Origin of the sequence: Microcoleus sp. Z1_A1 (genome assembly GCF_036700305.1) — a bacterium.
GTDB lineage: Bacteria > Cyanobacteriota > Cyanobacteriia > Cyanobacteriales > Microcoleaceae > Microcoleus.
This window is the reverse complement of sequence record NZ_JAUBOR010000001.1, coordinates 139,432-197,102: the sequence shown is the minus strand read 5'-3', so window position 1 is coordinate 197,102 and position 57,671 is coordinate 139,432. Positions and strand designations below refer to the sequence as shown.

The window sequence follows — 57,671 nt, the reverse complement described above, 5'->3', positions numbered from 1 at the left end:
GCTTTTTATAGTGAGGTAGTTCCACCCCCACTTGCTAATATAGTACCAGAGTATTTCCAGGTTATCAAGAGGTATAAAAGAATAATTGTCGCTTTGGGTACCTACACCCGACGAGCCTTTCATCACGCGGGCGTAATTCCCAACGGGGTAAGGGGCGCAGCGCTCAGATTAATCCCCTCTAAATATACGTCCGGGACTTCCCGGCTGGTAGTTAAACAGTAAGTACCAGTATTATTAGTCGCTTTCTCAATCATTACCAATGGTAAGTGCGGGCAGTAATTCGAGTTGAGATCAAAGCCAGGGTTTTAGTAATACAGAACATAAGCAAAACTTCTCTATTTAACTGGTTCCCAAGCTCTGCCTGGGAACCGATGTAAGCGAGGCTCTGCCTCGGCCCAGACTATGGAGGCTCTTCCTCCGGATATGCGTTACCAGGCTCTTCCTGGTAACGAGTATAATCATTTAGGATTGCTATAGTAATACAGAACATAAGCAAAACTTCTCTATTTAGGGTTCCATACCCACGGTACCTTACCGCTTTAGTCCGAGCCAGTTTTATGAGGACTTTAGTCCTCACTAGAAACCGCGACTCGTTATCTCGATACGATCGCCCCGATCGCACTTTAGGATTGTTTGATTGGTTGTTCGATCGGCAACTCTATGATAAACTCGGCTCCGTGACCGAGTGCAGACACGCAGCTAAGTTTGCCACCGTGTTCTTGGACAACTTTGTAGGAAATGGACAGGCCTAAACCGGTGCCTTTGTCGGCGGGTTTGGTGGTAAAAAAAGCCTCGAATAACTGCTGGGAAACTTCTTCTGGCATACCGGGGCCGTTGTCAGAAATCCTAATTACAGCATTAGAGTTTTGGACTTCTGTCCTAATTTTAATCTTGCTGCGGTTAGCTTTGACTTCAGCAACTGAACGCCCTTCGTTGTATTCCTCGATCGCGTCGATCGCATTTCCGATCAAATTCATAAATACCTGATTGATTTTCCCAGCATAACACTCAACCAAAGGCAAATTTCCATAGTCCTTAATTACCGCAATTTCGGGATAGTTACCTCTGGCTTTCAGGCGACTTTGCAGAATCAGCAACGTTCCTTCAATGCCTTCGTGCAGGTTAACTTTGCTCATTTGAGAATCATCTTTGCGGGAGAAATTTCTGAGCGATCGCACGATTTCCCGAATGCGATCGGCCCCAACCTGCATCGAAGACATTGCTTTCGGCAAATCTTCTAACAGAAAGTCTAATTCGATATCCTTAATTTGAGCTTGAATTGCTGCCGGCGGCTGCGGGCAGTGCTTCTGGTACATATCGAGCAAATTCAGCAAATCTTCGGTGTAGTGGCCCACGTGGACGAGATTGCCGCAGACGCTGCTAACAGGATTGTTAATTTCGTGAGCAACACCGGCTACCATTTGACCGAGAGTAGACATTTTCTCAGTGTGAATCAGTTGAGCTTGAGTTTGCTGCAATTCGTGCAAAGTATTTTCGAGTTGAAGTTTTTGTTGGGTTAACTCTGTTTGCGATCGCCGCAAAGCTTCTTCACTGCGTTTCTGCTCGGAAATATCAGTAATTAACCCTTCTAAAGCTATCAATTCTCCCGAGTCGGAAAACACTCCCAAACCTTGCTCCCAAACCCATTTTAATTCGCCATTTTTAGAAGTAATTCGGTAATTTAGCTGATAGGGTCGATTTTCTTGTAAAGCAACTTGCACGGCATTCCACAAATTCTCGCGATCGTCTGGGTGAGTCAATTCCGATATAGAAACTTGCCGAGTGCCGATAAATTCTTCAGGAGAATAGCCGGCTAACTGATAGCAACCTTCGCTGACAAACTCCATACTGCGATCGGCATCGTTGCGAAAACGGTAGGCCATTCCCGGCAAATTGCTCATCAGCGTCGCCAAGGCCCGCTGGCTTTCCCGTAGGGCTTCTTCGGCGTGTTTGCGATCGGTAATATCCGTCATCACCGCCAGCATACAGAGTTCGCCGTCCAAATTAATCAACTCTGCTGACAGCAAACACACCACCACCGATCCCGACTTCATCCTAAACTCACATTCCTGATTGCGAACAACACCTTGTTCGTGTAAAATTTGCCTAAAATTCACTCGATCTTCCGGTCTTACCCAAATATTTAACCCCGGTACTGTATTCCAGGTCGTTTCTTCTAAATCATAACCAGTCATCAACAAAAAACTATCATTAACTTCAATAAAACGACCCTCAGCAAAAGTAGTAATAATCATCGGATCTGGGCTTGAGCGAAAAGCCTTAGAAAACTTTTCTTCCGATAAACTCAACTTTTTAATAGCCTCTTCCAACTGACTTGTCCGCTCTTTAACCCGGCATTCCAATACCTCATTAGCCTGCTTCAATGCTTCCTCAGCCTGCACCCGATAAGTGATATCGCGCACCACGCCTTGCAGCCCAATTTTGCCGCCGATATCCATAGAAGTTAGCAGCACTTCCGCCGGAAACTCAGAACCATCCAAACGACGGTGTCGCCAGTCAAAACGGCAATTTCCCGATCGCAAAGCCGTATTAATTCGCTCTTGAGAAAGACTCATAGAATCTTGTCCGTCCGGTTGCAACGGCGGGCTGAACTCCGAAGGATGCTTGCCGCAAAACTCCGACTCAGTGCTGCATCCAAATAACTTTAAAGTAGCCGGATTGCAATCCAAAAAACCCTCTTCGTCTAGCAGCATTACCGCATCAGTCGTCGATTCGTACAAAGTGCGAAACTTTTTTTCCGACGCCTGCAAAGAAGCAATCAACTGCATCTTTTCCTCAGCCGCCCGCTTTTGCTCAGTAATATCCTGCATTACTTGAGAAAAGCCCTGCAACTTTCCCCTTTCATCGCGCAAAGGAGTAACAATAATATTCGCCCAAAATCGCGATCCGTCTTTGCGAAGCCGCCAGCCTTCATTTTCGTATCTACCTTCGGCCACAGCCCGGATTAATTTTTCTTTGTGCTTGCCGATTTCAATATCATCTTTAGTGAAAAAACACTCCGAATTATTGCCAACTATTTCATGAGATATGTATCCCAAAATGCGTTCTGCACCAGAATTCCAGCTAGCTACATACCCATCTGGATCTAACATAAATATAGCGTAATCCTTAACCCCTTCTATTATTAAGCGCAGGCGTTCTTCGCTTTCTCGAAGTGCAGATTCTGCTTGCTTGCGCTGAGTGATATCTTCTACAAAACCTTCGTAGTAGAGCAATTTCCCTGATTCATCGCAGACAGCCCGCGCATTTTCAGCGATCCAAATTATTGTTCCATCTCGGCGATAAATTTGCGACTCAAAATCTGATACGATGCCCTTTTCTTGCAAAGCACAAACAAACTGATCGCGGCGATCGGGATTGACGTAAAGCTGATCGCTAATATCAGTCAGACAGCCCATTAATTCTTCAGCAGAATTATATCCGTAGATGCGAGCCAAAGCTGGGTTAGCGCTGATGTAGCGACCGGATTGGGTTGTTTGAAAAATACCCGACACAGCATTTTCAAACATACTATAATATTTTGCTTCCATTTGGTGCAGTGCCTCCGCGACATTCAGGCATTCTATTGCTTTATTTCCTAATTTTTGATTTCCCACTTTTGAATACCCTGCTCTTGTGTGTGAGTTGAATATTTTTGCTCTACCGCCTGTTAAAATTTAGCCGTTAGTTAGGCTGAAAGATGGTGTGTCGCAACCGGAGACGAGTGTGTTTATTCATCTGTCCTACTGGGCGGTTAGTTGTTAGTGATTGCTGAAATTTTAGTCGATCGGGTATTTATTTGAGGCTTGACTGGCTGTCACGATCGCATTGGCACATCGATCGGCCTGCGGTGCAGGTGTTCGAGCAAAACCCGCTCCTTGAAATCTCCTTGAATATATTAGCAGTTGAATACCCTGAAATAAGTTAGTAGCAAGGATGTTGTTACAATAAAAGGCCGCGACTTCTACAACCGCAAGAGTCTATTTTTAGGATTTGGGTGAGAGTACGATCGACTCTTACCCGAAGCAACTAACCCACTTGCAAGAGCTAAACGCTCGCTGTCCTTGCTGTCACTCGATTGGAGATTTGAGATTTTAGATTGAAGTTGACTCCACAGATGAATCTGAGGTTCTCCTAATGTCTAAAATTTTTTGCTCTCCACAACTCCTGTCGGAAACTTTTATCGCTCTTTGGGTGCCCTGAGTTACTGTTAAGTATTATTGCTGATAGATCATACAGCAGACTACTGGCAGTTGGGAGCATCTCATATTTGTAAAAACACTTCTTCTGGCTCCTTCCTTCTTCCTCTTCCCTCTTCCCTCCTGCCTCCTGCCTCAAAACTCCTGCCTCCTGTCTCAAAACTCCAATTTCTAGCTTGCCTGCTTTCATTGAGATGCTCCCTGGCAGTTTTACGATTTGGGGTTTCTATGTAAAGTTGGCACAACAATAGGGTAATTGTTGTATCAAAAAATTCATATTCTGCTACTGCGGGCGGAAAAATTCTGTAGCGGTGCTGGCATTTGGGCAAAAATCTGGGCCCGATCGCGCAAAATGTGGTCGGCAAGTCTGGTAAAATCCCGATCGATTCTCAGTTTGGCCACAAAGCTCGATCGAGCTAAATTTGACTAGAAACTAATATTAATGACAGATTCTCCTCTACTAGCAACGCCAGAGTTATCCCCTGCTTCAACCCAGACGCCGGATTCTCCTGTGTGGCCAGCCCTCCTGCAACAACTATTAGACAGACAATCTCTCTCACGCGCCCAAGCAGCCGACTTGATGCAGGGATGGCTAGCCGAAGCTATTCCCCCCGTCCTCTCAGGAGCCATTTTAGCGGCCATCCAAGCCAAAGGCATCTGGGCCCCAGAATTGGCAGGAATGGCTCAGGTATTGCATTCTCAGTCGCTTGCAGGCGAGTCGGAGAGCGTTTTCAATCCCAAATCCTCAATCTCCAATCTCAAATTAATTGATACTTGTGGCACAGGCGGCGACGGCGCTTCCACGTTTAACATTTCCACTGCTGTAGCTTTTGTGGCCGCCGCGGGCAAAGTTCGAGTCGCGAAACACGGAAATCGCTCCGCATCGAGCAAAGTGGGTTCTGCTGACGTGTTGGAAGCACTGGGAGTCAACCTCAACGCCGATCCCGCGAAGGTAAAAGCTGCGGTAGACTCTGTGGGCATCACCTTTTTATTTGCGCCTGGGTGGCATCCCGCACTTAAGGCTGTAGCGCCGATCCGGCGCACTTTGAAGGTGCGGACTATTTTTAACCTTTTAGGGCCCCTTGTCAATCCTATGCGCCCTACAGGGCAGGTAATCGGGGTGTTCGATCCTAGTCTGATATCAACTATTGCTCAAGCTTTGGGCGAGTTGGGGACTGAGTTAGCTGTAGTCGTTCACGGCAGAGAAAAATTGGACGAGGCGGGTTTGGGTGATGTGACTGATTTGGCGGTTTTGTCGGATGGCAAAGTGGAACTCACTACTTTAGACCCGGAAAAGGTAGGATTGACACCAAGTGCGATCGGCTCCTTAAAAGGCGGAAATGTTGAGGAAAACGCCGAGATTTTGCGGAACGTTTTACAAGGCAAAGGTACGCCCGCACAAATGGATGTTGTAGCTTTGAATGCGTCTTTGGCTTTTCAGGTGGGAGGCGCAATTCCTATGGGCTCTCACGCAGCAGGAGTTTCTATGGCTAAGGACATTTTATTGAGCGGTGAATCTTGGTTGAAGTTGCAGCAGTTAATTGAGTTTTTGAAATGAAGTCAGTTGTCAGTTGGGAGTTGGGAGTTGGCAGTTGACAGTTGTTATATCATGTTCGGTCGATTGACCGTGATTCCTGTAGGGGCGGGTTCACCAGCAATAGTCGCCAAAAACCGACAATCTCAAAAACCCGCTTCGACTATGTATGATGCGCGATCGATCGGACATGATATTAGTTGTTAGTTGACCCGAAAGCAGTTGGTAGTTGTTAGGAAAGCAGTTGCTATAAATAACCAGTAATCAATAACAAATAACAACTAACAAATAACAACTAAGGAATGAGAATTAAATAACTTTCACTCTTGAAAGTGGGATGGGCGTCCCGCCCGTCATGAGTGGACGGGCGGGACGCCCATCCCACAATAACAATTAAAATTGTAAGTTATTTAATTCGCGATCCTAACTGCTGACTTCTGTTTAAGACCGCGATCGAAATTCAATGACATCTTGCTTAATAGTCACATCTTTATTACCAAAAAAGTCGTGACCCAACAGTCCGATATCTAGGGATGGCGAGATGGCAACAACTACATTGTTAACCGCTAGACCACCTGCTTCCATAGAACTCAGGCGACCGAGGGGAAAAGTAGCCACTCCGTTGGGAGTTTGTGCTTGCACTGTTCCCTGGAGAACAACGCCCAAGGCTTTAGCCATTGCTGGTGTAATTACTGTGCCACTAGCTCCAGAATCTACCATCATCTCGAACTTTTGTTTGCCGTTAAACGTGACTTCTATGACCGGGATATTAGCTGCTCGGCGTTTGATTTTTGCCTGAAACACTCCCGACTTTGCCGCCGCCGAAGTGGTGGGCGTCAATGCTTCGGGGAGAAAACCGCAGACTGATTGGCTGAGGTTGAGGGTTCGCCCTGACGAGCTCCGCATGAAGCATCCCTCACTTTCTTGAGCCACGGCTGGCGAGGAGTTGGCAACACTTCCTAGTAAAATTGAACTGCTTAGAGAAATAACCCCTGCTAAAACCAGTAAAGGTGGGCGCAGGTTTTGAGGGATCGGTAGAGGCTTTTTTGAGTTTGAGAGTAAAGGCAAGGGAGATTTGCTGGCCATAGTTTGATTAAACGCTTTAGCTCGATCGTAACAGCGACAACTGCCTTTTGGTATAGATATAGAATTTCCGCCCGCCTCCTAAGCTGCTGGCAGATAAATTGCTGGCGCAGGGGGAGATGAAGAATTTGCACTTAGGATCGCGAATTAAATAACTTACAATTTTAATTGTTAAGCTGTTGTGCATTTAAATAGAATGTCAAAAAACAATCTAATTCTTGTGGGGTGGGCCGTCTAGCCCGCCCTGAATATGCAATTTAAATGCGTGACAGCTTATTGTGGGATGGGCGTCCCGCCCGTCCACTCATGACGGGCGGGACGCCCATCCCACTTTCAAGAGTGGAAGTTATTTAATTCTCATTCCTTATAGCCCTTGATAAGCGGGCATAGGGCATAGGCCTCCGTGGGCATAGGGCATAGGCCTCCGTGGGCATAGGGCATACCTCACCAAGATTGAGAACTGCTGTATGGCTGCTTGTTGATTATCTCCGGCATAAGTGCCTTGGTTTTGCGAACCCTGGCACAAATTAAAATAATATCTGTACATTGCCGACTAGCATCAAATCCCTGGCAGTGGTAAGAATTAAACCAAACGAAAGTAATTAAGGATGCCATGTCACTTTCAACTGCACAACCCGCTCTCCTAGTCCTGGCTGACGGTACTGCTTACCGCGGCTGGTCGTTTGGCGCTGACGCCACCGTCGTTGGCGAGGTAGTATTTAATACTGGAATGACGGGCTACCAAGAAGTATTGACCGATCCCAGCTATTGCGGTCAAATTGTCACTTTTACTTATCCAGAATTGGGCAATACCGGGGTAAATCTTGAAGACGAAGAATCCTCGCGCCCGCAAATTCGGGGTGCGATCGCCCGGAACGTATGCAGCCGCCCCAGCAACTGGCGCTGCTCACAATCTCTGCAAGACTATCTGAAACAGTACGATATCCCCGGAATTTACGGGATCGACACCCGCGCCCTCACTCGCAAAATTCGCACGGTGGGAGCGATCAACGGTGGCATTTCGACCACGATTCTCGACCAGGCAGAGCTTTTGGAACTCGTGCAAGATGCCCCCAGCATGGACGGGCTGAATCTGGTCCAGGAAGTCACCACCCGCAAGGTTTACGAGTGGTCTGAAGCCACGGACTCGGTTTGGGAGTTCAGTCCTACAGTCAAACCTGAAGAAGGCAAAATGTGGACGGTGGTAGCGCTAGACTTTGGGATCAAGCGCAACATCCTGCGGCGTCTGGCGAGTTACGGGTGTCGGGTCATCGTTGTCCCCGCTGACACGTCGCCGGAGGAAATCCTCAAATACAACCCGGACGGCATTTTTCTGTCCAACGGCCCCGGAGATCCGGCGGCGGTAACGGAAGGGATCGCGACTGCGAAAGCTTTGTTAAAGTCGGACAAACCCGTATTCGGCATCTGCATGGGACACCAAATTTTGGGACTTTCCTTGGGTGCAGAAACTTTTAAACTTAAGTTCGGCCATCGGGGATTGAATCATCCAGCGGGTTTAACTCAGCAAGTAGAAATTACTAGCCAAAATCATGGTTTTGCGATCGACCCCGATTCCCTAGCCCCCGAAGTAGAGATTACTCATCTCAATTTGAACGATCGCACCGTAGCCGGATTGAAGCATAAAACTCTGCCGCTGTTTTCAGTGCAATACCACCCCGAAGCCAGTCCGGGCCCGCACGACGCCGACTATTTATTCGATCGATTCGTGCAGTCAATGCGAGACAATCAGAAAGTAGCCAGCAGTAAGTAGTCAGCAGTCAGCAGTCAGCAGTCATTAGTCAGTAGTCATCAGAGGCTGTTTGTGTCGATCGCTTCTGACTAATGACTCATGACTAATGACTCATGACTAAAAAACTGTAGACAAAAGACCAAAAAACTCCTATAATGAAGCCTCGACTTTAAGCCATATCTAGCTAGGAGGGTGTCATTCCTGAGTCATTGACCCTGACCGTTAGCCTCAGAGGCACTCGCGAAGTCAAGAATAACTATCAGTTATTTCGCTTGACGGGCCTGCTGGACGCTTTTTCTGAGGCAACTTTTCGGAAGGTAATAAGCAAATGTATTGACGAGGGCCCAAAACACGTAATTTTGGACTTGTCTCAGATAGATTTTGTGGATAGTTCAGGCTTGGGCGCACTTGTGCAACTTGTCAAAAAAGCCCAAACCTTGGAAGGGACATTGCAAATTGTCTCAAATCCCCGCGTAACTCAGACTGTTAAACTGGTTCGCTTAGAGAAATTTCTGTCTTTGCAGCCTTCGGTTGATGAGGCGGTAAAAAACGTCAAGGATGCTTGACGCCAAAGTGAATTAAATTAGCTATCCGGTTCTCAACGCTGGATAGCAAATTTTTATTTTTGTCGTGGTAAAACAATACCGATTTTCCCAGAAGCTGCGACACGCACCAGCCGCTATTTCCCCGATGCTTAGAGTTTCGGTGGAGGGGCAGTAAAATATGTGTGGCAAACACGCGGAAAAATGGTACAAAAATTAGAGCATCCCGATTTGGTAAAAAGCCTTTTTTAGGAGTGCGATCGTCGCGCCAAGCTTTGCCTATATATCTCGCTTCGTGCTCTGAGAGCGAACAGTCCTGTAAAAGCTATAATTGCGGAAGTGACGAAAGACGAAATAAGTAAGTAACTAGAAAAACCAAGCTGTGCGGAAGTTTTATTTAAAAAAGTATGTCGCCGATCGCAGATGACGGACTCAAACTGAGTCTGACGGATATCAGTTTAAATCGAGTGCATCCTGCGAGGGCTACACCAGCAGAAATAGAAAGAATTTCGCCCGCAGCCTGGGCATATTTGGGAGATGCAGTGTACGAACTCTACATTCGGAGTTCGTACTTAGTCCCGCCCAGAAGATTGCAAGCTTATCACGAATTGGTGGTGGGGCAAGTACGAGCCGAAACTCAAGCGCGTCACTTGCGATCGCTCTCTCCTTACTTGAACAGTACAGAATTAGCAATTGTCAAGCGCGGCCGCAATGCTGCAGCGGGCCGTTCTAAGCGAGCAGATCCAGAGATATACCAACAAGCCAGCAGCTTAGAAACTTTGATCGGATATTTGTACCTCACCGATCCCGAAAGATTGACCGAGATTCTGGCACTTTTAGAACTTGAGACTTAAAGGATTTAGCAGTTAAGAGTTGGGAATGGGGAGGGAGTAATTAACCATCCTGGCACGGCTAACATAAAACCGCAAAAATCTCGATCGGCAAAACAAGATTTATCAAAGAAATGGGTTTAAAACCCCGTCGTTCTAGGACGGCTTTAATTCCTTCTGAATTTTCCCGATCGTGTTAAAATAGTATGGCATACTAAAGTAGTAAAACAGCTAAAAATAATGAAAGCAAGGTTCCAATACAGATTCTATCCAACCGATAGACAACGCCAGAGTTTGGCTCAGTTGTTTGGTTGTGTAAGAGTTGTTTGGAACGATGCTTTGGCTGTTAGCAGATGTGGCAAATATCCTGGGTACAACACTCTATCCAAGTCTCTAACTATATCTAAAAAGACAGAAGAAAGGGCATGGTTGAACGATGTTTCGTCCGTGCCGCTGCAACAATCCCTCAAACAGTTAGAGGTTGCTTACAAAAACTATTTTGATTTCCTAAAAGGGAAGAGAAAAGGCAAGAAAGTGGGTCAACCCAAATTCAAAAAAAAGACTAACAGTCAGTCTGCAACTTTTGCTAAAACAGGTTTCTCTATCAAAGGTGAGTCCGTGGATCTGGCAAAAATTGGAAATGTTAGCCCTATTTGGTCTAGGGAGTTACCATCAGAGCCTAGCTCTGTAACTGTACTAAAGGACTGTGCTAATCGCTATTTCTTGAGCTTTGTAGTAGAAGTTAAGCCCGTTCAAATTGATGCTAAAAACCCAAGTGTCGGAATTGATTTAGGGATTAAAACTTTTGCTGTGATGAGTAATGGGGAGAAAGCTAAAAGTCCAGACTATAAAGTGTTAGATCGAAAAATTCGTAAACTCCAAAAAAAGCTAGCTCGGCAATCTAAAGACTCGAAACGCAGAAATAGAACTCGGATTCAGATAGCCAAACTGCACAATCAAATTGCAGACACCCGTAAAGATTTCTTGCACAAGCTGTCAACCAAAATTGTTAGTGAAAACCAAACTATCGTTTTAGAAGACTTGAATGTGTCTGGAATGGTCAAAAACCGCAAACTTGCTAGAGCTATTAGTCTTCAGGGATGGAGAGAATTCCGAACTTGGTGCGAGGCAAAGTCTGAGAAATTTGGTCGAGACTTTAGAGTAATTAGTCGCTGGGAGCCTACCAGTCAAATTTGCTCGGATTGCGGCTTTAAGTGGGGAAGACTGGATTTAAAAATCAGATCGGTTCAGTGTTTGAATTGTGGCACTGAACACGAACGCGATGAGAACGCTGCAAAAAATATAAACAAAGTCGGGATAGGGCATTGCCACGACTCTAAACGGACACAGAGACAGAGTAAGACGACTTCGGTTGCGTCAGTCAGTGAAGTGTCAAGAATCACCGCACTTTTAGGGCGGTGAGTATGTCAATAACTAGCTATTTGAACAGAGCAAAATCCTTGCTCCCTCGCTAGACTATCTCAAATCTCAAAGCCCAAAGATTGCTCCCTCAATCAAGAATCTCACATCTACAATCTACAATCGACTAGCCTTCAGCCAAAACCTTTTGACCACAAGAAACCAATGAGAAAATTTACCAAACCCAACTTTTCGCGATCGAATTCCGACAGCAAGCCATTCAAAAGCGAAGGCCGCCGTCAGGACTCACAACCATCCTCTCCCCGCTTTGAACGCAAGCCCCGTCCCGATACTCGCGGAGTAGACGCGCCTCAAAAGCGATCGACCTTCGCCCCACAATCGCGAGAAATGCCCGTGAGAGCAATTTTCAAACGGAGAGTCGATGCCGACAGCCAACCGGAAATTCGCAGAAATAATCATTTCAAAGACAGAGACAGCAGCCCGCAGGAATCCAGGGGCAATTATTACCAAGACAGAGACAGAGATAGCAGCCCGCAGCCGGCCCGCAACAATTTCCGAGACAGAGACAGAGATAGCAGCCCCCAGCCGGCCCGCAACAATTTCCGAGACAGAGACAGAGACAGCAGCCCCCAGCCGGCCCGCAACAATTTCCGAGACAGAGACAGAGACAGCAGCCCCCAGCCGGCCCGCAACAATTTCCGAGACAGAAACAGAGACAGCAGTCCGCAGCCGGCCCGCAACAATTTCCGAGACAGAAACAGAGACAGCAGCCCGCAGGAATCCAGGGGAAATTATTACAAAGACAGAGACAAAGACAATAGCCCGCAGGAATTCCGGGGCAACCATTTCAGAGACAGAGACAAAGACAGAGACACTCGCCCTGTTGACACTGCCTCCAATACAGTCGTGCAACCAGACGCAGACACAGACGACATGATTTACGGCCGCCATGCGGTACAAGCAGCTTTAGAAACAAACCAAGTCCTCAACCGGATCTGGGTTGTTCCCCACCTGCGCTACGATCCCCGCTTTCATAGCTTGCTAACCGAAGCCAAAGCCAACGGCAGCATCATTGACGAAGTTGACGATTTGCGCCTCGACTACATCACGCGCAAAGCAAACCACCAAGGCGTAGCGGCTCAAGTATCAGCCTACGAATACCTGGATTTGAGCGAACTGATCGCAAAGGCTAAGTCGGCTTGCGAAGATCCAGTAATTGTGGTAGCAGAAGGACTCAACGACCCGCACAATCTAGGGGCGATTATTCGCACCGCAGAAGCATTGGGATCTCAGGGCATGGTGATTCCGCAGCGGCGGGCGGTTGGGATTACCTCAGCAGTGAGAAAAGTGGCAGCAGGGGCATTGGAAAGCCTGCCCGTGGCAAGGGTTGTCAATCTTAACCGGGCTCTGGAAGAACTCAAAGAGGCTGGATTCTGGATTTATGGCACTGCAGCAGGCGTCGGTCAATCTATAGAGACAGTCAAGTTCTCCGGGCCGACTGTTTTAGTGGTGGGTGGTGAGGCTGACGGTTTGAGCCTTTTGATACAGCGCGGATGTGACGGATTAGTTTCAATTCCTTTAAGGGGCCAGACTCCTAGCCTGAATGTCTCGGTAGCAACGGGGATGGCTTTATACGAAATTTACCGTCAGCGCGGGCCCAAAAAGTTTCACGTACACGGATCGTAAAGGTGGTTGAAAAAAAGAGCACAACAGAGTAGTTTATTGTCAATGCCGCCCAGCATGGAGTGGCACGACACCCGGAACAAGTAAGGATAGTCGATCGACTGTCGTTACTTGTTCCGGCGAAAGTAGAAGAAGCCTAGCCCCTAGGTTCAAACAGGAATTCGACACAAATCTATTTAGATATATTTAAATAGGTTTGGAGCGGTTCTTGGCAGCAGTCAGCCACGTGTAAATAACAAAAGCCTAGGCGTGTTCGCAGCACCCTGAAAACACCGTCAAATACATTAGAAGAAAAGCAGATGAAAGAATTCTTGATTAGCTTGCTCAACTTTTTCGGATTGGCTTGGTGGGTTGAAGTTAAAACTTCAGCGCCGCGGTGCATTTACTATTTTGGCCCGTTCTTAACCCAAGCAGAGGCGGCAACTGCAAAAGCAGGATATGTAGAAGACATAGAAAATGAAGGGGCAGAAGGTGTTAGTGTTTCGATTCACCGCTGCAAACCAATTACTTTGACGGTTGCAGAAGATTTGGGAAAGCTTGGTGATGGAGGGCTGTGGCCGGTTTTGAGCGGTCAGTAGAAGCAGGGGGAATTTTGAGTTTTGAGAGGCCTACGCTTCCCTCGCAACGCTGTGCGGTTTTGAGTTGTCAGTTGTAACTTCAAAACAGTTGAGTGTTGGGTGATTAATTGCTTGTGACAAACTCCAAATTTAAGACTAGCAATTGCCCACTGCTTCGGGGTGACTCTCTATCCAACGATCGATGTCTGCGAGTACCCGATCGGGAATTTCCCAAGGGAACAAGTGGGCTGTATTGGGATAACACTGCCACTGACAATCATGGAGGTGGCGGGCGGTTTCTAAACTGGATGCTGAGGTGATGTGCCGATCGCCCTCTCCGGCCAACACCAAGCACGGACAATGAATGTCGCCCAGGTGCAGCAGTCGATCGTATCCAGCCCTCAGAGCGGTATTTAACGCCTTGGTGGCCGTGTTGGAAGTCTTGAGGTAGGCGGGGGTACCTGCCTGTGCTAAGTAGCGGTAAGGGGTGGCTTTATGCTGCTGTATCAAGTAGCGAAAGAGCGATCGCCTCGCAAAAGTATCAATATTCCACTGCCAACCCGGTATCACCCAATTGATAATTCCGGCTAAACCAGTGTAAAGGTTATCTTGCCAAGAGAGGGGAGGGTGACTTCCTCGCGGTTTGGCTGCGGATGCAAGTAGAATCAAACCGGTGACTCGCTGGGGATATTTCATGGCTAATTCCAGGGCTAAAATCCCTCCCAAAGACCATCCGATCACCAAACACCGATCGACTCCTAATCTGTCTAATAGTGCTTCTAAATCGACCAGATGATCGGTCATTTCAAAGAAAGTTGAGGTGCGGCTGTTGCCGTATCCGCGCAAGTCTGGGGCGATCGTCTGGAACCGCTTTGATAGGTGTTCTGTGAATACCGACATACAATCGCCGGAACCTGGATGGCCGTGCAAGCAGAGAATAGGAAATCCTTTGCCTTTGACGGAAACACTGAGTTGTTGATGCGGCATTTTTTAACTGTTTGGGCGGTGCGTTGTCCCCGCTATAAATTGTATATTCCAGCGGTCAAAAGCTGGGGTTTCGGACCATGTAATCGGCAATTTTAGAAATAGACTGGCGCATTTGTAGCTCGCCGCTGCGGCTGTCAATCACAGTAATCACATAGGCCTCGTCGTCAATGCTCATCGCTAAAGTTGTGCCGAGCACCTTGGAATTTTGACCGGTTTTTTCGCCCAACCACTGAGCTTTAGTTCCTTGCAAGGCGGCAAATCCCAGAGCGTGATCGTACTGGCGGTTGAGAGTTTCTATTAATAGTTTAGCACCGGGTGTTTCGCCGTTGTAAATTTGCACCATCATTTCGGTGAGTTCGTTAGCAGTCAGGCGGTTGCGACCAGAACCGGGGTTGGAGGGCATAATTCTTTCCCCCATTAATTTGAAGTTGACGCGGGTGACTTCGTAGCCGCTATTATCTAAATATTGATTGATGTAATCCGAACCTAAATAATCGATTAGTTGATTGGTGGCGATATTGCTGCTGCGATAGATCATTTCTTCTAACAGTAGCTGTAGCGGATAATTGCGATTAGACCTAATCTTTGCCGATGCGTCTTCGGTGAAATTACCGCGAGTGACTAATACTTCCTGGTTCAGACTAATTTTTTCTTTTTCGACTTTTTGCATCAGGGCGACAGCAATCGGCAATTTAATTAAGCTGGCTGGACTGACAGGAGGTACATCGCCCCGCAGGTGTACGCACTCTCTAGAAAGGTTGCAAATACCGATCGAAGCTTGAGCCGACAAACCGCTTTCCCGGGCAAGTGCACCCAAAACATCAGATTTTGCTTGCTGCACTTGAGAGGTTGCTGCTGTTAAATTTCCCCGGTATTCTTGAGTTTTTGAGGCAGTGACGGAAGCTAAAAATGAATTTTGAGGAACTTCCTGCAAGTTGTTGAGGGCTTGATGCCAGAAAAATTGAGTTTGCTGCGAAGATGCGATCGACTTATTGGGCTGCTGTTTAGTTTCTACGGCTCTGTTGGCTAAACGGACTGCTTGCTGTAAGTTGTCGTTAGCCCTCTTTTCTACTAATATTTGAGCTTCCACCGCTTGCAACTGCTGTAGCAGTTGTTCTTGAGGATTGGCGGCTGCGAAGGGAACTAAGCCGGAGAGGATGCTTGGTTCTGGGGAGGGAGATGAGGGTTGTTCTAATTCGGCAATTAGCCCATCGCGAATTTTGTAGAGTTCGTCTAGGGAACGGGGGTTAGATGATTGAGAGAATGAACTTGCGATGGTTAACATCTGAACCAGTCCAATGCCGGCTACTACTGCCGCCATCTTGTTGGCGATCGACAAAAAACGCCTGATATCTGGCATATTTAACATCCTCAACACAACCAAATTCTATATAAGCAGCTATTGTTACATCAGTCAAACGATTTTAGATTTTAGATTTTAGATTTTAGATTTTTTCTTCAATCTAAAATCTAAAATCTAAAATAGTTCGATCGCGCCAATGTGGCAAAATAACCAAAATAAAGGGAGCGATCGCACGAAGGCAATCAACCCCCTCTAAATATTGCGAACTATCTACTTTCTGCGCCGCCGTCGCCAGTCAGCACCCAACCGCTTGAGGTAATCCCAGCCGCGTTGGGGCCAGACATGATCGCTACCAATCTTTTCGGCAATCCAGCGAGCGACTTTGGGGCCTGTCCAGTCTCCGCCGTCGGGGGCAGGGCCTAGCAGGGCTTGTCGCAGTTCTTCTTGCTGTTCAGGATTCAGCAAGGATTTTGCAGGAGGGGGCTGGCGGTCTCCGCTGCGGTTCCTGACAGAGTTAGGCCCTTCTCGGTTATAGCGCTGGACAATTTCTTTGGCGTAGTCGTAGTTGAGGCCTACGACTTGGGCTGCTTGTTTGATAGTCCAATTTCGGGACACTAACAGCAGCAAGTGCCAGCGGCGCGACTCTGTGGTGTTTTGTGCCTGCCGGTAGCGAATTTTGAGTTCCTCTGCCGTCAGGTGGGATTCTAAGTGAGCTTTAGGTGGCATTCCTCCAACGGGGCATCGGGAACTTCTTACCATATATCTTTGGTTTTGGGGATAATTCCGGATGAAATTATTTTCCTGGGGATCGTGGCGGCAAATACCTAGCGTTTTTTAGCGCAGATGCACGCAGCTAGTCGCATTTGAGGAAGGACCAAGAATTTCAAACGTGGTACCCGCCACGTGATTTATCCGTGGAATCAATCCAAAATCTAAAATCGAAAATCACTTATTGCCCCCGCATTTATCCGTGGGGTCGCCTCTAAAATCTAAAATCGAAAATCTAAAATCGATTGACTGCTGTTTTTTTTGCAGGTGCGCGCAACAAAAGACCTCGGTGTGGCGGTGAGCGTTCCGAGCTTTTTTGTGAACCCCAGATTTCTGACAGGCTTTTTGAGCTCTAGTACAATGGGCGTGGATCGGAAAAGGTCGATTACTATTTTCTTCGATCGCGCCGCAGCCATTAATTCACTCGGCTGACTGATAACTTTCAGTGATTGTTGACTAAAAAACTGCTCTTCCTAATCTGACCATAATTATTAGGGTATCGACAGCCATACTCTAATATTTTATTAGCATCCTTTTCTATTTTTCCTTCATGTTTTTCGGAATATTCAGGACGTGATTAATTTCACAAGAAATCCGAGGCAGATGCTGCTAACTATGCTATTAAAAATAAATCAGATATAACAAGCGTGGGATTTTTTATATAACAAAAATTTTAGTAAAGTCTGAATATTCCAGCAATAAAGCAGTCATTATCTGGGATTATTTGATTTTTTAGGGCATCTTTTTTCCCATAAATCCTGGGTTGCATCGAGGACAAACTGGGCTGTAATATTTTAGAATTTAGATTACAGAATTTGGAATGACTGATTTCCTAATGATTGCGATCTTGCATAGACAGTCTTGGAGACCGAACCTAATTATGTAGGGGTCGCATTGCACACCTTACCCCTTACTCATATAAATCTGGCGTCAAACCACTTTTTGCATCAGTGCTGATACAGTTGCATTCTTGGTTTGTTAAAAAATTAGGTAAAAAACTCGATCGCTATTTGGTGGCCCGTGGGATTTGGGTAATTTAATCTATTGTATATAAAATGACCGATCGCCCGTTAGCGGAGCCCTCTTCGAGGCTCAAACTTTCGCCACAAAAATAGCCGACTTTGCCTTCGGGCTGTAAGCAGGTACAATTGCCAGTTATATTAACTGTATTGTCTCAAAGTAGAAATGATAAAGGTACGAGCATGGCATCCATCCGCGAGTTGCACCGACAACTGGTCAATAAAGAACGCTCTGCTGTGGAAATTACTCAAGAAGCATTAGACCGAATTACCCAGCTAGAGCCGAAGTTGAAAAGCTTTCTGTGCGTGACAGCAGACAGCGCACTGGCGCAGGCCCATAAAGTGGATGCCCAAATCGCAGCCGGAGAGCAAATTGGCCTGTTGGCCGGCATCCCGATCGCCGTTAAAGATAATATGTGCACCGAGGGCGTTCCCACAACCTGCGCCTCTCGGATTTTGGAGAATTTTGTTCCTCCCTACGATGCCACCGTCGTCTCGAAACTCCAAGCAGCCGGTGCGGTGATTGTGGGTAAGGCGAATATGGACGAGTTTGCAATGGGGAGCTCGACAGAAACTTCTGCTTATCAAGTTACCGCGAATCCTTGGGACTTGGAGCGCGTGCCCGGAGGGTCTTCTGGCGGTTCTGCCGCAGCGGTAGCCGCTGGAGAATGCGTCGTGAGTTTGGGTTCGGATACTGGGGGATCAATCCGCCAACCTGCTGCTTTTTGCGGGTTGGTGGGGCTGAAACCGACTTATGGGTTGGTTTCTCGCTACGGTTTGGTGGCCTATGCTTCTTCTCTCGATCAAATCGGGCCCTTTGGCCGGACTGTTGAGGATTCGGCGATTTTGTTGGGGGCGATCGCCGGTTACGATCCGAAAGATTCCACGAGTCTTAATGTCCCAATTCCTGACTACGCTCAAGCTTTAAGACCCAGTTTGCGACCGAAGGGTCAGATTAGAATTGGTGTAATTAAAGAAACTTTTGGTGTAGGGCTGGACTCCGGGGTTAAAGACGCTGTTACTAAGGCGATCGAGCAATTTCAACAATTGGGCGCCGAAATTCAAGTCATTTCTTGTCCCCGGTTCCGCTACGGTTTGCCCACTTACTACATTATTGCTCCCTCGGAAGCTTCGGCAAATTTGGCGCGATATGATGGAGTTAAGTACGGTTTCCGGTCTCCAGACTCCGATAATCTTTTGGATATGTATGCCAAAACCCGCTCTCAAGGGTTCGGTGCGGAAGTTAAACGCCGGATTGCGATCGGCACTTACGTATTGTCGGCTGGATATTACGATGCTTATTATCTAAAAGCTCAAAAAGTTCGGACTTTGATTAAAGAAGACTTTGAAAAAGCTTTTTCTCAAGTTGATGTTTTAGTCTGTCCCACTGCTCCTACTACCGCATTTAAGGCAGGCGAAAAATTCAATGACCCCCTGAGTATGTATTTGTCAGATTTGATGACTATTCCGGTGAATCTTGCTGGTTTGCCAGCTTTGAGTTTGCCCTGCGGATTTGATGATAAAGGACTGCCGGTGGGTATACAACTGATTGGTAATGTTTTGCAAGAATCTCGGTTGTTTCAGGTGGCTCACGCTTACGAACAGTCTACGAATTGGCACTTGCACCACCCCGAATTGCATTAATTTCTGAAAATCGGCGGAATACGGTGGCGGAAGTTAGTAATCGATCTTGGCTAATTGTCTGAATTAATAATTTGCCATTAGCTTTTGAGCGATCTCTAATTTCCCGCGTGCTCTATCTATGAACAATTTCCTAGTATTCCTTTTGTCTAAATCGCTAATAGCTTTTGGGATAGTTTTGGCCGTTGCTTATTCTGCTGCTTGTGTATTCCTCTTTGTAGCGCAAGGTAAGTTTATCTTTTTTCCTGCGCGGGCGATCGAAACTACGCCAGATGATTTTCAGTTGCAATATCAAGATGTTTGGTTGCCAATTCCAACTAAAACAGGCGCGGTGGACAGCGTTCACGGGTGGTGGATTCCTGCATCGGAAAATCCCCCCAGCCCCCCCGAAGCTAGGGGTGGAGCAAGAAAGGGGCAGGCTGTTCCCTCTGTTAACACCGGAGACTCGGATACCCCCCCCAGCCCCCCCTTGCCAAGGGGGGGAGCAAGAAAGGGGGAGGCTGTTCCCTCTGTTAACACCGGAGACTCGGATACCCCCCCCAGCCCCCCCTTGCCAAGGGGGGGAGCTAGAGGAGTCGGAACGTCCCCGCAAAGTGAGAGACCGGCAGTCGCTCCGGTTCCCCCCCTTAACAAGGGGGGGTTAGGGGGGGTAGTTTTGTACCTGCACGGCAATGCTTCAAATGTGGGATCAAATGTCGAACACGCTTATCGATTTCATGGGTTAGGTTTGTCGGTATTTGTGATGGATTATCGTGGTTATGGCAAAAGCCAGGGCGATTTTCCGAGTGAATCTCAGGTTTATGAGGATGCTCAGCTTGCTTGGGATTATTTGGTGAAACAGCGGGGGATTAACCCGAATCAAATTTATCTCTACGGTCATTCTTTGGGAGGGGCGATCGCGATCGATCTAGCCTTGCGTCACCCGGAGGCGGCAGGGGTAATTGTAGAAGGCTCTTTTACTTCGACGCGGGCGATGGTGAATTTCCAAAAAGGGCTGTTTTGGATGTTTCCGATCGATGTTTTGCTGACACAGCGGTTTGATTCTCTTTCAAAAGTCGATCGCCTGCAAATGCCTGTGCTGTTTATTCACGGGACTGCTGACAATGTAGTTCCAGTGGAAATGACCAAAAAACTGTTTGATGCAGCACCTGAACCCAAACAGTTGTACATAGTTCCTGATGGAGGTCACACTAATGTGGCAGATATCGGGGGCGCAGAATATCTGCAAATACTGAGCCAATTTTTAGGTTGTTCACAGTAGATCAAAGCTCTTGGCGGTAACAGGTTAAGTTTGATATCTGTACCGCCTACTCGCACTTCTAACTGTACATATTAAACAGAGCAGTTATCGCGATGATACTACTTAGTAGAACCTTAATACATTAAGCCACCAGTCATTTAAGGCATAGCAGTAATTACAGTAATTGTTCGCGCTTATAGCTTCTTCTTTCTTAACCTCGCAGCCTCGCCAAGATGTTTTTTGGTTTGGCATCCTGGCACCGCAAAGATTGGCATCTGTGAGATTAGCTTTGTTCAATCTCGCATCCCTCAAGTCGGCATTTCTCAGGTCTGCACCGCTGAGATTTGCACCGCTTAAATCGGCTTCTTTGAGGTCTGCACCCCTGAGATTTGCACCGCTTAAATCGGCATTTCTTAGGTCAGTTCTAGTTAGTTTAGCGGCGCTCAAATTACTGCATTTTAAGTTAGCCAACTGGAGGGATGCGTCTGGCAGAAAACTCTCGCTGAGGTTGGCATTTTCTAAGTTGGCTCCCCTGATGTCGGCCCTGCTCATGTCGGCTTTGCTGAGGTCGGCGTCGGCCAAAAAGGCGTTTCTCATGTTGGCGTTGTTTAAATTAGCTTCCATTAAGTCAGCCGCAGTCAAGTCGGCATCAACTAAGTCAGCCCTGCTGAGAGTGGCGCGGCTCAAGGAAGCGCCAAACAAATCTGCACGGCTCAAGGAAGCGCCAAATAAGTCGCATCCGGGACATCCTCTGGTTTCTAGCAGCCGCTTTACTAGGGACAGATTTTGAGCTTGTAAGGGAAGTGCGGCGCAAAATGGGAGTAGCATTATCGCTGCTGTCAGAATTTTCAGTTTGATTTTGGTCATAGTCTTGGTAAGTCCTGTAACTGCCTTTCAACACCGATTAGTCTGCTGGACTTACGCGCGGGAGACCAAAAACCCGGTTTCCTCGTTAATTCATCGCTGTCCAACCCAAGATTCTAAGCAGAAACTGGGTGGTTTGCGTAAGTCCTAGTCTAGTGGATGGACGCGGCTCGACGGTGTAAGGTTCGTAGGCGTAAGCCGGGGCGTAGCCATCGCGCTCTCCATCGCGGATATTACCTACGCCTTTGGGATGAAAGCCCGCACATCAAGGCTCCCTTGCAGCGAACGACGATCGACCGGAGGCGCTAAATGCCAGGGATTCTATATCTGGCGACGGCAGCAGCAAGTGGCAGACTCCGACAACGGATAAGTATTGGTAATCGATGCAGTGGGATTTTGCTGCCGAGGGCGATCGTTCTCCCTACAGGCGATCGGTAAATAAGCCAATTGGCTTAGACTCTTAAGACATATTGCTGATGCGCTGCCTTCTATAAAAAAGATAGCATTTTTGTATGATCCCCGAAATAATACCGAGCCAGCAAGTATAAAAAAAATATACCAAATGTATCGGCGGGTGGGAAAATAGGGTACAGCTAATACTTTCAGACGAGGAAAATAGATGTCCAACAGCATAGATCAACTTGCAGAAGGTGGCAGGGGGATCAAACTCATGTGGCAGATTGCAGACGAGATCAGTTACACCCGGACTCTCGACGATCGAAACTGTTTGTGGCTGAGCAAAAGTTACGAAGTAGAAGGTTGCAATCGCTCCCAAAATATAAAAAAAGCTAGCGTTTTAGATGGGTTAATGAATTTATTAAACACCTGGGATTGGCAGACTGAAACAGAGCAGGAAGAAGAGCTGCATGAAACTTTTATTCAACATATTAGCCTGCAAGTCAACACAGATGTCAATGCTTTAACTCAAGTTTTGTTGTGGTTTGAACAGTTGAAAGATATATCGCTCCCCAATGAAGTTTGGTGGAAGATTCAGTTGGGGTTGGCTGAAGGTTTCACTAATGCAGTTCGCCACGCTCACAAAAATCTGCCAGTAGAAACTCCTGTGCAACTCGAAATTACGGTGTTTAATGGACGGTTGGAACTCAAAGTTTGGGATTGCGGGCCGTGTTTTGATTTTGATGCTAAGCTGAAGGAAATTATTGCAGCAGATAGAAATAACGGCTTGGATTTAGAGGTTTTGAACGAGGCTTACTTGATGCCTAGCAGACAGAAAACTTTGGAACCGTCTCTCTTTCTAATTGCTGGGTAGCTTTGGGGTGATGGACAATGGGAGCATCTCAATGAAAGCAGGCCTCCGCTAGAAATTGGAGTTTTGAGGCAGGAGTTTTGAGGCAGGAGGCAGGAGGGAAGAGGGAAGAGGAAGAAGGAAGGAGCCAGAAGAAGTGTTTTTACAAATATGAGATGCTTCCTGGACAATTAACAGACTGGCACGGTAAAAAATGTGTTAGTAGGCTAAAAACGGTGTTAGGGGGAAAATTTACGGGTTTTGTCTCCGCGTGGGTGAGGGGTTTTGAATACTGCCCACCTGCTGCGGCTTGGGTTAAGAGCTATGGTATTGGGTGATTCTATAGCGGTTCGATAGAAACGGGTGCATCTGTCGAATTAAATATTATAATTAAATATTAAAAACTCAACATTAAAGGTTAAAAATTATTCACACTAATTTTTGATATTTTAATTTATCATAGTATCTGGTCGCTCACCAATTACTAATGATTTCCAAAGAAACTTTATTTGTTCTGTCTCTATTTCCCTACTTGGGATTTCTCTGGTTTTTGACTCGATCGGGAAAAACACCCCGTTTAGCTCTGATGGGATTTTACGGGACTCTCGTTTTTGTAGCGGTGACGATTCCCGCCGCAATTTACGCAAAAGTTGCCTACAACGAGTCACTAGCAAATGTAGATTGGCTGCACGGTTCTGCGGAACTATTCTTGACACTTGCCAATATTTTATTAGTTTTAGGCTTTAGAGAAGCGGTGATTAAAGCCAAAGCATCCTCACAAGAATAAACTTGAGAGGGTAGTCGGGATTAATGCGAGACTTTCATTTGACTAGCGTCTGTTTAGGATCGCGAATTAAATAACTTACAATTTTAATTGTTATTGTGGGATGGGCGTCCCGCCCGTCCACTCATGACGGGCTATAAGAGCCCATCCCACTTTCAAGAGTGGAAGTTATTTAATTCTCATTCCTTAGTTGGGCGAGATAATTGACATACTGGTGAAGGCGATCGGTTTCAGTGTCAAGTAAACGACTAGCCCAAGAATGTACATTAAGTTGCGATCGCATTTCTCGAAATACCGCAGCATCCCCGCGATTTTCTAGAGGAAAAACCCAAGCATCAAATCCAGCCGACTTGAGCCGGCTAACAGTTCCCTCGCCATCTTGCACCCACAATTGAGGGCTAATGCGAAGGGGTTGACAGGAATATTCGCCGACAACCATTCCCCCCACAGAAACGCTAGCATCTTCTCCACGATTGGAAAGTTCTTGCAAAATAGCTTTGAGGGAATTGAGTTTTTTCCCGTCTTGTACTTGCTGCGGTGTCAGCTTGACAATCACCATTTCTAAAACTTCGACAGGTTTTGTCGATCGTACAACGTTGACTGGTTCCGCCGGCCAATGGTTATTTATTTCCGGTTGGGCCCTCTCGATTTCCTCTTCAACCTGTACTGTTTCCACCGGCTTTGCAGTGTCTACAATTATCTGAATTTCCTCTCCATCTTTCTCGATTTTTCCACTAATCAGTAAGATAGCATTCTCTACAATGTAAGGTTTCACTTGTTCGTAAGACTTGGGGAACACCACAGCTTTTATTTGAGCAGTCAAATCTTCTAATTGCAAAATTGCCATCGCATCGCCTTTTTTTGTCACTACCATTTTGATAGCGCTGAGCATGACAATAACTGATACTTTCCCCTTTTTATCTGCTAACTCTTCGAGAGTCACCACATCGGGGTCTGGGTTTACTTGCATGAGAAACTTTAGGGGATGTTCTGACACATAAAAGCCAAGCAGTTCTTTTTCTAAACGCAATTTTTCTTGGTTGTCATAATCTTTTATTAATTTAGATTTTGGCGCGGACTCATAGGTATTGACTGACTTGCCAAAGCTATTCCCACCTAACAAGTCAAAAAGATTACCTTGGCCGCTTTCTCGGTCTCTTTTGCGCTCTTGCGCCCATTTAATTACCCCTTCGAGGTCGTGTACTAATTGATTGCGGTTGTGTTCAATTTTATCAAAAGCACCGCATTGAATTAATGCTTCTAAAGCGCGGCGGTTGACAGAATGGAGATTTACGCGATCGCACAAATCAGCCAGCGATTTAAACTTACCCCCTTCCTGCCGCGCCGCCAAAATATTTTCAATTGCCGCTTCTCCCACATTTTTAACCGCCGAAATTCCAAACAAAATTTTATCTTTTGCAGAGCCAGTCATCTGTTTCGGCATCGGTGTAAAAGTAAGTTCCGAGCTATTAACATCGGGCGGCTCAACCTCAATACCCAGCTTGAGACAATTGGCAATATATTTCTGTACTTTATCCTGATCGCCCCTGTTAGCCGTCAGCAGTGCAGCCATGTATTCTAGAGGATAATTCGCCTTTAAATAGGCAGTTTGATAAGTGATATAGGCATAGGCCATTGAATGGGATTTATTAAAACAGTTAGATGCCACCAAACTATTTTCTAGGATAAAGTTATGTTCTCGTTCAACGCCTATGTCATAGACCTCTTGAGTTCCTAGTGATTTTCGACTAATAATTTTAACCATGTTTGTAACTCCTGAGAATAGCCTCTATTTTAGTTTTCTTTCGTTGCAATCCCAAGCTGGGATATTGATACACAAAATCATAGAATGCTTGTATATTTTTTCGACTAAAGATTCTCCAATAATAAACTTTTTTTAATTGATGCTCTTGTACAGAACCCATCCCTAGGTGCATTGCTAGTTCGCGGGCAAATTCAAAGGAACCAACAATGCAGACTAAACCGCCACTTCTACCTTTGTTTGCATAAGCACAACCGTCACCATCAAAATAGCCTAACACATAAGACCCTAAATATTTTAAGTTAGGGAAATAGGTAACTTCCGAAAAAGTTCTTCCTGTTATGATGCCGTAGCTCTGTAAAGAGCTTGCCAGCTTTTCAGAAGAAAAATTTATTCGGTAGTGAGGAGCATAATTTTGAGGCTGAATAACTCTAATTTCACCAGAGTATTGTAGCTCTATGCTGAGCATTTCTGTAAGTTCTTTGTCAATAGATTCAAAAGCTACATAATTAGTTTGAGTAACGCAGCCATCAGCAGCTATCAATCCTAATAAATAAGCTTTAGCTTGAGAGTCAATTACATCAAAATAGCTCTCATTTAAAGTATAGCGGTTTCGCCGCTTAGTATTAATGTTCGCTTCTTTTAAAACCCTTGAAACTGCTCTTTCGCTTACACCAAGGTAGTTAGGGATGTCTCGACACTCCATGCCCTGATTAAAAGCAGAAATGATTTTTTCCTTGTGTTCCGATTTTAGCTGCCTATAGTCGAGATACATTTTATATATCTGAGCTAGAGTTTATTTGTTTTAAGTCTAATCCTTGTTCAAAGATTTCGTCAATGGGCAGCATTTGACCGCCAACAGTCATAAACTTGTGATCTTTTGTGGCGCGAATTATCGAGCCATCTTCCAGACAATACTCAAAGACCTCCTGCTGCCCCCGGCGATGCCACTGTGAAATTGACTGTGTATAAATATAACCGTTGCTATCAACACTATAAACAGTACATTCAATTTTTTCCTCAACGATTTTGCCAATAGCCATGGGCCCATATTCCACCGTCAATATCTTCGTGTCATAGCTCAAACAATATTCCGCGAATTGTAGCATCTGGGCGAACAACTTTTCAGCAATTCTTTGACTTACTCCATTCTTAGTTGCCCCATCGATAAATGTTTCTTTTTGCTTCTGCATTTCATCAGCTTTCTTCTTACCCATTGCGCGCCGCAGCAAGTCAGCTTGACCCAAAGAATAGCCCGCCAAATCTTGAGCCATCCGCATAATTTGCTCTTGAAAGCAAAGCGTTCCGTAAGTCTCTTTTAAAATCGGTTCTAATAGCGGATGATCGTACTCAACGGTTTTACCGTGCTTGCAGTCAATAAACTGAGGAATCAAACCTGCATCCAGCGGCCCAGGTCGGTAAAGTGCCAAAATAGAAGAAATATCATCAAGACAGGAAGGTTTGAGTTTTTTCACTACATCCAGCATTCCAGAGGATTCTAACTGAAAAATACCTTCTAAATCTCCTCTTTCTAAAAGTCTATAGGTTTTATCTACATCATCTGGTAACTTTTTGATTCTGCCAAAAGTCTCTTGAGCTCTGCGCTCAATATCAGAAGGTAGCATTTCTGGATCGACAATTAGATTTTGGGTTTGTTTAATATAATCAACAGTTTTCTGGAGCGTTGTTAAATTTTTTAAGCCCAAAAAGTCCATTTTCAGCAGCCCCAAAAATTCCAAATCTTCCATGAAATATTGGGTAATCACAGCACCCTCATTATTTTTTTGCAGCGGTACAAGTTCATCCAATGGCTCTGAAGAAATTACCACACCTGCTGCGTGAACGCCATAGGTTTTGTTGGTTCCTTCAATGCGAATTGCCATGTCAATCCACTGACGGACTGGGACTTCAGTACCAGTTTCTGCATTTATGCAAATTGTATTTTCATAGTTGTCTTTAAATTCCTGTGCAGGTGTGTCATTGGAAATCATCACTTTAAGTTTTTCCGGTTTTCCCCTGGACACGGGAATTAATTTAGCCATTTCGTCGGCTTTTTTGTAAGGAATACCTAACACTCTGGCAACATCTTTCAAGACAGCTTTTGATGTCATTCTGTTGAAAGTAATAATTTGCGCTACGCGCTCGCTACCATATTTTTCCGTAACGTATTTAATCATGTCGTCCCGCCTTTCTATGCAGAAATCGCTATCAATGTCTGGCATAGATTTCCGTTCGGGATTGAGAAATCGCTCGAATAGTAGTCCGTGGTGTACGGGGTCTATATTGGTGATTTTGAGGACGTAGGCAACTAGAGAACCTGCGGCAGAACCGCGTCCTGGCCCTACTGGAATATCGTTGTCTCTAGCATATTTTATGTAGTCCCAAACTACTAAAAAGTATTCCGAAAATCCCATCTGCTGAAGCATTTTCAGTTCGTATTCTAGTCTTTGTTTGTAGACTGGGGGGATTTCATTTCTGGTGCGGGCTTTGAGGCGTTCTAAGAGTCCCAGCCAGGATATTTCTTCTACATAAGTATCGGCTGTATGTTCGGGGGGAATTGGAATTGTGGGAATTCGAGCTTCTCCTGTGAGCTCGTATCTCGATACTTTATTTGCGACTTCTAGGGTATTTGCGATCGCCTCTTTGATTGTTTCATCATCCAAATGGTCTCGAAACAGTTGCGCCATCTCCTCTGCGGACTTAAGGTATTCAGTACCGCTGTAGCGCATCCGCTTGTCTTCTTCAATCAGTTTGTTGGTGTTAATGCACAGCAAAGCATCGTGTGCTTCTACGTCGTTGCAGGAAATATAGTGAGAATCATTGGTGGCAATTATTTTAATTTTGAGTTCGCGGGCAATTTTGACGATTTCAACATTAACAATCCGGTCTTCCGGGGAACCGTGGTCTTGAATTTCTATATAGTAATCTTCTCCAAATACTTCTTTATACCATGTGGCTACTTCACGGGCAGTATCTAGCTTGTTTTGCAGAATCATTTGGGGAACTTCGCCGCCCAAACAAGCACTGGTAACAATTAAACCTTCGGAGTATTGTTTTAGCAGTTCCTTGTTGATGCAGGGGCGGGCAAAAATACCTCTTTCTGGCATTCCCTTTAAGTGGGAAATTGTGGTTAGTTTGACTAGGTTTTTATAACCTTGGGTATTTTTAGCTAAAACAACTTGATGGTATTTTCTTCTACCTCGAACTTTTACTTCAATGTCGCCGTTGACGACGTACATTTCATTGCCAATAATCGGCTTGATATTTTTATTTCGGCAAACTTTGATGAGCTCGATCGCCCCGTACATCACCCCGTGATCTGTAAGGGCGATCGCGGGCATCCCCAATTCCACCGCCCGTTCTGCGAGCTGCTGTAGCTGAGACGCCCCATCTAGTAAGCTATAATCGCTGTGAATGTGCAAACCAACGAAGGACATAGCGATTTTGGATTTTAGATTTTAGATTTTAGATTGTACACCATCCGGATAGAGAAAGATCAATTGACACTCCCCGGTCTGAAGACACGGGGATTCTTAAGGACAAACTTTGGGGGATGAACCCACCCAAAGTTTGATTCTTAAAGGGTTTGTCAGCAACCCACTACCCACTCGCTCAACAATTGAGTCTATGGCTACATTTGATTTTCGGATGATATTGGCAGCACCATTTACATCTGCATTCAGTATTAATCCGCTCGCCGAACGGTACAAACCTCTTTTGATTCTTTTACCTGATGGTTGCCAATTGTCAGGTTTTTCACCAACTTTAACTGGCAGAAAATCTCGGTCTAAGAAGCTGGCTTTTGAAGTGTAAGATTCATCCTGTTCTACAAATCTCCATCCTAGAGAATCGCATTCTTGTTGTAATCTTTCTTTGACTTTAGCTGTCGGTATTTGGACAAAGTTCTGATTGGTTTTTCCTCCCATATTGACCTCTTGCTTCTGTCCTTTATTCCAACCAAAGGCTATGACATTAATTTGGTAACTTTCGCAATAATCTATGATAGTTCTGACAGCTTTATTAACCGCATCTCTCATTCTTCTGGCGCGATTTTCCGATAACTGTTGCAGTTTTTTTGACGAGAATCCTTGAGGTAGCTTATGTCGGGAATGTTCTGATTGAACTCTGGCTTTTTGTTTGTTAAACTCTTGGTTCCAAGATTTCAGCTTATGACCATCAATAATAAATGGCTTACCATTGCTAGAAACACAAGTTAGCCAGTTGTTGATACCATGATCTATGCCCAGAATCCCTGTTACTTCGAGACTACAGCTAGGAGCTTGCTTGGTAAGAGATTCATGGACGTATTCAATCCAGACCTTACCATTTCTAGGGATTAACCTGAGTTCTTTAATCTGGCAACCCTTAAGCCTTTCTGGTAGTGGAATCCAGAGAGCATCTGTCCCGAAGTGTTCTTTCCCTTGCTTTCCTAGAGGGAGTCTTACCCTATTGCCGACTATTTTTAAGGCTTGTCCCGGATAGGAAACTTGGTACATACCGCCTTTGGTTCTGTACTTAGGCAATCTGGGTTTTTGATTGATTTCCCCTTTTTTGACTAACCTTTCTAAGGCTCGGAAAGAGCTGAAAGATTCAGCAACAGATTTAAGGGATTGTTGCGCGACTTGCGAGTAAAGTAAGCTGTAATTCTCGTTAGTTTTAGCAATCCTGTACAAGTCGGGATATTTAACCGCACTTTTGTCTTTAAAGTATCGTTGCCGACTTTCGTAAGTCCCGACATTAAACAGATTGTTTGACCATCTCAGCAGTTGCTCTACAATGGATTTGTCGAATCCCTTTAAATGCCAGATATCTTTTTGTACTGCATACATTTGACTTTCACCTCCCTTGATTAATTTTACTGCATTTGGTAGTTGGGAAATTGGTAGGCAGGATAAATCCTGCGATGCCCTTTCATCCCTGGACTAAAGTCACAGGGTTTTCAGGGAGTTTTTTATAAAAAAATTTGGGACTCAATCGTTGTTCTCTCGTAGGGTGGGTATCGATTGCATTACTAAATAGCGATCGCACTGTTACAAACTTGCTTGTTTCAAATAACGATCCAAGTCTTTAACCCGTTCTTGTGTCACCCTCGCTCTGCAATAACCGTAGGTAGAAGCAGCCAAAGTTCCACCTTCAAACTGCCCCATTTCATAATTGCAAGATTCATCTCTAAACTTGAGCCAACTACGCTGTGCTACTATCAATCTTTGCTTTTGTTTGCTGTTGAGTTTCGGCTGAAGTTGCTGATATACTTGATTGAGTTTTCTGTCTGCTGCCTGAAACTCTTGACTGGAACACGCATTCTGCTCCTGTGTAGTTTGAGGACTTTTGCAGTTAGGCTGTTGGGCAAGTTGCCAGGAAGTGTTGCTGGCTTTGCTGGGAAGCAAAAATCCGGCTGTCAACAACAGCGAACTCGCGGCTAATTTGACCCAAATAGTGATTTTTTTCAAAATATTTACCTCTTTTTCAATCTTTAATTTTTTCTGGTTGAGCCGATCGCCAAATCCACCAAGCCGCCGCCCACAAAGTAAAATTGCCGAATAGAGTCATCGCCGCTTGCAGGGTAACAATCCATTCTAGGGCTGGGGAGTTGTCAAAATAGTGCCATGTACAGGCACACATAGCGCTGACGAGAGCGGGCAGCATTCCGGCGGAAAGGGCCCACCAAGCTCGGTTTTGAGTGACTTCGCCGTAAGTCCAAATTAACCAGATGGCGGCAATCCACTCGACGACGCTAGAGACGTGAATAATCCAGGTGGGAATTGACAAAGCGTGCATTTTTTGTATGGTGAACGAAGATGAAAGATTTATCGATCGGGACTTAGGCAACTGTCATATAAAGTATGATGAGTCAGTCGATTTTAGATTTTAGATTTTAGATTTTAGATTTACTCCACAGATGAATCTTGGAGCTTGAGCTTTAGTCTAAAATTTTAGGAGCATCCACGACTTAAGTCGGGACTTGTACCTGTTTTTGGGCCCGTCATACAATTTTAGATTAGCGATTCGAGATTTTATTAGATTTGCGATTTGAGCTGACTGATGACGTAAAGCCTTGAAGTTTGCTGACAGTAACATTTTTTTGGGTATTAGTATTATCAAATTTCAAATCTCAAAAAAATCTAAAATCCAAAATCTAAAATCTAAAATAGTTACATTCCCCATTACCAACAAAGAAAAGAGTAGAAATGCGAGCAATTTTGTGCGGCTATTACGGTAAAGGCAACGGCGGCGACGAGGCGCTGTTGGCATCGCTACTGCAAATGTTACCTGATGGCGTGACGCCGATCGTCCTGTCTGGCAATCCTGTCGAGACAAATCAGCGGTACGGGGTAGCTGCGCGCGATCGCATGAATGCCTTTCAAGTTATCGAAGCACTCCGCACCTCCGACGCCCTAATCTGGGGCGGCGGTAGTTTAATCCAAGACGCTACTAGCATGGTGAGCCCTTTCTATTATGGGGGTTTGATGGGATTAGCGCAGCAGATGGGCTTAAAAACTGTTGCTTGGGCCCAGGGAATTGGGCCTTTGAAGCGCGAAATGACTCGCAAGTTATCTCAGCGCTGTTTTGCTGGATGCACCGCCGTCAGCGTGCGGGATAAAGGTTCAGCTACTTTACTTGCAGATTGGCAAATTCCCTTTACTTTAGCGCCCGATCCCGTGTGGGCTTTGGAGAATTCTCCCGTGTCGGGTTTGTGGGATTTACCTGCACCCAGAGTTGCTGTTTGTTTGCGTTCTCACTCTACACTAACTCCCGCCCGTTTGTCAATCTTAACTCAAGCTTTAGTTGACTTTCAAAAAGCAACTCGCACCTTAATTTTGCTGCTGCCTTTTCAAGCGTCTCACGACTTAGAAATTGCCCAACATTTGCACGAAGCCCTGCCCAAAAGGAGCTGCATTCTCAGTTTAGACGATCCGAGAAAGTTGAAAGGAGTGTTCCGGGGTGTCGAAATGGCGATCGGGATGCGCTACCACAGTTTAATTATGGCCGCATCCGAAGAATGCCGCTGTTTTGCTCTCAGCTACGATCCCAAAGTCAGCCAGTTAATGGAAGAGCTAGAAATGCCGGGATACTTATTATCAGAATTGCCAGACGATCCTTATTTAATCAGCAAAACCTGGATCGAACATTATGCTAACGGCGACGCCTTATCGCCAGACAGGATAAAATTTATAGTAGAGCGATCGCTCTTTCATCGCGAAGTATTGCGAGCCGCGCTCCAGCAGTCTACGTAAGAGGTAAAATACCGTGACAGCCAGTACAGCCGACTTAAAAATTACCTGGGAAAAATTGCCAGACGACTTCATTTTAGACGAGGAACCTGTGGAAAATATCGACCAGCCCTTGCTCGCTGCTACCTTGCGCGAAATCCTAGAAATCGCAGGGCTAATTTTAACAGGAATATTAGTTGCCCCAAACATGGGAATTTGCGCTACATTAAACGGCAAGCTAGTTATTAAAGATCCAGATTGGTTTTATGCCCGCAACGTTCAGTCGCTTTCCAGTCAAGAAATTCGCCGTAGTTACACTCCCAACTTAGAAGGAGAAGTCCCGGCGATCGTGATGGAATTTTTGTCAGCTAGTCCCAACGATGAATATTCTAGTAAACAAACTTATCCCCCCGGCAAATGGTATTTTTACGAGCAAATATTGCGCGTTCCAGTCTATGCACTTTTTGAACCAGCCGCCGGAGTGTTAGAAGTCTACCATTTGGATTCATCAGGAAAGTATGAAGTACAACCACCCGATGCTTTCGGCCGTTATTGGATTTCAGGAGTTGGGTTATTTCTGGGTGTTTGGCAGGGAACAAAAGCCGAAAGAACGGGATATTGGTTGCGGTGGTGGGATGATAGCGGAGAGATGTTATTGTGGGGAGTAGAGATGGTAGAAAGGGAACGGCAGGAAAAAGCAAATGTTCAACAGCAAGCCGATCGACTAGCCGCCCAATTAAGAGCAGCAGGCATTGAACCAGAAGCCTAATGCAATAATGAGCAATTAAAATTTTCCGCGGAAAAATTTTAATTGCTCATTAATTAAAAAGTATTGAACAACATCGCAAACATCAATATTTATCGGCGTTAATCAGCCTTCATCAGCGGTTAAAAATTACATTCAGGAGACAGCAAAATTGGCAAGAGTAAGAGTGCGGGAACACGTCAATCCCCTATCAATTAGATATCAAGCATCTGCAAGTCCCCCGGATTGGACTAAAATCTATGCGGACTTAAATTTACCGCTGCATTTAGATATCGGCTGCGGCAGAGGACGGTTTTTGTGGCACATGGCGCAAGTACAAACTGACTGGAATTTTCTAGGATTAGAAATTCGGGAACCTCTGGTAGAAGAGGCGAATCTTTGGCGGGACGAAAAAGCCTTGACAAATTTGCACTATTTGTTTTGCAATGCGAATAGTTCCCTGAAGCCGATTTTAGAAACTTTACCCGCAGGTACTTTGCAGCGAGTTAGCATTCAGTTTCCCGATCCCTGGTTCAAGAAAAAGCACCACAAACGGCGGGTGGTACAGCAGGAATTAGTCAACGAATTGGCAATTTATCTGGCAATTGGCGGTGAAGTTTTTATCCAGTCAGATATTGAGGAAGTAGAAAGCGAAATGTGCGATCGCTTTTCATCTCACCCCAGTTTTAAACGTCAAAATGGCGACAACTGGCTAGCAGAAAATCCCCTGCCTGTTCCTACTGAAAGAGAAATTGCTACTCTGAAACGGGGCGAACCAGTTTATCGAGCACTGTATCAAAAATAATGCTCGCTTTTCCCAACTCACCTTTGTCATAAATGTTATAACTTACATCTTGCACCTTGGTTAGGAACAGGCAAGATGCCTGTTCCACAAAACTTAATTTTCTTGTGGAACTTTATTTAGGAACAGGCAAGATGCCTGTTCCACAAAACTTAATTTTCTTGTGGAACGGGCATCTTGCACCTTGGTTAGGAACAGGCAAGATGCCTGTTCCACAAAACTTAATTTTCTTGTGGAACTTTATTTAGGAACAGGCAAGATGCCTGTTCCACAAAACTTAATTTTCTTGTGGAACGGGCATCTTGCCCGTTAATAAAAAAATTATTTCTAGCTTAAACCCAAGATGGCAGCCACATCCTAATTTTCCATTCCATTTGCGACAAAGGCAGTCCCAAATAGATAGGCATCCAGAAAATAAAAGCACCCAAAACCAGAAAAATAATTGTTACCCCCATCCCTCGGAGTCGAGTTTGAGGGCTGTGCAGCCACCTGTCAACCCACCAAGCAAGTGCTAAGGCTGAAAACACAGAACAGCCCATATAATGGTACAAAAATATGCAGCGAGTCACCTTCACCCAAGGCAGCAAATTAGCGGCCCAATTAACTATTAAATATAACGCCAGCCACATTTCAGCAGTCGGCGGAAACAAAATCGGCCGCTGCTGTTCTATGGTGTCAACAGAAGCCTCGCTGCGCGTTTGCAGCCACACCAAAATCCGGTGAACTAAAACTCCTATTACTAGCACTAAAGCTAAGGTTGACAGCCACCAAAGGAAGGGATTTCCCATTGCGTGAACGTCAAAAATTACCTCAGTTGCACCTTCAGGTAAAGGCGGCAAAACCGGATCTGGTTGGGCATTGTTGCTAGCTTTTTTGAAGAAGTAAACTATCGGGCGCAGCATCAACGGCCAACCGTACCACGCGGAACAGTAAGGATGTACATCTGGGCCGCTTTTAATCCGCTGGTGATAAGTCAAAATTTCCGTTTGCATCTGCCAGAAATTGGGAGTTGGATTAAAGTGCAGGTGAGGAATCCAGGATATGCTATAAACTAAAATAGGAATAATAGCTAGACTAAACCATACTTCTATAAAACTGAGTTGAGTCAGTTTTTGTACGGGACTTTCGGGAGGAATTAGAGCCGAATTAACCTCGCGAACCTGTTCTTCATCTTCTTTGTTTCCCTGAATAAAACGAACTGCCCAAGCGCACAGCAACATCAGATAAGTACCGAAAAGAAACCACAATCCGTTCCATTTGATAGCCGCAGATGCGCCGAAACCTATCCCGGCTAGCACCAGCCAAAACCAGCGCTTCTTACCTTCAGCTTCTACTGATTTTAAAATAAATAACTGGCCTAATATTCCAAACAAAACTAGATAAATGTTGTTCAGCGCGTAGCGAGATTCAACTAAAAACAAACCGTCGCAGGCGATAAATAAAGCAGCCAGAAAAGCAAAGGTGCGGCGCCCAACGAGCTGATAAGCTAGGGCTCCGACAACTAGGGGAATAAAGGAACCTGTGAGAGCATTCAGCCAGCGGTAATCCCAAGGAGAAAGCAGGGAGCCAGCCATACTGTTGACGGCGGTTTTGCCGAAGGGAAGGTGAGTGCCGATCCAAATGCCGATCGCAATTATGTACTGGCTCAGAGGCGGGTGAGCGTTGAAAAAAGGAGTTTTTGTGAGATAATTGTTGGCAAATTTAGCGTAATAAACTTCGTCAAATACTAAGGTGTTAAATCGCTCTAGTTCCCAAAAGCGGAGAGTTAAGGAAAATAGAAAAATGCCTAGCATTGCTAGGGAAAAAATAACATTCGATTTGTTAAATTGTGTTTTCTTGATTTTCATAAAACAGCAGCAAATAATAGATCCTAAATTTGAGGGCGATCGCTAATTTAAAATTCCTGAATATAGAGTAACCTAAAATAGGACTTGTGCAGAAACCGAATTTTTGATGAGAAACCGGGTTGTTTGGAAACACCCGGCTTCTAATAATGCTTGGAGAGTGCAGCGAGAAGCAGTAACGACTATTGTTTCACCAAATGCTCCCGATCTAATTGGCCAGCCGGAAGGAAAAGCGCGGATCACAAGGTGCGATAGATTATGATAGCAGCTAATCATGTCTTTTTTTGAGCGAGTGCTTATGAATCCCATACTTTCGATTTGGGGGCGTTGGGGGTTAGCTGTAGGTGCGACTATCTTGATGGGATCTGCCGCCGCGCCAAATCCCCAGACATTTGAAAGTTTTGCTGATTTTTGTAGCAACAAAGAGAATTTGACCCCTGAAGCCAGACATACGGTGGAGGTGTTGCTATCAAAAGCAAAAACACAAGAGTGCGATCGCGCTCAAAAAACACTGACTAATCTCACAGAACTTTCCCTGATTCGCAATCAAATAGTCGATATCAAACCATTATCAAAATTCACCAATCTGAGAAAGCTCAACCTCAGTAGAAATCAAATAACAGATGTGCAACCCTTATCGGGACTGACTAATCTGAGATATCTCGTCCTCAATTTAAATCAAATCTCAGACGTGAAACCATTATCGGGGCTGACTAATCTGACAGAGCTTTTCCTCGAAGCCAATCAAATCGTCGATGTAAAACCTTTAGCTGGATTGACTAATCTAACAGGGCTGTCCCTCGCATCTAATCAAATTGTAGATGTGACACCTTTATCGAAAATGACTGAGTTAAACTTTCTTTATTTAAGTGGCAATAAAATCGCAGATGTGAAACCATTATCGGGATTGACAAATCTGATATTGCTTTTCATCGAATCCAATCAAATCGCAGATATCAAACCTTTAGCGGGATTGACAAATCTGACCGCCCTACACATCAGTAGAAATCAAATCGCAGATGCCCAACCTTTAGCGGGATTGGTATATCTGACCACCCTCGATGTCAGTAGAAATCAAATCCCGGATGGGGAAGCCGATCGATTAATTCAGAAAAACAAACAACTATTAAATCAAAAAACAGATGAAGCCGATCAATTGATTCAGGAAGCTAGGCGATTATTCGCTCAAGAAACAGCAGCATCTTATCAGGAAGCCTTGCAAAAGTTTGATGCAGCGCGTTCGCTTTATCAAATGCTTAGAAATAGGGAGAAGGAAGCTTACACGCTGCATCAAATGGGCTTCATTACTAATAGATTAGGAGACAGACAGCAAGCCCTGAACTACTACAATCAAGCCCTTGCTTGGAATCGGACTTTAGCCGATCGCCCTAAACAAGCCGTCATCCTCAACAATATCGGCGCCGTCTACTATGCTTTGGGAGAGAAACAGCAAGCCATCGACTACTATAACCAAGTCCTTTCCCTAATTCGGGAAATGGGCGATCGCCCTGAAGCAAGTATCAACCTCAGCAACATCTCGAACCTACCCGCAAACAGCGACACATCTTTGGGCGATCGCACTGCAGAAGCCACCACACTCAACAACATCGGCTTAGCCTACAACGATTTAGGAGAAAAACAGAAAGCAAAAGAGTATTTCAACCAAGCCCTTCCCTTATTCCGCGCTATGGGCGATCGGGCTAAGGAAGCCACTATCCTCAACAATATTGGCTTAGTCTATTCAGATTTGGGAGAAAAACAAACAGCCCTCGACTACTACAAACAAGCCCTCGATTTGAGACAAAAAGCGAGAGATCCGCGTGGAGAAGCCCACACCCTCAACAATGCAGGTAATACTTACTCAGAATTGGGAAAACAGCAGAAAGCAGAAGAATATTTCAACCAAGCCCTGCCGCTGTTTCGCGCTGTGGGCGATCGTCCTGGGGAAGCCCTCACCCTCTACAATAGGGCTATTCTCAAAGGCGATCGAGGCAATTTAATCGCAGCCCTCACTGACATTGAAACCTCCATCAAAATCATCGAAAACCTCCGCACCAAAATTACCAACCACGAGCTCCGCATCTCATACTTTGCCACCGTACAACACTATTACCAGTTATACATTGACCTGTTAATGGAACTGCACAAAACCAATCCCAACTCTGGTTACGATCGCAAAGCCTTAGAAGCCAGCGAAAGTTCCCGTGCCCGCAGCCTTCTCGAACTTCTTCAAGAAGCAAACGCCGATATTCGCCAAGGTGTAGCCCCGGAATTATTGCAGCAAGAACGCAATTTACAACAGCAACTCGATGCCTTAGAAACACGCCGAATCGAAACTCTAAGCCGCCCCAATCATACCCCCGCAGAAAAAGTAGAATTAGACCAAAAACGGCAAACTTTACTAGGACAATATCAGGACATTCAAGCCCAAATCCGCTCCACCAGTCCCCGGTACGCCACCCTCACCCAACCGCAACCTCTAACGCTGGCACAGATTCAACAACAAATCCTCGATGACAATACCATTTTACTCCAGTATTCTTTAGGGAAACATCGTAGCTATCTCTGGGCTGTGACTAAAACCAGTATCACCAGTTATGAATTGCCCAAACAGGTTGACATCGAAAAAGTCGCCCGCAATTTCCGCAATGCTGTGACTAACCCGCGCTACCGAAACATTCCCGATCGAGTTGCTGAAGCTAACAACACGCTTAGTCAAATTATTTTACAGCCAGTAGCAGCACAACTCGCTCAAAAGCGCCTGCTGATTGTTGGCGATGGCATTCTCAATTACCTCCCCTTTGCCGCCCTCTCACTCCCCGGAAAATCCGGTGAAAATGGGAATTCGCCTTTAATTGTAGACCATGAAATTGTGCTGCTGCCTTCTGCTTCCACCTTGGGAATCTTAAGACAAAACTACAATGACAGACAACCCCCAACTCGGACTTTAGCAATGCTCGCCGATCCAGTTTTTAGCGGTGACGATGAACGAGTCAGAACCCAGTCTAATAGCGCCAATCCCCAAGCAATAGAATCAGTAAATCTCGGTTTAAGCCGCTCTAGCCGCGCCAATAACATACAGTTGAGCCGTTTACAATTCACTCGCCAAGAAGCTCAAATCATTCAAGCGTTAGTTCCGGCCAATTCTCGCACCGCATCTTTGGATTTTGCAGCCAGCCGCGCCGCAGCAACCAGTCAGAACTTAAGCCAATATAAAATCATTCATTTTGCCACTCACGGTTTAGCGAATAGCACTAACCCGGAACTATCGGGAATCATCTTGTCACTGGTAGATGAAAAGGGGAATCCCTTAAACGGATTTCTGCGACTTACTGATATTTTCAATCTCAAATTAGCAGCAGATTTAGTAGTGTTAAGTGCCTGTCAAACCGGATTAGGGCAGAACATTCAAGGCGAGGGCATGGTAGGATTGACACGGGGATTTATGTATGCAGGGGCTCAGCGAGTTGTGGTGAGTTTGTGGAATGTGGATGATGAAGGAACAGCTACATTAATGTCGAGTTTCTATCAGGGAATGCTGCAAAAAGGGTTAAGGCCAGCGGCAGCATTGAGGGCGGCACAACTGGAAATGTGGAAGCAGGAAGAGTGGCGTTCTCCTTATTATTGGGCGGCTTTTACTATTCAGGGGGAATGGCGATAAATTTTATGAAAAACAGCTAGGATATCAAGTCAGGTTAATAGTTGATAAATCTTATATGGTAATAGTCGAGCCAATTTTTGCGATGTGGCGGAATGCTTTTTGTGAGTTTTATTGTCCGCTGCTACTGCCATTCTCTCCATTGCCTCACAATATCTTCTAGTTCCCCAGCAAACGAATCAGTTGCATAAAGATCAAAGTTATTAATCATCTCGCTTTTTTCTAAGGGAGACTCAGCTTGAAATATAGATTCATCTAAGTTAAAAAGCGATAATTGGCGAGACTCGTCATCCGATGGATTCTGGTGTAGCGATGTTTGCTGGCTGACAAAATCGCCCATTCGTTCGCAACCCTTAGCAAAACGGCGCAAAGTAGTTGCGATCGCCTCAGAACTATTATCAATTCCTATCCATCTCCTCCCAAACTCCGAAGCCACACTCAAAGTCGTACCAGAACCAGCAAAGCAATCGAGCACTAAATCATCAGGATTTGATGAAGCTCGAATAATTCGACTAAGTAAATCGCGGTTTTTCTCAGTTGGATAACCTGTAATTTTAATATTCTGATTGTGAGCATCGCGAAACTCTAGCCAAATATCTTGTACGGGAATCCCGCTACTGCTATCCAAATATATCTTGCGACGGGGATTTCCTGTTGCAGACCAATATATTTCCCCTCTAGCATCCATTTCATCTAGTGTTTGAGGTGGAAATTGCCAATGCTTTCCCGGTGGCGGATTCATCCCTCGCCAAGACTTTCCAGTTTCGCCATTTCGCACTCCAGGCGCATGAATCGGAACCTTTTTATATCGCCGTCCAGTTTCCTTTTCAATGTATTCATATTCTTTGTTGGCGCGCTTATCTGTCCATTCTTCAACAGGACGATTCCAGACATAAGTATCTGATTTACTATAAAACAGGATAAAATCTGAAACATTGCCGTAAGTCTTTTTTGTGTAGTTCTTTGGATTACATTTTTTGCGAGTAATCCAATTTCTAAAATTGCGTTGACCAAAAATTTCATCCATAATCACCTTGATATAAAATGCCATTTTATCATCAAGATGGACATATATTGAGCCGTCATCAGCTAATAACTCTCTCAATAGTATCAACCTCTGACGAATAAATTCAATATAGCTGTTACCTGCTAATAAGTCAGAATAAGCATCAGTCTGAGATCGCGATTTAAATATAGTTTTCGTTGCAAAAGGCGGATCTATGTAAATTAATTTTACTTTACCTTGAACAGAGTTATCTTGAAGTAAATTTGCTAAAATGGGCAAGTTATCACCATAGTATATACGGTTTTCATCCAGCCCACTTGGCTGTTCATTGTTAGCCCACAATTTTACACATTTAGCTTTCTTAGTGCCTAAAACTTCACTAGCAGGCTGTTTTCCCGGATATAAAAAACACGCATCCAAGCTATTGTTTAATTTACTTTCATTAAGATTGGATGTAGCTTGATCTTTCGATTGTTTTTTTGAAATACCAGTAGCCATTCTCACTCCTATTTTTAATAACGCAGCCATTCCACTGTAATTCGGTCTGGAACCATACGCAGTGTCAATACCATAATCTGATCTGGCCAACTATTTTCAATATCTGCGTAGTCATCCCACATTGAACCGAGTAAAAGACCAGGCCCATCATTCAAAAAAATTACCTTAGTTCTTAAATTGTGATTTTGTGCGTAACTGAGGATTTCATCAGCACAGCTACGATAACCGCCTGTTCGATCGTCTTCTTGTGCACCACCTCTATCTGAATCATATCGTGCTAATCCTATTGCCAGCAATTCATTTTCATTAATATCGTAGATTGCAAAATCAACTGGGCGTTTCGGGTTGGAATAGTTTGCGAAGACATTTCCCATCAGGATATCTTTTCCGGCTCGCTCTGGCCCTCGGATTGCCAAGTATGGAAAATGTAAGCGGAATAAGGAAAAAAACCTTTCAGTTAGGTCGTATCCTTTGTTGCCACGACTTTTGTATTCCCACAACAAAGCGGACATTGCCTCGTCAGGAATAGGACGAGTCATGTATGCAGCTTGAACTTCTTGAACAGACCTAAAACGAGATCCAAACTGATTGCAAATATCCGCTGTCTTTTTTTTCCTTCTGAGCATTTCAACTGGAATCTCAGGGCTAACATACTTGCGAAACACCCTGAGAAGTTGAACTCGCATCCATGTGCTAGGAACCTCAGAAATCTGTATAAATAGGCGCACTGATGATTCAGAAGTCCTGAGTAATTGCCCAAACATTACTAAAACTGGTTCGTAAAGTTGGCAAGCCTCTTGTAAGATATCTGGATAGTATTCTCCTGTCATCAAAGTTATCCAGTTGTGTCCATCTGCTTTGTAGTCTACAAAAGAGTTGCGTCTTCCCGATATCATATTACTCACCCTTCATCTCACAATTAACTCCTTCATAAATTTCGCTTGAATTTGAAACTCGATCGCACGATCGAGCATCAAAACTAATCTAACATTATACCTAAAAAAAGCGGCTCTGCTTGCCGCAGAACCGCCGTCACAGAGGATGAAAAATCAAAACTTAACGCACAGCGCCCTGTACTGAAGGTGATTCAATTGTTTTCATGAAGTACAGCTTCAACAACTGCCAGCCGTTCGACAAGTACAAAGGCAATTTTTGGAAGAATTGCAAGAATTTCGGAGTATTAGAAGCAACAATTGCTGTCAACTGCTGATTGTTCTTGAGGCAAATATCCAGCCGTTCATAAAATTCTGGATTGTTCACGTCCAGCATGACGGGGAATACGCGGCCTGCTGTTTCGTTGGTCTTTTTGATGACTTCGATGTCGTATTCGCGAGCATCTAGACCGAGCGATCGATAAAAACCCGCACGCTGGATATCATTGAGATACATTGTCGCGAACACCGACAGCAAGAAGAAACGGCACCACAGCTTAGCGCGCCAATCGTTCAACATCTGAGGCTGAGCTCTCATCACCGCATCGAAGAAATCTCCGTGGCGGTTTTCATCCTGGCACCAATTTTCAAAGAATCGGAAAATCGGATAAATCTGGTCTTCAGGATGGGCTTTTAAGTGCTGGTAAATCGTGATGTAGCGCCAATAACCAATCTTTTCAGACAAGTAAGTCGCGTAGAAAATAAACTTCGGCTTAAAGAATGTGTAACTGCGGCTCTTTGTCAAGAAACCCAAATCCAGGGACAAATTAAAGTCGGACAGCGCTTTGTTGAGGAATCCGGCGTGCCGCGCTTCGTCGCGGGACATCAGGTTGAAACCCTCGGCGAGCACTGGATTTTTGTCTTTGAGCCTGCGTCCCAATTCTTTGTAAAGCAAGAACCCAGAAAACTCAGCGGTGCATGAACGTTCTAGAAACTCAATGAACAACTGGCGTTTTTCGCCGTCAATGTGATCCCAAGATTGAGCGAACTCCTCATCCCGCACGAAGTGGTTTTTGTTGTAGTCAACGCGGAACTCTTGGATAATTGCTTCTAGTTCGGCTTCGTTTACCGAGATGTCCATTTTGGCCATCTCGTCAAAATCTGTTGTGTAAAATCTCGGCGTGAGAATAGTTTCTTTGGCTGGGGCTTTCACTCCCGGCCGCAGTTCTTCAAAAGTGGGTTTTTTGAGGGAATCTACCATATGTTTATTGGATTTCTGCTTATAACTACTCGCTTGTTTCCATTGTCGGGTACTGCGGGCGATCGCGCTCGTGTATGTCCGGCCAGCGCTGGCGGCGCGCTTGGTTTGGCGCTCCGTGTGGAATCCAGGTCTAAGCTGCTGTAATTTCCACGCCCTCCAGTTTACCAAGCTCTCGCCCGCGAAAATATGTTGCTGGCGTTAAGAATTGCTACGCAAAATTACTCATGGGCATGGGCATGGGGCATGGGGCATGGGGCCTAGGGCATGGGGAATTGGGGAATTGGTAGTAAATAACCAATAACTTCGGACTATGCACAAATATCTGCTGGTGTCAAACTGTTCAAACACCAGATAGAAAGTACAAAATGGATAAAAGGACTCCAATTCTTAGAATAACCAGGCAGGACGGTCAGAAAATGAGCAATTTAGGTGTTAGTTACCTTTTATGGGCAGCTTGTTTTTTCGGCCCCTTCGGACTCCACCGCCTCTACAACGGCAAGATTGGTACGGGTTTGCTGTGGCTGTTTACCTTTGGTTTGTTTGGGTTTGGGCAATTGTTTGACTTGCTGCTGCTGCCGAACATGGTGGACGAACACAATGCCAGTCTCAGGGGCAAACTCGGCGTATCTCGCGAAGGTATACCGCTATATCCCAGCAACGGGGCGATCGCCGCGACATATTCCAAGCAAACTCCAGATCAGTTAGGGGTTAAACTCCTGAAGGCAGCTTATACCAAGAACGGAAGATTATCTGTCACCCAAGGGGTGATGGCAACCGGCGCTACTTTTGCCGAAGTGGAAGAGGCTTTCACGGCACTGCTCAAAACGGATTATGTGAGTATCGAGAACGATGCAGTAACTGGCGTCGTGATCTACCACTTTCACGAACTTTAGCTGCTGCGGGTGCGTGATCTAGGGGATTTTGTCTATTTTTCCAGAAGCTAATCGCTGACGCACCTTACTACTTGATATTGGTTGGTGAGCAGTTATTGCCGTTTTTTGAGTAAGCATTGCCGACAAAATCGGCTAGAATGTTTGTTTGTCTATATAAGCAGAAAGTATTTAGCGTCATGGCAGTCCCTAAGAAGAAAACCTCCAAATCCAAGAAGAATATGCGTAAGGCCACATGGAAGCGCAAAGCTGTCGTGGCAGCTCAGAAAGCTCTGTCTCTGGGCAAATCTGTTCTGACTGGACGTTCCAACAGCTTCGTGTATCCCGGCAATGAAGAAGAGGAGGAAGAATAGAAACGGCATACCGGGCATGGGGCGAACCCGATGCCCGATCGATCAATCCTTTTTTGCTGCTGGTAAAATCAGCATGGCATCGCCAAAGGAATAAAAGCGGTACTGATGCTCGATCGCTTCTCGGTACAAATCCAACAGCCGAGGCCTTCCAATCATCGCACTCACCATCATCATCAAAGTAGAGCGGGGCAAGTGAAAATTGGTAATCATCCCCTCTACAACCCGCCACTTGTAACCAGGGTAGATAAACAAATTAGTCTGGCCGCAAAAAGGTTGCAAGGAAAAATCGCCACTCGCGGCGGCGGCTCCCTCTAAAGCTCGCACTGCTGTGGTACCCACGGCAATGATCCGCCCGCCTCGGGCTTGAGTTTCCCGGATTTTCTCAACGGTGGCGGCGGGTACTTCCACCCATTCGCCGTGCATTTTGTGAGCCGTCACGTCTGTCACCTCCACCGGGCGAAACGTCCCTACTCCGACGTGTAGGGTGACAAAAGTTTTTTCTATTCCCCGCTGTTCCAAGCGGCTGAACAATTCTTCGGTGAAGTGCAGGCCTGCTGTGGGGGCCGCCACCGCCCCAAGCCGATCGGCATAAACAGTCTGGTACTGTTCCGCTGAAGCTTGGGAATTTTCGATGTAGGGCGGCAGGGGTATGTGGCCGTATTCGTCCAAAAACTTCACCAGATTCTCATCTGTGGGGATGTCAAACTCCAACAGCCGTCCCCCTGTGGCGTCGTCCCTCTCTATAACTGTTGCAGTCAATCGACGACGATGGGGGGGCATCGTGGCATCGGTTCGGCAACAGCAAGGAGCTGTGGTAGAGTCCTCACAGGCAGGGGCGATGGGATCAAACTCAATTTTTGCTCCCAACTTTAAGCGTTTCCCCGGTTTAACCAAAGCCAGCCAACAGTTGTGCTGCCGTTCTTCCATCAATAATATCTCCACAGCCGGGCCGTTGGGTTTGTGCCCGTAGAGCCTCGCTGGCAGCACGCGGGTGTTGTTCAGTACCAGCAAGTCGCCCGGTTGCAGCAAATCGGGTAAATCCCTAAAAATCCGGTGTTGCTGGCTGCTAGGAGAATCTACAGCCAGCAAGCGAGAACTGTCCCTCGGCACTACGGGATTTTGGGCAATGCGCGAGGGCGGAAGTTCGTAGTCGTAGCCGTCCAAAGACCAGTCCATCTCTGTCATCAAGTGAATTCCTGTGCGATCGATCTGTCAACTGGGTAACAAATTGGGTAAAAACCCCCATCCAAAGTCGGGTGCTTTTCCCCTTGTGGTGGCGGGTATACCCCGCGAGGATAGAGGTATAGCATCAGCTTTGCTCATAAGGATCGTTATGGAATACCTCTACTACATCGCCAATACTAGCCTTACTCTGAGAGTCGTGGATTACCTACGCACGGCTCATCATCTTCCCTTGCAATTTATCACTGTTATTCACCAAATTGACGGCTGGGTGGTAAAGGTGAAAATGAGCCAATACTTAACTCCCGAAATGCACGGGGATTTTCGGGCTTTTATGAACGAACTCGGGATTCCTTACGATCCTGAAATTCGCTTGCAAATGGCGCTTTGGAGTTTGGAAACCGGACAGTCGCCACTGAGCGTGATGCGCCGCTACCAGGTGGCCGTGGTTTGTCACGGCAGCCCTGACCGCAAAGAAATTGAAGCGTTTCGCCAGCAGTTTGTCAAGGGTCTGGGATATTGCCCGGAAACTCTGGCCTAGATTGCTACGCATATACATTAACTGTGATGACAGAACAGGAGAGGGAGAGAAGGGGAAAGCGGGAGAAGATTTAACGCTTTTTTCAGCTCCGTTAAAGCTTAAGAGAGAACTGCGCGACAGCCTAGGCAAGTTAACAATTAAAAATGACCTAGGGGCATTGGTTTGAGATTTTACCCTCTAAATTTTAATTATTATATATTTTTAAATGCTAAAAGCCGATCGAATGTATTCTTGCAGGGTGAGTCGGTAGTTACCTGCAACGGGGGATTGAGAGTTCGCTGCTGTTAATGGTGGTAAGATTTGCTTAGTGTTTTGTTGTGAAGGTTCGCACCTGACTAAAGCGACATCAAAGCGACAATAATTATTGGCTAAATCTGGATGGGTGCTTAAAAATATTTCGGCTGTTTGCCAAAGTTTGGCTTGTTTTGTGGTATTAATAGCCAACATTCCACCCGCATCCCAATTTCCCCGGCGGCGAGTTTTCACCTCTACAAATGCTAATGTTTGGGATGTGTGATTGGGAAGACTTCGGTTTTTTGCGCTTTCTTCATCTCTTCCGAGTGCGATGATGTCAATCTCTCCCCAGCGACAGTGCCACTGGCGGTGCAGGATTTCCCAACCTTGCTGCTGCAACCACTCGGCGACTAAGTTTTCTCCCAATGTGCCGATATCCCTAGAGTTTGGAGATTGGGGGGAATTGGAGTCAGCGGTGGCAAGCGGGCGATTCCCTACGGGATAGCTACGCTTGACGCGCTTTCTGGTAGAATTCAATTCAGAACTGTCACGACTGCTCATTAGCTTGAACTTGTATGATGATTTCTCGAATTCGCCAACATATTTATACTTTCTTGCTGAGTTTTGTTATTTTAGCAGTAATTGCCGCTGGGGCGATCGGCATTAATCCCGCACCTGCTTTCGCTTTGGATCACGACAAAGAAATCCTAGTCGGCGCTGATTTTACTGGCCAAGTTCTGACTGACGACAGCTTTAATAAAGCCAATCTTCGCAACAGCAATTTTACTAATGCAGATTTGCGGGGCGTCAGCTTTTTTGCGGCCAATATGGAAGAAGCAAATTTAGAAGGCGCTAATTTCACGGGTGCTACTTTAGATTTAGCTCGCATGATGAAAGCGAATTTAACTAATGCTATCCTTGAGGGTGCTTTCGCTTACAATACCAGGCTGGAAGGAGCTATCATTGACGGTGCAGATTTTACTGAGACACTGCTGCGAGACGATATGATAGAAAAACTTTGTAAAGTGGCAAAAGGTACTAATCCCGTGACAGGTAGAGATACTCGCGAAACTCTTTTTTGCGATTATTAAAAGGGTCGTTGAATAAAGTAATAAAGTCCTTAGTACAAACGGGTTCTTAGTAGGGACTTTATTCCTTATATCAGTTTAAAAAAATGTAACCGCACGCAAGCTTCAAACCCAGGGCTGTTTCATTCTCTTGTAGGGGCAATCCGACCCCTACTCCCCGTGGTTGCCCCGATATCTGAAACCCCTACCCGCTCGTCTATGGGCTGGGCGGGCACTCTTGGCACCGCCCCTACAAAACCCTGCTTTTCGGTAGGGGCAATCCGACCCCTACTCCCCGTGGTTGCCCCGAAACAGCCCTAGCTTCCCACCTATATCGAACGAGTCATCTCCAATCTCCAATCTCCAATCTAAAATCTAAAATCTAAAATCTAAAAGGGTATTAGCCCCAAGGCACGGATGTTAAATCGTAAAAATTAACTTGACGCAGCCGCTCTAATTCCTTGAGCCATTCTTGTTCGGCACAGAATAGTTGGTGATATTCTATAGCCTCTTCGCCACTGCTAGCGGCCTTGGCTTTTTCCCACATATTGAGTGCAATCCGGCGGCGCTTCATGCTGATAATTTGCTCGATACAGGCGAGGGCCGATCTAATTACTAGAGGTGCGCGATAAACATTTCTTTCTGAGAACTCATTCAAGTGAAATAAATGCGAGATTTGATTGAGTTGATTGGGATATTCAATGAAGCTATCTTGTAATTTCAATATTAACTCTGAAGGCGCTACTTGTAAAGACATTTTGTGCAATATTTCTGCATTCACAATCTGGTGCCACAAAAATCTGTGGTGAGAAAGGCTAAACTGCACGTCTCTAGCTTCTATTGCTTCTCTGACATCTTGGCGGTATTCGGGACAGTGCAAATAAATCTGCAATAATTGCGCTTCTGCTTCTTCTAAAAGACTGCGGGCTACGGCAGATAAGCTTGATTTTGAGCTTTGGTTTTCGCCGCTTGCACGCTGCTTTTTATATTGTTTGTTCGGCTTCAGCTTGTTTCTAATTAACAGGGGCATTGTCAAAGATTCGTCTTGACTCTGGCGCTTAGCCCAATCGCTGACTACTTGATTGAGCAAGTTTTCAGCAATCATTTTTGTGAGTCTAAAATCTCCTTTGCTGAGAATTTCGGCGCACTTTTGCAGGTAATGTGCTAGCTGATTGTCGTCAGTGATGTTAGTTAATAAATTAATAATTTTTTTTGTGACTTGCTGGGAAGTATCGGCTTGCTTCAAATCTTGATTTACGAGCATTTGTTGCAATTGCCAGTCGAGCCACAATGGAGCATTTTCGAGCAATTCTCGATATTGTTCTGGGGAGTATGTTTTGAGGTATTCGTCGGCATCTTTGCCGTCGGGAATGTTGAGCACCCGCAGTTGGACTTCTCCTTGATAAGCGAGTTTTTCTATTTCCCCAATCGCGCGTTCTGCTGCTTGAGTTCCTGCTTTGTCGGCGTCGAAGTTAAGGATAATTTGTTTGGAGTCAGTGTAGCGCAATAACTGCCGCACTTGGTTTAAACTTAAGGCTGTTCCCAGGGAAGCGACGGCGTTGGAGATGCCGGCTGCTTGAAGTGCGATCGCATCAAAGTACCCCTCTACAACCACTGCGCGATCGGCTTTGCTAATGGCTGTTTTGGCTGTATCTAAGGCGAATAAAGTTTTGCCTTTGTCGAACAGTTCTGTTTCGGGAGAATTGAGGTATTTCGGCTGTTCGTCGCCGAGAGCTCTGCCGCCGAAACCGATGACTCTGCCTTGGGTATCGCGAATGGGAATCATAATGCGATTGCGGAAGCGATCGTAATAACCGCTGCCGCCATTTTTTCGGGGTACAATTAATCCAGCTTGTTCTACTAATTGCGCCGGATAGTTTTTCTGTTCTACTAAATAACTGTAAAGTGCTTCCCAACCTTGGGGTGCATAACCTAATTGAAATTGTTGGATAGTTTCTTCGCTTAGCTGGCGCTCTGATTTGAGATATGCTAAGGGTTCTTCTCCTTGAGTTTGTCGCAAAGCGTGTTCGTAAAAGTTGGCTGTTAGTGCTGAGATTTCATAGAGTTGTTCCCGCAGAGAAATTTGCCGCTGCAATTCTTGTCGGTGTTCCGGTTCGACTGTTTTGACGGGGACTTGATAATTTTTAGCTAATTCTAATACTACTTCGCTGAAAGGGCGTTTCTCCAATTCCATGAGAAACTTAAAAGCATTGCCGCCTGCACCGCAGCCGAAACAATAATACATTTGTTTGCCGGGACTGACAGTAAAGCTGGGAGATTTTTCGTCGTGAAAGGGACACAAACCTACGAATTCTTTCCCGCGTTTCCGCAAGACGACGCGACCGGAAATAACGTCTACTATGTCGGCTCTTTGTTTGACTTCTTCGATTGTTTCTGGATGCAGCCGGGGAACTTGCATAGGTCTATTTTAGGCGAATTGAAAGTATGTTTATTTTGAGCGATTCCCTGCGGGATAGCTTCGCTTCACGCACAATTCGATCGTCCGGTCGGCAGAAACCGGGTTTTTTACGAAAATACTGGATTTGAGTCTTTGATACTGGTGAAAAACCCGGTTTCTCTGGTGTTTACGCGTAATTGCTATTTGAGTAAAGCTAGGGCATAACTTTATTGTAAGATATTTACACTAACTGTAAGGAGCATCGAAATTAATGCGAATTTTAATGATGGGCGGTACTCGGTTTATTGGGGTTTATCTTACTAAGATTTTAGCAGCACAAGGGCATGAAGTGGTGTTGTTTAACCGGGGCAACAAGCCTGTACCGGTTTCGGGCGTGAAACAGATTCAGGGCGATCGCACAAATGTCGAACAACTAAAAGAAAAGTTATCGACGGTCGAGTTTGACGCGGTTTTTGACAACAACGGCCGCGAACTCAGCGATACAAAGCCTTTAGCTGAAATATTTAAAGGGCGGGTGCAGCACTTTGTTTACATGAGCTCTGCGGGGGTTTATTTGAAGTCGGATCAAATGCCTCATATTGAAGGGGACGCTACCGATCCTAAAAGCCGGCATTTGGGTAAGTGCGAAACCGAAAATTACTTGGCAGAGTCCGGTTTGCCTTGGACTTCGATTCGCCCGACTTACATTTACGGCCCTCAAAATTATAACGATTTAGAGGCTTGGTTTTTCGATCGCATTGTGCGCGATCGACCGATTCCGATTCCCGGTAACGGAATGCACTTCACGCAGTTGGGGCACTGTCAGGATTTGGCTAAAGCAATGGCGGCGGTTTTGGGCAACGAAAGGGCGATCGGGCAAATTTACAACGTTTCGGGCGATCGATTTGTCACCTTTGACGGTTTAGCCCGCGCCTGCATTCAAGCAGCAGGTAAATCCCCTGATGCTATTAAGATTGTACACTACGATCCCAAACAATTTGACTTCGGCAAAAAGAAAGCTTTTCCGATGAGATTGCAGCACTTTTTTGCTTCAGTTAATAAAGCTGTCACCGAGCTTAACTGGCAGCCGGAATTTGACTTAGTTTCTGGCTTAAAAGATTCTTTTCAGAATGATTATGTAGTTTCGGGGCGGGGCAAAGCTGAGATAGATTTTTCAGTTGATGACGAGATTTTGAAAGCCGTTTGAAGTTAAGTTATAGTGGGAGCATCTTAATGTCCGAAAAAATCTAGAACCCCACCCTAACCCTCCCCGCGAGTTCGGGGAGGGAACAAGAAAGAAAGCAAACAGACTGTCACAGTAAGGTTGGCAGCCGTGTTAAGTACAAATGTCGAAGGAGAAAAATAACATGAGATTTATCAATCCCAAAATTGATTTTGCCTTCAAGAAAATATTTGGCTCCGCCCAGAGTACAGACATTCTGATTAGTTTTTTGAATGCCATACTCTATGAAGGGCGATCGATAATTGAAAGTTTAGAAATCCTTGACCCTTATCTTGGCCCTCAAATAGCGGGAGTAAAAAACAGCTACTTAGATGTCAAAGCGCTACTTAATGACGGCACATACGTGATTATCGAAATGCAAGTTTTGAAGGTACAGGCCTTTGGCAAGCGAGTTTTGTACAATGCAGCAAAAACCTATGCACTCCAATTAACAAGGGGAGAACTATACAAGCAATTGCGACCTGTGATTGCTTTGACTATCACTGATTTTGAAATGTTTCGCGGCGAGCAAGATGTGATTTCGCATTTTGTCTTCAAAGAAAGAACTCGCTTGTCTGATTATCTACAAAATGACATTGAGTTAGTATTTGTAGAGTTGCCAAAATTTAAGAAAGAATTGGATCGACTGGAAACTCTTACCGACAAGTGGATTTACTTTATCAAAACTACTGGCACTTTGGATGAAGTACCTCAAACAATGGTCACAGTCCCGGAAATTCAGAAAGCTTTTGAAATTGCCAATCAAGTTAGTTTGACACAGGAGGAATTTAACATATTACAACAGCAAGAGTTTTTTGCTCAAGATCAAGAGGGTTCAGTGGCTTTAGGTCGGGAAGAAGGCAGACAAGAAGGCAGACAAGAAGGACAAGTAGGGTTAATTATGCGTTTGCTAAGTCGCCGTTTAGGTCAAATAAACCCGGATATTGAAAGCCGCATTCGCCAATTGCCGATCGACAAATTAGAGAATCTTGCAGAAGCCATGTTAGATTTTTCTAATGCCGAAGATTTAACAGCTTGGTTGGAAGCTAATTCTCCAAAAGACTAGGAATATTAGGTAAATCTCATGCTTGGAATCACACTCAGCAATCGCTACAGTATTATCCGTCACTTGGGAGGCGGCGGATTTGCTCAAACTTATTTAGCTGAAGATAAGCAGCTACCAGGCAATCACCTATGCGTCGTCAAGCAGCTTAAACCTCACGCAACCGATCCGGAAACTCTACAGGTAGCAAGACGTTTATTTGATACTGAAGCACAAGTTTTGTACAAGTTGGGAAATCACGATCGCATTCCCCGACTTTTTGCTTACTTTGAAGAAAATCAAGAATTTTACCTAGTTCAAGAATTTATTGAAGGTCACGATTTAAGCCAAGAAATTATACCCCCCCAAACCCCCCCTTACCAAGGGGGGGCTGGACTTGGCTCCCCCCCTTATCAAGGGGGGGCTGGACTTGGCTCCCCCCCTTACCAAGGGGGGGCTGGGGGGGGTTCCTCTTACCAAGGAGGAACTGCGGGAGTCATGCAGGAAGATGCCGTGATTTGTATATTGCAGGAACTTCTCGAAATTTTAGACTTTGTACACCAGCAAAATGTGATTCACCGCGATGTCAATCCCCGCAATATCCTCCGCAGAGATAGAGACGGAAAATTAGTTTTAATTGACTTCGGCGCAGTCAAAGAAATTACTACTCAAATCACCAATCCTCAGCCCAAGAATAGCTTGAGTGTCAGCATCGGTACTCCCGGTTATATGCCCAGCGAACAAGCTCACGGCAACCCGAAACTCAGCAGCGATATCTATGCCGTCGGTGCGATCGCAATTCAGTTCCTCACTGGCATAAATCCTCACCAAATGCCAAAAAATACCGAGACAGAGGAAATAATTTGGCAGGACAAAACATCAGTCAGTCCTGAATTTGCGACTATTTTAGATAAGATGGTAAAGTACGATTTTCGGCAACGTTATTCTAGTGCCGGCGAAACGCTGCAAGCTATTAAAGAATTGAAAAATTCTTTCAGCGGTACAGTTCCTGTATTGCCTCCGGTTGCTGCTGCGAAGGGGCAGCTAAAATCCCGAAAAAAACTGTATTTAAAAATATTGTCGATCGCCAGTTTAATTGGCATCAGTATTATAGCATCTATTTATGGTGTAAATACTTTTAATGCGGCCAATGCAACTGACCTGTACAACCGAGGCAATACTCTTTACAATTTAAGCCGATTTGAAGAAGCTCTGGCCGCTTATGAGCGAGCAATAAATCTCAGGCCTGACTACGCGGAAGTGTGGCAGGAAAAAGCCAAAACTTTATATGAATTGAAAAAATATCGAGAATCGCAGTCAGCTTATGATAAAGCCATAGAATTAAAGCCGGAATACTTGGAAGCTTGGACGGGACGCGGTTATGCTTTGGATAAGTTGCAACAGTCTCAAGAGGCGATCGCATCTTTTGATAACGCTTTGAAAATCCAGCCAGACTATGCCGCAGCGTGGGAAGGCAGAGGCGATGTTCTCTTAGATTCGCAGCGGTACGAAGAGGCGATCACTTCCTACGAAAAAGCTGTAAAATTTCAGCCCAATTTGTACCGTGCCTGGTACAATCGGGGACAAGCTCACCAAAAATTAAAACAGTACGATCGAGCCGTTGAATCATATCAAAAAGCAGTTGAAATCAAATTCGATAATTATGAAGCTTGGTACAATTTAGGCAATGTCTTCCTAGAATTAAACAAAAACCAAGAAGCTTTTGAAGCCTACGAAAAAGCCGTGCGGTTTCAGCCCAAGTTTTATCAAGGGTGGTACAGTAAAGGCATCGCTTTGCTGAAAATGCGGAGGCATGAAGAAGCGGTGGAAGCTTACGAAAAAGCTGTTAAATTAAAACCGGATTATTATCAAGCGTGGTATAATTTAGGTTGGTCTTACCACGAATTACGCAAGTACGAACAAGCAATTGAGTGTTACAGCAGAGCCTTAGATTTAAACCCGAAAGAATATCAAGCGTGGTACAATAGAGGAAATGCTCAGTCCAATTTAAAGCGGTACGAAGATGCGCTAGTATCTTACAATGAAGCTGTGTATGTCAAACCTGACTACTCGGAAGCCTGGTACAGCCGCGGCAATGCACTGGTGGCGGTAAAAAGATACGAAGATGCGATCGCCTCCTATGAAAAAGCTATTCGCTACAAACCCGATTACCGAGCCGCAATGGAAGCAAAAAAGCGGGCAGAAAGTCAGCCCGAAAACAATCAGCCACAGCCAAAACAACAATAATTATTAATTAAATTTAGTCAGAACTTAAGCAATTGTCACAATTAGTAAGGTGCGTCAGATATTTAAACCCTCAATAATCGTTTAAGAAACTCACCTGACGCACCCTACAATGCTATTATTTCTTCTTCCTTGTCAAGAATGATGAATACTAGATAATTCATCCGTGTATCCGTGTTATCATCCGTGTAGTGCCTTCCTTCTTGCTTTCAGCGAACAGCGGGAGAAATTACGGTAACTCGGCGGCTGTCTACTAACATCGGCCAAAAACCTCGATCGCTCAATGCTTTTACAGCAGCAGTAGCGGCGTTTTGATCCGTTGTATAAGCGACGAATAAAAAGGGACGCTGGCCGTAGGAAGCTAAGCCTACTTGCGTGCCTAATGCTTCCCTGACTTGGGCGGCTAATTCCGGTTGGTTGAAGTAATCTACTAACACTGCATAACCAGGGCCCAGGGGTTGGGGATTGAAGGCAAGATTGCCACTGGGAGAATTGGTGATTGGTTCTGAACCTGGTGCTGGCTGAGGGTTGTAGACTGGCAAATTTTGGGGTAGTGCCGCTGCGGGCGATCGTACTACGTAAGCTTGCAATCCGACAACATCTTCGATGTATTTAACCCAATCGCTGGCGATTTGCGAGTCGCGAAAGCCACCAACTCGCGTCACCGTGTCATTGATGTACCGACAAACTGTGTTGTTAGTATTTCCAGGGAAAGAGCGTTTTGCTCTTTCTTGCTGTTCGGGTGTTGTGGTGACAATTAACAGTAGATATTCATCGGACTGCGGCGGTTGGCAGCTCGACTGAGCTTTAACAGAACTCGATAAAATTGTCAATACCAAAAGGGCGATCGAAGTAGCAGGAAATAGGGGGAGAGACAAAATAAATTTGTACAATTTACCCCTAATTGTTGTTAGTTGTTTTGTCGGATATTTTGCTCTTTTATTCATGCTGTCTGTAGGGATGCAAGGGCATCAGGAATAGTTGGTGATGGTGCTTGAAATTCACCTGTCAGTACATATTCTAATCGCAGTTTCAACCAGGTGATGAAGACAGGATCGGTAGAAATAATAGCGGCGGCTGGCTGAGGGCATTTTGCTTTAACTTCTGCCATTGTCGGTGCTTCTAGGAAAGCCGGCTGCTTGACCAACCAGAAGTCTATTTGTTTTTCTTGTTCGTTGTAGTTGCGAGTTCTTTCTTTAAACACTTCATCTAGGGCTTCTTCTTCTAGCAAAAAGCGTTGGCTGGCTAAAACGTAGTAGTAGGTTTGCATTTTTGTCGGTTGTTAGAGGTTGACGGTTAGCGGTTAATGTCGCCTGTATCGGCCAGTTTTGCTGGTCAGGGGCGGGTTTGCCGAGTTGCGGCAGTTGGAGAGTTCTAGACTCTTGTGCCGTTTACTTTACCTTATTTGCTGTCATCTTGGGTAGATGCAGAGCAAGTCGCTTCAGAAAAATCTTTGGTGGTGAGTGTTGGGGGAGTTGTGAGAGTTGCGAGAGTGGCTGGTTTTTTGGGGATTTGGGCGATTATTTTTCGGGCTGGTGATTTTCGGGAAAATTTAGGTGACAATAGGAAATTAGATGGAATTGCAGGTTGAATAATTACCAATTATTGAGGCAATCTGGGGGCTGTTAAACCTGATTGGGAGTGGTTTGCATATATAAAAACTTGAGATAGTTTTTGATTGCTAACCCTAAAAAAAGGCTTTCAGGGCGAGCGAACTGCTTGCGGGAAAATCAAAGGTTTGTGACTACTACCTAAAAACAGTCCTGACTATTGTATTAAAAATGTAAAATGTGTGAATTGATTTCCTCTCCCCGGAATAGCGATCGCCCCGCTGTCACTTCCCCCATCCCACCAAAAGCGATCGCCCTCCGCCCCTGCTCAAATAAGCTCAACAAATCAGCTAAATTTGTTGCCCACGTATTGCAGCCAAAGGCTAAACTAATCTAAGCTTTACCATAAAATTTTCTCCCCGTTCATGAACATCGCTTATTTAGTCAACCAATATCCCAAAGTCAGCCACAGCTTTGTCCGCAGAGAAGTCCTAGCGGTTGAAAATTGCGGCATGAAAGTCGCACGATTTTCGATCCGATCCTGCGAGTCTGAACTCGTTGATGAAGCCGACAAACTAGAGCAAGAATCGACTAAAGTAATCTTAGGAGTTGGTTTACAGGGGTTAGCGTGGGGTTTGCTTCGCGTTGCCGCAACTAGACCAATTCGATTCATCGAAGCTGTGCGGTTAATGTTCAAAGTTGGCTGGCACTCGGAACGGGGGATTTTGCTGCATCTAGCTTATTTAGCAGAAGCTTGCATTCTTTTAAATTGGTTTGCAGAATCCGGTACAGCACACGTTCACGCTCACTTCGGGACAAATTCCACAACAGTCGCAATGCTGTGCCGCGTGCTTGGCGGCCCGACTTACAGTTTCACCGTTCACGGGCCTGAAGAATTTGATAAAGCCACACTTCTTTCCTTAGACGAAAAAATTAAACGATCGACCTTTGTAGCAGCAGTTAGTTCCTTCGGTAAAAGTCAGCTTTTTCGGTGGTGCGATCGCACTTTTTGGTCAAAAATTCACGTCATACACTGCGGCGTAGATGCTGCATTTTTAGCTGCACCCTACGTCCCCATACCCGCAGCACCCCGCTTAGCTTGCATTGGCCGGCTCAGCGAACAAAAAGGTCATTTATTATTGCTAGAAGCTGCTAGCAAGTTAGCAGTTCAAGGCTTAGAGTTTAAGTTGGTACTCGTAGGAGACGGGCCGCTGCGATCGGATATTGAACAGCAGATTCAGCAACTTGGTTTGCAAAACCATATAGAAATTACCGGTTGGGCCAGTGGCGATCGAGTTCAGCAAGAGATTTTAGCTTCACGGGCAATGGTATTGCCGAGTTTTGCCGAAGGTTTGCCCGTCGTAATTATGGAAGCCCTCGCTCTCAATCGGCCCGTAATTAGCACCTATGTTGCTGGCATCCCGGAGCTCGTAGAACCCGGTGTTTGCGGTTGGTTAGTTCCTCCCGGTTCCGCAGAAGCATTAGCCGTAGCGATGCGCGCGGTATTGGAAGCACCTCTAGAAAAGCTAGAACAAATGGGGAAAACAGGAGCAGAACGGGTTGCTCAACAACACAATGTTGATTTAGAGGCCAAGAAATTAGTGGCGCTGTTTGAGAGTGCTTGAGAATGGTGCAAAACCTATGGATTAACTGACATTTTGCACCATTATTAATAAGTCTTTCAAGGGCGGGCAGGATGCCCAACCCCTACTCCCCACAGGAAAATTAATTGTTTGTGGAACAGGCATCTTGCCTGTTCCTTGAATTAAGCTGTAATTCTTTGTGGAACAGGCATCTTGCCTGTTCCTTGAATTAAGCTGTAATTCTTTATTGTTTGTGGAACAGGCATCTTGCCTGTTCCTTGAATTAAGCTGTAATT

50 protein-coding genes are annotated in these 57,671 nt (G+C 45.3%); 28 read left to right on the top strand and 22 right to left on the bottom strand.

Going from position 1 to position 57,671, the window contains the following annotated elements:
- Positions 1-623 precede the first annotated feature (623 nt).
- Positions 624-3,617: a PAS domain S-box protein gene (locus QT973_RS00865; protein ID WP_333058295.1), complete on the bottom strand. Its 2,994-nt coding sequence runs from the start codon at positions 3,615-3,617 to the stop codon at positions 624-626.
- 517 nt (positions 3,618-4,134) lie between these two features.
- A complete protein-coding gene (locus QT973_RS00860; protein ID WP_333058294.1) occupies positions 4,135-4,389 on the bottom strand; it encodes a hypothetical protein in 255 nt (84 codons plus the stop codon).
- 66 nt (positions 4,390-4,455) lie between these two features.
- Here QT973_RS00860 and QT973_RS00855 point away from each other — a divergent pair, with 66 nt between their 5' ends.
- Genes QT973_RS00855 through QT973_RS00845 form a run of 3 tightly spaced genes read left to right on the top strand, consistent with a single transcriptional unit; the run spans position 4,456 to position 5,940 of the window.
- Positions 4,456-4,629 (top strand): hypothetical protein, encoded by a 174-nt coding sequence (locus tag QT973_RS00855; RefSeq protein ID WP_333058293.1) that lies wholly within the window; start codon positions 4,456-4,458, stop codon positions 4,627-4,629.
- A gap of 12 nt (positions 4,630-4,641) precedes the next feature.
- Complete coding sequence (gene trpD / locus QT973_RS00850; protein ID WP_333058292.1) at positions 4,642-5,757, top strand: anthranilate phosphoribosyltransferase; 1,116 nt, start codon at positions 4,642-4,644, stop codon at positions 5,755-5,757.
- Positions 5,758-5,763: 6 nt separating this feature from the next.
- Positions 5,764-5,940: a hypothetical protein gene (locus QT973_RS00845; RefSeq protein WP_333390313.1), complete on the top strand. Its 177-nt coding sequence runs from the start codon at positions 5,764-5,766 to the stop codon at positions 5,938-5,940.
- Between the two features lie 234 nt (positions 5,941-6,174).
- Here the strand turns inward: QT973_RS00845 and QT973_RS00840 are convergent, their stop codons facing one another.
- Positions 6,175-6,819 (bottom strand): retropepsin-like aspartic protease, encoded by a 645-nt coding sequence (locus QT973_RS00840; RefSeq protein ID WP_333057153.1) that lies wholly within the window; start codon positions 6,817-6,819, stop codon positions 6,175-6,177.
- Positions 6,820-7,429: 610 nt separating this feature from the next.
- Here QT973_RS00840 and carA point away from each other — a divergent pair.
- The 6 genes from carA (at position 7,430) to QT973_RS00810 (ending at position 13,579) form a co-directional block, all read left to right on the top strand.
- Positions 7,430-8,587 (top strand): glutamine-hydrolyzing carbamoyl-phosphate synthase small subunit, encoded by a 1,158-nt coding sequence (gene carA, locus QT973_RS00835; RefSeq protein WP_333057154.1) that lies wholly within the window; start codon positions 7,430-7,432, stop codon positions 8,585-8,587.
- Between the two features lie 188 nt (positions 8,588-8,775).
- Positions 8,776-9,132 carry an STAS domain-containing protein gene (locus QT973_RS00830; RefSeq protein WP_333037230.1) on the top strand — a complete coding sequence of 119 codons (357 nt, stop codon included), beginning with the start codon at positions 8,776-8,778 and terminating at the stop codon, positions 9,130-9,132.
- 383 nt (positions 9,133-9,515) lie between these two features.
- Positions 9,516-9,962: a ribonuclease III domain-containing protein gene (locus tag QT973_RS00825; protein WP_333057156.1), complete on the top strand. Its 447-nt coding sequence runs from the start codon at positions 9,516-9,518 to the stop codon at positions 9,960-9,962.
- 216 nt (positions 9,963-10,178) lie between these two features.
- Positions 10,179-11,360, top strand: coding sequence for a transposase (locus tag QT973_RS00820; RefSeq protein WP_333057157.1), 1,182 nt, complete (start codon positions 10,179-10,181; stop codon positions 11,358-11,360).
- A 162-nt stretch (positions 11,361-11,522) separates the two neighbouring features.
- Positions 11,523-13,004 carry a 23S rRNA (guanosine(2251)-2'-O)-methyltransferase RlmB gene (gene rlmB / locus QT973_RS00815; RefSeq protein WP_333390310.1) on the top strand — a complete coding sequence of 494 codons (1,482 nt, stop codon included), beginning with the start codon at positions 11,523-11,525 and terminating at the stop codon, positions 13,002-13,004.
- Between the two features lie 296 nt (positions 13,005-13,300).
- A complete protein-coding gene (locus QT973_RS00810; protein WP_333057159.1) occupies positions 13,301-13,579 on the top strand; it encodes a DUF1816 domain-containing protein in 279 nt (92 codons plus the stop codon).
- 135 nt (positions 13,580-13,714) lie between these two features.
- Here QT973_RS00810 and QT973_RS00805 read toward each other — a convergent pair whose 3' ends face one another.
- The 3 genes from QT973_RS00805 to QT973_RS00795 all read right to left on the bottom strand — a co-directional run bounded on the left by QT973_RS00805 (position 13,715) and on the right by QT973_RS00795 (position 16,574).
- Positions 13,715-14,545 carry an alpha/beta hydrolase gene (locus QT973_RS00805; RefSeq protein ID WP_333233605.1) on the bottom strand — a complete coding sequence of 277 codons (831 nt, stop codon included), beginning with the start codon at positions 14,543-14,545 and terminating at the stop codon, positions 13,715-13,717.
- Between the two features lie 55 nt (positions 14,546-14,600).
- Positions 14,601-15,905, bottom strand: coding sequence for a serine hydrolase (locus QT973_RS00800; protein ID WP_333057161.1), 1,305 nt, complete (start codon positions 15,903-15,905; stop codon positions 14,601-14,603).
- A gap of 213 nt (positions 15,906-16,118) precedes the next feature.
- The gene (locus tag QT973_RS00795) at positions 16,119-16,574 is read right to left on the bottom strand and encodes a helix-turn-helix domain-containing protein (RefSeq protein WP_333057162.1); all 456 of its coding nucleotides are present in this window, start codon (positions 16,572-16,574) and stop codon (positions 16,119-16,121) included.
- Positions 16,575-17,818: 1,244 nt separating this feature from the next.
- Here QT973_RS00795 and gatA point away from each other — a divergent pair.
- Together gatA and QT973_RS00785 are read left to right on the top strand one after the other, a co-directional pair.
- Positions 17,819-19,279 carry an Asp-tRNA(Asn)/Glu-tRNA(Gln) amidotransferase subunit GatA gene (gene gatA, locus QT973_RS00790; protein WP_333057204.1) on the top strand — a complete coding sequence of 487 codons (1,461 nt, stop codon included), beginning with the start codon at positions 17,819-17,821 and terminating at the stop codon, positions 19,277-19,279.
- Between the two features lie 142 nt (positions 19,280-19,421).
- Complete coding sequence (locus tag QT973_RS00785) at positions 19,422-20,537, top strand: alpha/beta fold hydrolase (protein ID WP_333057163.1); 1,116 nt, start codon at positions 19,422-19,424, stop codon at positions 20,535-20,537.
- A 102-nt stretch (positions 20,538-20,639) separates the two neighbouring features.
- Here QT973_RS00785 and QT973_RS00780 read toward each other — a convergent pair whose 3' ends face one another.
- Positions 20,640-21,383, bottom strand: coding sequence for a pentapeptide repeat-containing protein (locus QT973_RS00780; RefSeq protein ID WP_333057165.1), 744 nt, complete (start codon positions 21,381-21,383; stop codon positions 20,640-20,642).
- A gap of 306 nt (positions 21,384-21,689) precedes the next feature.
- Between QT973_RS00780 and QT973_RS00775 the strand changes: the two genes are divergently transcribed.
- The 3 genes from QT973_RS00775 (at position 21,690) to QT973_RS00765 (ending at position 23,413) form a co-directional block, all read left to right on the top strand.
- A complete protein-coding gene (locus tag QT973_RS00775) occupies positions 21,690-21,818 on the top strand; it encodes a hypothetical protein (protein WP_333057166.1) in 129 nt (42 codons plus the stop codon).
- Positions 21,819-21,999: 181 nt separating this feature from the next.
- Positions 22,000-22,650 (top strand): ATP-binding protein, encoded by a 651-nt coding sequence (locus QT973_RS00770; protein ID WP_333057167.1) that lies wholly within the window; start codon positions 22,000-22,002, stop codon positions 22,648-22,650.
- A gap of 463 nt (positions 22,651-23,113) precedes the next feature.
- Complete coding sequence (locus QT973_RS00765) at positions 23,114-23,413, top strand: DUF3593 domain-containing protein (RefSeq protein ID WP_333057168.1); 300 nt, start codon at positions 23,114-23,116, stop codon at positions 23,411-23,413.
- A 169-nt stretch (positions 23,414-23,582) separates the two neighbouring features.
- On the opposite strand, the gene QT973_RS00760 is transcribed toward QT973_RS00765, so the two are convergent.
- The 6 genes from QT973_RS00760 to QT973_RS00735 form a co-directional block, all read right to left on the bottom strand.
- On the bottom strand, positions 23,583-25,175 hold the full coding sequence (locus QT973_RS00760) for a helix-hairpin-helix domain-containing protein (protein WP_333207650.1): 1,593 nt from the start codon (positions 25,173-25,175) through the stop codon (positions 23,583-23,585).
- A complete protein-coding gene (locus QT973_RS00755; RefSeq protein ID WP_333207651.1) occupies positions 25,168-25,947 on the bottom strand; it encodes an LAGLIDADG family homing endonuclease in 780 nt (259 codons plus the stop codon). The genes QT973_RS00760 and QT973_RS00755 overlap by 8 nt, the downstream gene beginning before the upstream one ends.
- Before the next feature lies 1 nt (position 25,948).
- Positions 25,949-28,609: a DNA polymerase III subunit alpha gene (locus QT973_RS00750; protein WP_333207652.1), complete on the bottom strand. Its 2,661-nt coding sequence runs from the start codon at positions 28,607-28,609 to the stop codon at positions 25,949-25,951.
- Between the two features lie 96 nt (positions 28,610-28,705).
- Positions 28,706-30,001 carry a transposase gene (locus tag QT973_RS00745; protein ID WP_333233606.1) on the bottom strand — a complete coding sequence of 432 codons (1,296 nt, stop codon included), beginning with the start codon at positions 29,999-30,001 and terminating at the stop codon, positions 28,706-28,708.
- A 201-nt stretch (positions 30,002-30,202) separates the two neighbouring features.
- Positions 30,203-30,622, bottom strand: a complete 420-nt coding sequence (locus tag QT973_RS00740) for a lysozyme inhibitor LprI family protein (protein ID WP_333207654.1) — start codon at positions 30,620-30,622, stop codon at positions 30,203-30,205.
- Between the two features lie 16 nt (positions 30,623-30,638).
- Entirely contained in the window at positions 30,639-30,950 is a 312-nt protein-coding gene (locus QT973_RS00735; protein ID WP_333154630.1) for a DUF2499 domain-containing protein, read from the bottom strand.
- Positions 30,951-31,360: 410 nt separating this feature from the next.
- On the opposite strand from QT973_RS00735, the gene csaB reads away from it, so the two are divergent.
- The 3 genes from csaB to trmB all read left to right on the top strand — a co-directional run bounded on the left by csaB (position 31,361) and on the right by trmB (position 33,933).
- Positions 31,361-32,407, top strand: a complete 1,047-nt coding sequence (gene csaB, locus QT973_RS00730) for a polysaccharide pyruvyl transferase CsaB (RefSeq protein WP_333057177.1) — start codon at positions 31,361-31,363, stop codon at positions 32,405-32,407.
- Between the two features lie 13 nt (positions 32,408-32,420).
- Entirely contained in the window at positions 32,421-33,152 is a 732-nt protein-coding gene (locus tag QT973_RS00725; RefSeq protein ID WP_333207655.1) for a Uma2 family endonuclease, read from the top strand.
- A gap of 148 nt (positions 33,153-33,300) precedes the next feature.
- The gene (gene trmB / locus QT973_RS00720; protein ID WP_333337943.1) at positions 33,301-33,933 is read left to right on the top strand and encodes a tRNA (guanosine(46)-N7)-methyltransferase TrmB; all 633 of its coding nucleotides are present in this window, start codon (positions 33,301-33,303) and stop codon (positions 33,931-33,933) included.
- Positions 33,934-34,262: 329 nt separating this feature from the next.
- On the opposite strand, the gene QT973_RS00715 is transcribed toward trmB, so the two are convergent.
- On the bottom strand, positions 34,263-35,777 hold the full coding sequence (locus QT973_RS00715) for a phospholipid carrier-dependent glycosyltransferase (protein WP_333233609.1): 1,515 nt from the start codon (positions 35,775-35,777) through the stop codon (positions 34,263-34,265).
- A gap of 295 nt (positions 35,778-36,072) precedes the next feature.
- Between QT973_RS00715 and QT973_RS00710 the strand changes: the two genes are divergently transcribed.
- Positions 36,073-39,435, top strand: coding sequence for a CHAT domain-containing protein (locus tag QT973_RS00710; protein ID WP_333390305.1), 3,363 nt, complete (start codon positions 36,073-36,075; stop codon positions 39,433-39,435).
- Positions 39,436-39,556: 121 nt separating this feature from the next.
- Here QT973_RS00710 and QT973_RS00705 read toward each other — a convergent pair whose 3' ends face one another.
- From QT973_RS00705 to acsF, 3 genes are all read right to left on the bottom strand, one after another.
- A complete protein-coding gene (locus tag QT973_RS00705) occupies positions 39,557-40,966 on the bottom strand; it encodes a site-specific DNA-methyltransferase (RefSeq protein WP_333057183.1) in 1,410 nt (469 codons plus the stop codon).
- On the bottom strand, positions 40,951-41,832 hold the full coding sequence (locus QT973_RS00700; protein WP_333057205.1) for a hypothetical protein: 882 nt from the start codon (positions 41,830-41,832) through the stop codon (positions 40,951-40,953). Before QT973_RS00700 ends, QT973_RS00705 begins: the two co-directional genes overlap by 16 nt.
- A gap of 160 nt (positions 41,833-41,992) precedes the next feature.
- A complete protein-coding gene (gene acsF, locus QT973_RS00695; RefSeq protein ID WP_333057206.1) occupies positions 41,993-43,069 on the bottom strand; it encodes a magnesium-protoporphyrin IX monomethyl ester (oxidative) cyclase in 1,077 nt (358 codons plus the stop codon).
- A gap of 416 nt (positions 43,070-43,485) precedes the next feature.
- On the opposite strand from acsF, the gene QT973_RS00690 reads away from it, so the two are divergent.
- Together QT973_RS00690 and rpmF are read left to right on the top strand one after the other, a co-directional pair.
- Positions 43,486-43,962 (top strand): TM2 domain-containing protein, encoded by a 477-nt coding sequence (locus tag QT973_RS00690; protein ID WP_333057184.1) that lies wholly within the window; start codon positions 43,486-43,488, stop codon positions 43,960-43,962.
- A gap of 176 nt (positions 43,963-44,138) precedes the next feature.
- Entirely contained in the window at positions 44,139-44,312 is a 174-nt protein-coding gene (gene rpmF / locus QT973_RS00685; RefSeq protein ID WP_006632406.1) for a 50S ribosomal protein L32, read from the top strand.
- Between the two features lie 42 nt (positions 44,313-44,354).
- Here rpmF and queA read toward each other — a convergent pair whose 3' ends face one another.
- Complete coding sequence (gene queA, locus QT973_RS00680) at positions 44,355-45,497, bottom strand: tRNA preQ1(34) S-adenosylmethionine ribosyltransferase-isomerase QueA (RefSeq protein ID WP_333390302.1); 1,143 nt, start codon at positions 45,495-45,497, stop codon at positions 44,355-44,357.
- A 148-nt stretch (positions 45,498-45,645) separates the two neighbouring features.
- Here queA and QT973_RS00675 point away from each other — a divergent pair, with 148 nt between their 5' ends.
- On the top strand, positions 45,646-46,035 hold the full coding sequence (locus tag QT973_RS00675; RefSeq protein ID WP_006632408.1) for a hypothetical protein: 390 nt from the start codon (positions 45,646-45,648) through the stop codon (positions 46,033-46,035).
- 201 nt (positions 46,036-46,236) lie between these two features.
- On the opposite strand, the gene QT973_RS00670 is transcribed toward QT973_RS00675, so the two are convergent.
- Positions 46,237-46,830: a YraN family protein gene (locus tag QT973_RS00670; protein WP_333057187.1), complete on the bottom strand. Its 594-nt coding sequence runs from the start codon at positions 46,828-46,830 to the stop codon at positions 46,237-46,239.
- A 14-nt stretch (positions 46,831-46,844) separates the two neighbouring features.
- Between QT973_RS00670 and QT973_RS00665 the strand changes: the two genes are divergently transcribed.
- The gene (locus QT973_RS00665; RefSeq protein WP_333042425.1) at positions 46,845-47,360 is read left to right on the top strand and encodes a pentapeptide repeat-containing protein; all 516 of its coding nucleotides are present in this window, start codon (positions 46,845-46,847) and stop codon (positions 47,358-47,360) included.
- 376 nt (positions 47,361-47,736) lie between these two features.
- Here the strand turns inward: QT973_RS00665 and dnaG are convergent, their stop codons facing one another.
- Positions 47,737-49,755 (bottom strand): DNA primase, encoded by a 2,019-nt coding sequence (dnaG, locus tag QT973_RS00660; protein ID WP_333057188.1) that lies wholly within the window; start codon positions 49,753-49,755, stop codon positions 47,737-47,739.
- Positions 49,756-50,005: 250 nt separating this feature from the next.
- On the opposite strand from dnaG, the gene QT973_RS00655 reads away from it, so the two are divergent.
- The 3 genes from QT973_RS00655 (at position 50,006) to QT973_RS00645 (ending at position 54,245) form a co-directional block, all read left to right on the top strand.
- Positions 50,006-50,941 carry an NAD-dependent epimerase/dehydratase family protein gene (locus QT973_RS00655; protein WP_333207661.1) on the top strand — a complete coding sequence of 312 codons (936 nt, stop codon included), beginning with the start codon at positions 50,006-50,008 and terminating at the stop codon, positions 50,939-50,941.
- Positions 50,942-51,101: 160 nt separating this feature from the next.
- Positions 51,102-52,022, top strand: coding sequence for an Rpn family recombination-promoting nuclease/putative transposase (locus tag QT973_RS00650; protein ID WP_333057191.1), 921 nt, complete (start codon positions 51,102-51,104; stop codon positions 52,020-52,022).
- Positions 52,023-52,040: 18 nt separating this feature from the next.
- Positions 52,041-54,245, top strand: a complete 2,205-nt coding sequence (locus QT973_RS00645; protein ID WP_333390298.1) for a tetratricopeptide repeat protein — start codon at positions 52,041-52,043, stop codon at positions 54,243-54,245.
- 206 nt (positions 54,246-54,451) lie between these two features.
- Here the strand turns inward: QT973_RS00645 and QT973_RS00640 are convergent, their stop codons facing one another.
- Together QT973_RS00640 and QT973_RS00635 are read right to left on the bottom strand one after the other, a co-directional pair.
- Positions 54,452-55,189 carry a hypothetical protein gene (locus tag QT973_RS00640; protein ID WP_333390295.1) on the bottom strand — a complete coding sequence of 246 codons (738 nt, stop codon included), beginning with the start codon at positions 55,187-55,189 and terminating at the stop codon, positions 54,452-54,454.
- The gene (locus QT973_RS00635) at positions 55,186-55,512 is read right to left on the bottom strand and encodes an MgPME-cyclase complex family protein (protein WP_172192102.1); all 327 of its coding nucleotides are present in this window, start codon (positions 55,510-55,512) and stop codon (positions 55,186-55,188) included. The genes QT973_RS00640 and QT973_RS00635 overlap by 4 nt, the downstream gene beginning before the upstream one ends.
- A gap of 114 nt (positions 55,513-55,626) precedes the next feature.
- Here QT973_RS00635 and QT973_RS00630 point away from each other — a divergent pair, with 114 nt between their 5' ends.
- The 3 genes from QT973_RS00630 (at position 55,627) to QT973_RS00620 (ending at position 57,417) form a co-directional block, all read left to right on the top strand.
- On the top strand, positions 55,627-55,833 hold the full coding sequence (locus QT973_RS00630) for a hypothetical protein (protein WP_333057195.1): 207 nt from the start codon (positions 55,627-55,629) through the stop codon (positions 55,831-55,833).
- Between the two features lie 197 nt (positions 55,834-56,030).
- Positions 56,031-56,189: a hypothetical protein gene (locus QT973_RS00625; protein WP_333207664.1), complete on the top strand. Its 159-nt coding sequence runs from the start codon at positions 56,031-56,033 to the stop codon at positions 56,187-56,189.
- 28 nt (positions 56,190-56,217) lie between these two features.
- On the top strand, positions 56,218-57,417 hold the full coding sequence (locus QT973_RS00620; protein ID WP_333260691.1) for a glycosyltransferase: 1,200 nt from the start codon (positions 56,218-56,220) through the stop codon (positions 57,415-57,417).
- Positions 57,418-57,671 lie beyond the last annotated feature (254 nt).

Bases quoted from the DNA above. Each gene is read 5' to 3' on its own strand.
- QT973_RS00860 (WP_333058294.1), bottom strand. From the start codon at position 4,389: ATGAAAGCAGGCAAGCTAGAAATTGGAGTTTTGAGACAGGAGGCAGGA.
- trpD (WP_333058292.1), top strand. From the start codon at position 4,642: ATGACAGATTCTCCTCTACTAGCAACGCCAGAGTTATCCCCTGCTTCA.
- QT973_RS00840 (WP_333057153.1), bottom strand. From the start codon at position 6,819: ATGGCCAGCAAATCTCCCTTGCCTTTACTCTCAAACTCAAAAAAGCCT.
- carA (WP_333057154.1), top strand. From the start codon at position 7,430: ATGTCACTTTCAACTGCACAACCCGCTCTCCTAGTCCTGGCTGACGGT.
- QT973_RS00825 (WP_333057156.1), top strand. From the start codon at position 9,516: ATGTCGCCGATCGCAGATGACGGACTCAAACTGAGTCTGACGGATATC.
- QT973_RS00820 (WP_333057157.1), top strand. From the start codon at position 10,179: ATGAAAGCAAGGTTCCAATACAGATTCTATCCAACCGATAGACAACGC.
- rlmB (WP_333390310.1), top strand. From the start codon at position 11,523: ATGAGAAAATTTACCAAACCCAACTTTTCGCGATCGAATTCCGACAGC.
- QT973_RS00810 (WP_333057159.1), top strand. From the start codon at position 13,301: ATGAAAGAATTCTTGATTAGCTTGCTCAACTTTTTCGGATTGGCTTGG.
- QT973_RS00805 (WP_333233605.1), bottom strand. From the start codon at position 14,545: ATGCCGCATCAACAACTCAGTGTTTCCGTCAAAGGCAAAGGATTTCCT.
- QT973_RS00800 (WP_333057161.1), bottom strand. From the start codon at position 15,905: ATGCCAGATATCAGGCGTTTTTTGTCGATCGCCAACAAGATGGCGGCA.
- QT973_RS00795 (WP_333057162.1), bottom strand. From the start codon at position 16,574: ATGCCACCTAAAGCTCACTTAGAATCCCACCTGACGGCAGAGGAACTC.
- gatA (WP_333057204.1), top strand. From the start codon at position 17,819: ATGGCATCCATCCGCGAGTTGCACCGACAACTGGTCAATAAAGAACGC.
- QT973_RS00780 (WP_333057165.1), bottom strand. From the start codon at position 21,383: ATGACCAAAATCAAACTGAAAATTCTGACAGCAGCGATAATGCTACTC.
- QT973_RS00775 (WP_333057166.1), top strand. From the start codon at position 21,690: ATGCCAGGGATTCTATATCTGGCGACGGCAGCAGCAAGTGGCAGACTC.
- QT973_RS00770 (WP_333057167.1), top strand. From the start codon at position 22,000: ATGTCCAACAGCATAGATCAACTTGCAGAAGGTGGCAGGGGGATCAAA.
- QT973_RS00765 (WP_333057168.1), top strand. From the start codon at position 23,114: ATGATTTCCAAAGAAACTTTATTTGTTCTGTCTCTATTTCCCTACTTG.
- QT973_RS00760 (WP_333207650.1), bottom strand. From the start codon at position 25,175: ATGGTTAAAATTATTAGTCGAAAATCACTAGGAACTCAAGAGGTCTAT.
- QT973_RS00755 (WP_333207651.1), bottom strand. From the start codon at position 25,947: ATGTATCTCGACTATAGGCAGCTAAAATCGGAACACAAGGAAAAAATC.
- QT973_RS00750 (WP_333207652.1), bottom strand. From the start codon at position 28,609: ATGTCCTTCGTTGGTTTGCACATTCACAGCGATTATAGCTTACTAGAT.
- QT973_RS00745 (WP_333233606.1), bottom strand. From the start codon at position 30,001: ATGTATGCAGTACAAAAAGATATCTGGCATTTAAAGGGATTCGACAAA.
- QT973_RS00735 (WP_333154630.1), bottom strand. From the start codon at position 30,950: ATGCACGCTTTGTCAATTCCCACCTGGATTATTCACGTCTCTAGCGTC.
- csaB (WP_333057177.1), top strand. From the start codon at position 31,361: ATGCGAGCAATTTTGTGCGGCTATTACGGTAAAGGCAACGGCGGCGAC.
- QT973_RS00715 (WP_333233609.1), bottom strand. From the start codon at position 35,777: ATGAAAATCAAGAAAACACAATTTAACAAATCGAATGTTATTTTTTCC.
- QT973_RS00710 (WP_333390305.1), top strand. From the start codon at position 36,073: ATGAATCCCATACTTTCGATTTGGGGGCGTTGGGGGTTAGCTGTAGGT.
- QT973_RS00705 (WP_333057183.1), bottom strand. From the start codon at position 40,966: ATGGCTGCGTTATTAAAAATAGGAGTGAGAATGGCTACTGGTATTTCA.
- QT973_RS00700 (WP_333057205.1), bottom strand. From the start codon at position 41,832: ATGATATCGGGAAGACGCAACTCTTTTGTAGACTACAAAGCAGATGGA.
- acsF (WP_333057206.1), bottom strand. From the start codon at position 43,069: ATGGTAGATTCCCTCAAAAAACCCACTTTTGAAGAACTGCGGCCGGGA.
- QT973_RS00690 (WP_333057184.1), top strand. From the start codon at position 43,486: ATGAGCAATTTAGGTGTTAGTTACCTTTTATGGGCAGCTTGTTTTTTC.
- rpmF (WP_006632406.1), top strand. From the start codon at position 44,139: ATGGCAGTCCCTAAGAAGAAAACCTCCAAATCCAAGAAGAATATGCGT.
- queA (WP_333390302.1), bottom strand. From the start codon at position 45,497: ATGACAGAGATGGACTGGTCTTTGGACGGCTACGACTACGAACTTCCG.
- QT973_RS00675 (WP_006632408.1), top strand. From the start codon at position 45,646: ATGGAATACCTCTACTACATCGCCAATACTAGCCTTACTCTGAGAGTC.
- QT973_RS00670 (WP_333057187.1), bottom strand. From the start codon at position 46,830: ATGAGCAGTCGTGACAGTTCTGAATTGAATTCTACCAGAAAGCGCGTC.
- QT973_RS00665 (WP_333042425.1), top strand. From the start codon at position 46,845: ATGATGATTTCTCGAATTCGCCAACATATTTATACTTTCTTGCTGAGT.
- dnaG (WP_333057188.1), bottom strand. From the start codon at position 49,755: ATGCAAGTTCCCCGGCTGCATCCAGAAACAATCGAAGAAGTCAAACAA.
- QT973_RS00655 (WP_333207661.1), top strand. From the start codon at position 50,006: ATGCGAATTTTAATGATGGGCGGTACTCGGTTTATTGGGGTTTATCTT.
- QT973_RS00650 (WP_333057191.1), top strand. From the start codon at position 51,102: ATGAGATTTATCAATCCCAAAATTGATTTTGCCTTCAAGAAAATATTT.
- QT973_RS00645 (WP_333390298.1), top strand. From the start codon at position 52,041: ATGCTTGGAATCACACTCAGCAATCGCTACAGTATTATCCGTCACTTG.
- QT973_RS00640 (WP_333390295.1), bottom strand. From the start codon at position 55,189: ATGAATAAAAGAGCAAAATATCCGACAAAACAACTAACAACAATTAGG.
- QT973_RS00635 (WP_172192102.1), bottom strand. From the start codon at position 55,512: ATGCAAACCTACTACTACGTTTTAGCCAGCCAACGCTTTTTGCTAGAA.
- QT973_RS00625 (WP_333207664.1), top strand. From the start codon at position 56,031: ATGTGTGAATTGATTTCCTCTCCCCGGAATAGCGATCGCCCCGCTGTC.
- QT973_RS00620 (WP_333260691.1), top strand. From the start codon at position 56,218: ATGAACATCGCTTATTTAGTCAACCAATATCCCAAAGTCAGCCACAGC.